Source organism: Pseudomonas sp. NPDC096917, assembly GCF_044762555.1.
In the GTDB taxonomy this organism is placed as follows: domain Bacteria; phylum Pseudomonadota; class Gammaproteobacteria; order Pseudomonadales; family Pseudomonadaceae; genus Aquipseudomonas.
This window is the reverse complement of sequence record NZ_JBIWEO010000015.1, coordinates 54,927-112,597: the sequence shown is the minus strand read 5'-3', so window position 1 is coordinate 112,597 and position 57,671 is coordinate 54,927. Positions and strand designations below refer to the sequence as shown.

Annotated in this window: 48 protein-coding genes (2 of these 48 cut by a window edge); 23 read left to right on the top strand and 25 right to left on the bottom strand. The window is 57.2% G+C overall.

All coding sequences use genetic code 11. The features are described 5' to 3' along the window. Positions 1–582 carry the beginning of a Si-specific NAD(P)(+) transhydrogenase gene (gene sthA / locus ACIQYF_RS18080; RefSeq protein ID WP_402864558.1) on the bottom strand. 813 nt of this gene lie to the left of the window's left edge, so only the first 582 of its 1,395 coding nucleotides appear in the window; the start codon lies at positions 580–582; the stop codon falls past the left edge of the window. Between the two features lie 264 nt (positions 583–846). Here sthA and ACIQYF_RS18075 point away from each other — a divergent pair, with 264 nt between their 5' ends. Together ACIQYF_RS18075 and ACIQYF_RS18070 are read left to right on the top strand one after the other, a co-directional pair. Then, positions 847–1,410 carry a chalcone isomerase family protein gene (locus tag ACIQYF_RS18075; protein WP_402864556.1) on the top strand — a complete coding sequence of 188 codons (564 nt, stop codon included), beginning with the start codon at positions 847–849 and terminating at the stop codon, positions 1,408–1,410. 153 nt (positions 1,411–1,563) lie between these two features. Beyond that, on the top strand, positions 1,564–2,847 hold the full coding sequence (locus ACIQYF_RS18070; RefSeq protein ID WP_402864554.1) for an MFS transporter: 1,284 nt from the start codon (positions 1,564–1,566) through the stop codon (positions 2,845–2,847). A 101-nt stretch (positions 2,848–2,948) separates the two neighbouring features. Here the strand turns inward: ACIQYF_RS18070 and ACIQYF_RS18065 are convergent, their stop codons facing one another. After that, the gene (locus ACIQYF_RS18065; protein WP_402864552.1) at positions 2,949–4,412 is read right to left on the bottom strand and encodes a glyceraldehyde-3-phosphate dehydrogenase; all 1,464 of its coding nucleotides are present in this window, start codon (positions 4,410–4,412) and stop codon (positions 2,949–2,951) included. Between the two features lie 285 nt (positions 4,413–4,697). Between ACIQYF_RS18065 and mfd the strand changes: the two genes are divergently transcribed. Together mfd and ACIQYF_RS18055 are read left to right on the top strand one after the other, a co-directional pair. Further along, a complete protein-coding gene (gene mfd / locus ACIQYF_RS18060; protein ID WP_402864550.1) occupies positions 4,698–8,147 on the top strand; it encodes a transcription-repair coupling factor in 3,450 nt (1,149 codons plus the stop codon). A 24-nt stretch (positions 8,148–8,171) separates the two neighbouring features. Continuing rightward, positions 8,172–10,874, top strand: a complete 2,703-nt coding sequence (locus ACIQYF_RS18055) for an SNF2-related protein (protein ID WP_402864548.1) — start codon at positions 8,172–8,174, stop codon at positions 10,872–10,874. A 90-nt stretch (positions 10,875–10,964) separates the two neighbouring features. Here the strand turns inward: ACIQYF_RS18055 and ACIQYF_RS18050 are convergent, their stop codons facing one another. The 3 genes from ACIQYF_RS18050 to ACIQYF_RS18040 form a co-directional block, all read right to left on the bottom strand. After that, the gene (locus ACIQYF_RS18050; RefSeq protein WP_402864546.1) at positions 10,965–11,702 is read right to left on the bottom strand and encodes an S-methyl-5'-thioinosine phosphorylase; all 738 of its coding nucleotides are present in this window, start codon (positions 11,700–11,702) and stop codon (positions 10,965–10,967) included. A gap of 25 nt (positions 11,703–11,727) precedes the next feature. Next, entirely contained in the window at positions 11,728–12,738 is a 1,011-nt protein-coding gene (gene nagZ, locus ACIQYF_RS18045) for a beta-N-acetylhexosaminidase (protein ID WP_402864544.1), read from the bottom strand. 169 nt (positions 12,739–12,907) lie between these two features. Further along, positions 12,908–13,615: a TetR family transcriptional regulator gene (locus ACIQYF_RS18040; protein ID WP_402864542.1), complete on the bottom strand. Its 708-nt coding sequence runs from the start codon at positions 13,613–13,615 to the stop codon at positions 12,908–12,910. 261 nt (positions 13,616–13,876) lie between these two features. Here ACIQYF_RS18040 and lexA point away from each other — a divergent pair, with 261 nt between their 5' ends. Both lexA and sulA read left to right on the top strand, forming a co-directional pair. Further along, a complete protein-coding gene (gene lexA / locus ACIQYF_RS18035) occupies positions 13,877–14,485 on the top strand; it encodes a transcriptional repressor LexA (protein WP_402864540.1) in 609 nt (202 codons plus the stop codon). 11 nt (positions 14,486–14,496) lie between these two features. Continuing rightward, positions 14,497–14,970, top strand: coding sequence for an SOS-induced cell division inhibitor SulA (gene sulA, locus ACIQYF_RS18030; RefSeq protein ID WP_402864538.1), 474 nt, complete (start codon positions 14,497–14,499; stop codon positions 14,968–14,970). Between the two features lie 59 nt (positions 14,971–15,029). Here the strand turns inward: sulA and ACIQYF_RS18025 are convergent, their stop codons facing one another. The 7 genes from ACIQYF_RS18025 to ACIQYF_RS17995 all read right to left on the bottom strand — a co-directional run bounded on the left by ACIQYF_RS18025 (position 15,030) and on the right by ACIQYF_RS17995 (position 23,450). Further along, entirely contained in the window at positions 15,030–15,263 is a 234-nt protein-coding gene (locus ACIQYF_RS18025) for a hypothetical protein (RefSeq protein WP_019408701.1), read from the bottom strand. A 118-nt stretch (positions 15,264–15,381) separates the two neighbouring features. Further along, positions 15,382–15,903 (bottom strand): DUF6586 family protein, encoded by a 522-nt coding sequence (locus ACIQYF_RS18020; RefSeq protein WP_402864536.1) that lies wholly within the window; start codon positions 15,901–15,903, stop codon positions 15,382–15,384. 324 nt (positions 15,904–16,227) lie between these two features. Further along, entirely contained in the window at positions 16,228–18,855 is a 2,628-nt protein-coding gene (gene topA, locus ACIQYF_RS18015) for a type I DNA topoisomerase (protein ID WP_402864534.1), read from the bottom strand. Between the two features lie 114 nt (positions 18,856–18,969). Beyond that, the gene (locus tag ACIQYF_RS18010; RefSeq protein ID WP_402864532.1) at positions 18,970–19,206 is read right to left on the bottom strand and encodes a DUF1653 domain-containing protein; all 237 of its coding nucleotides are present in this window, start codon (positions 19,204–19,206) and stop codon (positions 18,970–18,972) included. 86 nt (positions 19,207–19,292) lie between these two features. Then, complete coding sequence (fadA, locus tag ACIQYF_RS18005; RefSeq protein WP_402864530.1) at positions 19,293–20,468, bottom strand: acetyl-CoA C-acyltransferase FadA; 1,176 nt, start codon at positions 20,466–20,468, stop codon at positions 19,293–19,295. Positions 20,469–20,495: 27 nt separating this feature from the next. Then, positions 20,496–22,643, bottom strand: coding sequence for a fatty acid oxidation complex subunit alpha FadB (gene fadB / locus ACIQYF_RS18000; RefSeq protein ID WP_402864528.1), 2,148 nt, complete (start codon positions 22,641–22,643; stop codon positions 20,496–20,498). Between the two features lie 369 nt (positions 22,644–23,012). Continuing rightward, complete coding sequence (locus ACIQYF_RS17995) at positions 23,013–23,450, bottom strand: hypothetical protein (protein ID WP_402864526.1); 438 nt, start codon at positions 23,448–23,450, stop codon at positions 23,013–23,015. Positions 23,451–23,561: 111 nt separating this feature from the next. On the opposite strand from ACIQYF_RS17995, the gene ACIQYF_RS17990 reads away from it, so the two are divergent. Beyond that, on the top strand, positions 23,562–24,002 hold the full coding sequence (locus tag ACIQYF_RS17990; RefSeq protein WP_402864595.1) for a universal stress protein: 441 nt from the start codon (positions 23,562–23,564) through the stop codon (positions 24,000–24,002). A 103-nt stretch (positions 24,003–24,105) separates the two neighbouring features. Here the strand turns inward: ACIQYF_RS17990 and ACIQYF_RS17985 are convergent, their stop codons facing one another. Further along, on the bottom strand, positions 24,106–26,022 hold the full coding sequence (locus ACIQYF_RS17985) for an ATP-binding cassette domain-containing protein (protein ID WP_402864524.1): 1,917 nt from the start codon (positions 26,020–26,022) through the stop codon (positions 24,106–24,108). Positions 26,023–26,236: 214 nt separating this feature from the next. On the opposite strand from ACIQYF_RS17985, the gene ACIQYF_RS17980 reads away from it, so the two are divergent. Then, the gene (locus ACIQYF_RS17980; RefSeq protein WP_402864522.1) at positions 26,237–28,165 is read left to right on the top strand and encodes a transglycosylase SLT domain-containing protein; all 1,929 of its coding nucleotides are present in this window, start codon (positions 26,237–26,239) and stop codon (positions 28,163–28,165) included. Between the two features lie 53 nt (positions 28,166–28,218). On the opposite strand, the gene ACIQYF_RS17975 is transcribed toward ACIQYF_RS17980, so the two are convergent. From ACIQYF_RS17975 to yegS, 3 genes are all read right to left on the bottom strand, one after another. Next, positions 28,219–29,025 carry an MOSC domain-containing protein gene (locus ACIQYF_RS17975; RefSeq protein ID WP_402864520.1) on the bottom strand — a complete coding sequence of 269 codons (807 nt, stop codon included), beginning with the start codon at positions 29,023–29,025 and terminating at the stop codon, positions 28,219–28,221. Between the two features lie 79 nt (positions 29,026–29,104). Continuing rightward, the gene (locus ACIQYF_RS17970) at positions 29,105–30,040 is read right to left on the bottom strand and encodes a chemotaxis protein (RefSeq protein WP_402864518.1); all 936 of its coding nucleotides are present in this window, start codon (positions 30,038–30,040) and stop codon (positions 29,105–29,107) included. 109 nt (positions 30,041–30,149) lie between these two features. Next, positions 30,150–31,049 (bottom strand): lipid kinase YegS, encoded by a 900-nt coding sequence (yegS, locus tag ACIQYF_RS17965; protein ID WP_402864516.1) that lies wholly within the window; start codon positions 31,047–31,049, stop codon positions 30,150–30,152. Positions 31,050–31,224: 175 nt separating this feature from the next. On the opposite strand from yegS, the gene ACIQYF_RS17960 reads away from it, so the two are divergent. Further along, the gene (locus tag ACIQYF_RS17960) at positions 31,225–32,670 is read left to right on the top strand and encodes a mannose-1-phosphate guanylyltransferase/mannose-6-phosphate isomerase (RefSeq protein WP_402864514.1); all 1,446 of its coding nucleotides are present in this window, start codon (positions 31,225–31,227) and stop codon (positions 32,668–32,670) included. Between the two features lie 114 nt (positions 32,671–32,784). Here ACIQYF_RS17960 and glp read toward each other — a convergent pair whose 3' ends face one another. Then, complete coding sequence (glp, locus tag ACIQYF_RS17955) at positions 32,785–33,972, bottom strand: gephyrin-like molybdotransferase Glp (RefSeq protein ID WP_402864593.1); 1,188 nt, start codon at positions 33,970–33,972, stop codon at positions 32,785–32,787. A 22-nt stretch (positions 33,973–33,994) separates the two neighbouring features. After that, the gene (moaB, locus tag ACIQYF_RS17950) at positions 33,995–34,534 is read right to left on the bottom strand and encodes a molybdenum cofactor biosynthesis protein B (protein WP_402864512.1); all 540 of its coding nucleotides are present in this window, start codon (positions 34,532–34,534) and stop codon (positions 33,995–33,997) included. A 78-nt stretch (positions 34,535–34,612) separates the two neighbouring features. Here moaB and mobA point away from each other — a divergent pair, with 78 nt between their 5' ends. Beyond that, positions 34,613–35,182 carry a molybdenum cofactor guanylyltransferase MobA gene (mobA, locus tag ACIQYF_RS17945; protein WP_402864510.1) on the top strand — a complete coding sequence of 190 codons (570 nt, stop codon included), beginning with the start codon at positions 34,613–34,615 and terminating at the stop codon, positions 35,180–35,182. Positions 35,183–35,286: 104 nt separating this feature from the next. Further along, the gene (locus ACIQYF_RS17940) at positions 35,287–35,508 is read left to right on the top strand and encodes a YgdI/YgdR family lipoprotein (RefSeq protein ID WP_402864508.1); all 222 of its coding nucleotides are present in this window, start codon (positions 35,287–35,289) and stop codon (positions 35,506–35,508) included. Positions 35,509–35,668: 160 nt separating this feature from the next. Here ACIQYF_RS17940 and ACIQYF_RS17935 read toward each other — a convergent pair whose 3' ends face one another. Then, the gene (locus ACIQYF_RS17935; RefSeq protein WP_402864506.1) at positions 35,669–36,559 is read right to left on the bottom strand and encodes a pseudouridine synthase; all 891 of its coding nucleotides are present in this window, start codon (positions 36,557–36,559) and stop codon (positions 35,669–35,671) included. Positions 36,560–36,615: 56 nt separating this feature from the next. Next, positions 36,616–36,855, bottom strand: a complete 240-nt coding sequence (locus ACIQYF_RS17930) for a glutaredoxin family protein (protein WP_402864504.1) — start codon at positions 36,853–36,855, stop codon at positions 36,616–36,618. A gap of 253 nt (positions 36,856–37,108) precedes the next feature. Here ACIQYF_RS17930 and ACIQYF_RS17925 point away from each other — a divergent pair, with 253 nt between their 5' ends. The 8 genes from ACIQYF_RS17925 to ACIQYF_RS17890 all read left to right on the top strand — a co-directional run bounded on the left by ACIQYF_RS17925 (position 37,109) and on the right by ACIQYF_RS17890 (position 49,293). Continuing rightward, on the top strand, positions 37,109–38,845 hold the full coding sequence (locus ACIQYF_RS17925) for a cation:proton antiporter (RefSeq protein WP_402864502.1): 1,737 nt from the start codon (positions 37,109–37,111) through the stop codon (positions 38,843–38,845). A 159-nt stretch (positions 38,846–39,004) separates the two neighbouring features. Then, a complete protein-coding gene (locus ACIQYF_RS17920; RefSeq protein ID WP_402864500.1) occupies positions 39,005–39,319 on the top strand; it encodes a YqjD family protein in 315 nt (104 codons plus the stop codon). A gap of 1 nt (position 39,320) precedes the next feature. Then, positions 39,321–39,695 carry a phage holin family protein gene (locus ACIQYF_RS17915; protein WP_402864498.1) on the top strand — a complete coding sequence of 125 codons (375 nt, stop codon included), beginning with the start codon at positions 39,321–39,323 and terminating at the stop codon, positions 39,693–39,695. Continuing rightward, positions 39,692–40,033 carry a hypothetical protein gene (locus ACIQYF_RS17910; RefSeq protein ID WP_402864496.1) on the top strand — a complete coding sequence of 114 codons (342 nt, stop codon included), beginning with the start codon at positions 39,692–39,694 and terminating at the stop codon, positions 40,031–40,033. Before ACIQYF_RS17915 ends, ACIQYF_RS17910 begins: the two co-directional genes overlap by 4 nt. Before the next feature lie 226 nt (positions 40,034–40,259). Then, positions 40,260–41,591, top strand: coding sequence for a deoxyguanosinetriphosphate triphosphohydrolase (locus ACIQYF_RS17905; RefSeq protein ID WP_402864494.1), 1,332 nt, complete (start codon positions 40,260–40,262; stop codon positions 41,589–41,591). A 395-nt stretch (positions 41,592–41,986) separates the two neighbouring features. Continuing rightward, a complete protein-coding gene (locus ACIQYF_RS17900; protein ID WP_402864492.1) occupies positions 41,987–42,613 on the top strand; it encodes a response regulator in 627 nt (208 codons plus the stop codon). 8 nt (positions 42,614–42,621) lie between these two features. Beyond that, positions 42,622–46,245, top strand: coding sequence for a transporter substrate-binding domain-containing protein (locus tag ACIQYF_RS17895; protein WP_402864490.1), 3,624 nt, complete (start codon positions 42,622–42,624; stop codon positions 46,243–46,245). A 96-nt stretch (positions 46,246–46,341) separates the two neighbouring features. Then, positions 46,342–49,293 (top strand): HD domain-containing phosphohydrolase, encoded by a 2,952-nt coding sequence (locus ACIQYF_RS17890; protein WP_402864488.1) that lies wholly within the window; start codon positions 46,342–46,344, stop codon positions 49,291–49,293. 12 nt (positions 49,294–49,305) lie between these two features. Here ACIQYF_RS17890 and ACIQYF_RS17885 read toward each other — a convergent pair whose 3' ends face one another. Together ACIQYF_RS17885 and ACIQYF_RS17880 are read right to left on the bottom strand one after the other, a co-directional pair. After that, positions 49,306–49,788, bottom strand: coding sequence for a GAF domain-containing protein (locus tag ACIQYF_RS17885; RefSeq protein WP_019409300.1), 483 nt, complete (start codon positions 49,786–49,788; stop codon positions 49,306–49,308). Next, positions 49,781–50,674, bottom strand: a complete 894-nt coding sequence (locus ACIQYF_RS17880) for an ATP-binding protein (protein ID WP_402864485.1) — start codon at positions 50,672–50,674, stop codon at positions 49,781–49,783. Before ACIQYF_RS17880 ends, ACIQYF_RS17885 begins: the two co-directional genes overlap by 8 nt. Before the next feature lie 176 nt (positions 50,675–50,850). Between ACIQYF_RS17880 and ACIQYF_RS17875 the strand changes: the two genes are divergently transcribed. Continuing rightward, positions 50,851–53,169 (top strand): response regulator, encoded by a 2,319-nt coding sequence (locus ACIQYF_RS17875; protein WP_402864483.1) that lies wholly within the window; start codon positions 50,851–50,853, stop codon positions 53,167–53,169. A gap of 104 nt (positions 53,170–53,273) precedes the next feature. Here ACIQYF_RS17875 and ACIQYF_RS17870 read toward each other — a convergent pair whose 3' ends face one another. Both ACIQYF_RS17870 and msrB read right to left on the bottom strand, forming a co-directional pair. Then, positions 53,274–53,756 (bottom strand): glutathione peroxidase, encoded by a 483-nt coding sequence (locus ACIQYF_RS17870; protein WP_402864481.1) that lies wholly within the window; start codon positions 53,754–53,756, stop codon positions 53,274–53,276. Between the two features lie 23 nt (positions 53,757–53,779). Continuing rightward, positions 53,780–54,175 (bottom strand): peptide-methionine (R)-S-oxide reductase MsrB, encoded by a 396-nt coding sequence (gene msrB, locus ACIQYF_RS17865; protein WP_402864479.1) that lies wholly within the window; start codon positions 54,173–54,175, stop codon positions 53,780–53,782. Positions 54,176–54,387: 212 nt separating this feature from the next. On the opposite strand from msrB, the gene ACIQYF_RS17860 reads away from it, so the two are divergent. Both ACIQYF_RS17860 and htpX read left to right on the top strand, forming a co-directional pair. Further along, positions 54,388–55,599: a pyridoxal phosphate-dependent aminotransferase gene (locus ACIQYF_RS17860; RefSeq protein ID WP_019409295.1), complete on the top strand. Its 1,212-nt coding sequence runs from the start codon at positions 54,388–54,390 to the stop codon at positions 55,597–55,599. Between the two features lie 302 nt (positions 55,600–55,901). Continuing rightward, entirely contained in the window at positions 55,902–56,789 is an 888-nt protein-coding gene (gene htpX, locus ACIQYF_RS17855) for a protease HtpX (protein WP_402864476.1), read from the top strand. A 56-nt stretch (positions 56,790–56,845) separates the two neighbouring features. Here htpX and ACIQYF_RS17850 read toward each other — a convergent pair whose 3' ends face one another. Continuing rightward, positions 56,846–57,511, bottom strand: coding sequence for a thiopurine S-methyltransferase (locus ACIQYF_RS17850; RefSeq protein WP_402864474.1), 666 nt, complete (start codon positions 57,509–57,511; stop codon positions 56,846–56,848). A 101-nt stretch (positions 57,512–57,612) separates the two neighbouring features. On the opposite strand from ACIQYF_RS17850, the gene ACIQYF_RS17845 reads away from it, so the two are divergent. Further along, positions 57,613–57,671: the 5' portion of a DODA-type extradiol aromatic ring-opening family dioxygenase gene (locus ACIQYF_RS17845; protein WP_402864473.1), read on the top strand. It continues 709 nt past the right edge of the window; only the first 59 of its 768 coding nucleotides appear in the window; its start codon is at positions 57,613–57,615; its stop codon lies beyond the right edge, outside the window.

The following is a 57,671-nucleotide window of genomic DNA, read 5'->3' as shown; positions in this document are numbered from 1 at the left end:
GAAGATGGACGCGTATTCGCAACCGATCACGCCCGCGCCGTAAATAATCAACTTACGCGGGGTGTGGCCCAGGCTCAGGATGGTGTCGCTATCGTAGATCCGCGAGTGAGTGAAATCGATGTCGGCCGGGCGATACGGACGCGAGCCGGTGGCGATAATGATCTGCTTGGCCATCAGGGTTTCAACGACGCCGTTAGGGCACACCACCTCAATGGTTTGTTCGTCGGTGAAGCTGCCGGTGCCGAAGAACAGGTCAACACGGTTGCGCGCGTAGTAACCGGTGCGTGAAGCCACTTGCTTGGAAATGACTTTTTCGGCGCTTTTCAGCACGTCCGGGAACGAAAACCAGCGCGGCTCACCAATGGCCCGGAACATCGGGTTGGTGTTGAACTGCATGATCTGGCGAACCGAGTGACGCAAGGCTTTGGACGGGATCGTGCCCAAGTGCGTGCAGTTGCCGCCGACCAGACGCCGGCTATCGACCATCGCCACCTTGCGCCCTGCTTTTGCGGCGTTCATTGCCGCACCTTCTCCTGCAGGGCCAGAGCCCAGTACCACTACATCGTAGTTGTAGACAGCCATGCGTACTCCTCAGAACAGGCCGTGGCACCACGCTGGGCACCTACGGCTAAATCATGTCGCGGCCAGCGTCATGAAGGGTCAAAACGTGGGACACAGTCTATAGAAGCCTGAGCGCCGCGAACATTAACCCTTGGTCTTGTCGTAGGCTAATTTTGCATTCACTACATGACATGTTCAGCAGCGCTTATAGATTTGTAACAGCCTGCACACTCGATTTACAAAACTGGCATAACCTCTAACCACTCTCGATCAGGGCCCGCCACCATGCGTCAGATATTGATCGTTCTTTTGTTGGTGTACAGCGCCACCAGCCTGGCCGATGAAGCTGCGCTGTTCAAGGAAGCGAACTTTCCAGCGCAGTGGCATGACGGTTCACAGGTCATGCCGCGCAAAAGTCAGATTGTGCTGAAGTATTTGTGGGCGGACATCTACGCCGCCGCACTGTACACCCCGCCCGACGTCACCCCACAACAGGCTTTTGACGATCAGCGCGATTTGCGCCTGGAGTTGTTCTACCTGCGCGACCTGAATCACAGCGACATCACCGATGCCAGCACCACCATTCTCAAACGCCAGCACTCTGTTGCTTTTCTGACCCGCCAGGAGGCCGAACTCAAAAAACTGCAAAGCAGCTTCGGCGATATCAAGCGCGGTGATCGCTACGCACTGGACTACGACCCAAAACGCGGGCTGAACATTGAGCGTAATGGCTCGGTGATCTACAACAGCCAAAATCATGAGCTGGCCAGACTCTATCTGGGCATCTGGCTCGCACCCGAAGGGCTACCCGAAAAACTTCGCCAGGAGCTATTGGCCCAAAGGCCATAGCGCCCAGGTAGCCGTAACAAAAGTTGCCTACACTCACCGATACACATATCGTTACAAAACTGTTTTGTACAACGGCGTACGCCTTGATCTTGCAGTGTGGACGAGTAAAAAACATGGATTACGCATAAAACAGATAAAAGCGGGTGATTTCTGATGGCCTCCAGTACGGGCAAAGGCAAGGCGATTTTTCGCGTTGTCAGCGGTAACTTTCTCGAAATGTTCGACTTCATGGTCTTTGGCTTTTACGCCACGGCCATTGCCAAAACCTTCTTCCCCAGCGACAGCGCTTTCGCATCACTCATGCTTGCCCTCGCGACCTTCGGCGCCGGCTTTCTGATGCGCCCACTAGGTGCGATTTTTCTGGGCGCTTACATCGACCGTCATGGTCGTCGCAAAGGCTTGATCATCACCCTCGCACTCATGGCCATGGGCACTGTGCTGATTGCCTGCGTACCGGGTTATGCCACCCTGGGCGTTGCAGCACCGCTACTGGTATTGCTCGGCCGCTTGCTGCAAGGCTTCTCGGCGGGGGTGGAACTGGGCGGCGTATCGGTTTACCTGGCGGAAATCGCCACACCGGGTCGCAAAGGCTTCTTCGTTAGCTGGCAGTCCGCTAGCCAGCAAGCCGCCGTGGTGTTTGCCGGTTTGCTCGGCGTGGGCCTCAACCACTGGTTGAGCCCAGAAGACATGGGTGACTGGGGATGGCGCATTCCGTTTCTGATTGGCTGCATGATCGTGCCAGTGATCTTTGTCATTCGGAAATCGATGGAAGAAACCCCTGAGTTTGAAGCCCGTAAACATCACCCTACCCTGCGTGAAATCGTAACTTCTATAGGGCAGAACTTTGGCTTGGTCTTGGGCGGCATGGCCTTGGTCGTCATGACCACGGTGTCGTTCTACCTGATCACCGCCTACACCCCGACCTTCGGCAAGGCAGAACTGCACCTGACAGACTTGGAAGCGCTGCTGGTAACAGTGTGTATTGGCCTGTCGAACTTCTTTTGGCTGCCGGTCATGGGGGCACTGTCGGACAAGGTTGGCCGCAAACCCTTGCTGCTAGGTGCAACCATACTGGCGATTCTGACGGCTTACCCAGCGCTGTCATGGCTGGTGGCCAACCCCAGCTTCAGTCACTTGCTCATCGTAGAGCTGTGGTTGTCGTTCCTGTATGGCTCATACAACGGCGCCATGGTGGTTGCCCTGACCGAAATCATGCCGATTGAGGTGCGTACCACCGGCTTCTCGCTGGCCTACAGCCTGGCGACAGCGACTTTTGGTGGTTTCACCCCGGCGGCGTGCACGTACCTGATCCACGTGCTGGACAACAAGGCAGCACCGGGCTTGTGGCTCACCGGGGCGGCGGTTTTGGGGCTGATTGCGACCGTAGTGTTGTTCCGCGGTAACAAGCATGAGTTGCGTATAGCGCAAGCGGCTTAAGCTGCAGCCTGCAGGTTTTACAGCTTGTAGCGTTCAGCTCAACACTCAATACCGCGCATAAAAAAACCCCGACAAATCGGGGTTTTTTTTAGGCGTGGTATTTAGCGTGGAAACGCTGGCGGGTTAACCCCGGCCATGTCTTCCATTACGCGCACTACCTGGCAGCTGTAACCGAATTCGTTGTCGTACCACACGTACAGCACAACGCGGTTGTCATTGCAGATGGTCGCTTCAGCATCAACAACACCGGCGTGACGTGAGCCTACGAAGTCAGTGGAAACCACTTCCTGCGAGCTCACGAAGTCGATTTGCTTGTGCAGATCGGAGTGCAACGCCATGTGACGCAGGTACTCGTTCATTTCTTCACGGGTAGCCGACTTCTCAAGGTTCAGGTTGAGGATAGCCATCGACACGTTCGGCGTTGGAACGCGAATCGCGTTACCGGTCAGCTTGCCAGCCAGCTCAGGCAATGCCTTGGCCGCAGCGGTCGCAGCGCCGGTTTCGGTGATGACCATGTTCAACGCGGCCGAACGACCACGGCGATCGCCTTTATGGAAGTTGTCGATCAGGTTTTGGTCGTTGGTGTACGAGTGGACGGTTTCAACGTGACCGTTGACGATGCCGAACTTGTCGTTGACAGCCTTGAGCACCGGCACGATAGCGTTGGTGGTGCAGGATGCCGCCGAGATGATCTTGTCGTCTGCGGTGATTTCGCCGTGGTTGATGCCGTGGACGATGTTCTTCAGCTTGCCCTTGCCCGGCGCAGTGAGCACCACGCGGTCGATACCAGGGCAAGCCAAATGCTGGCCCAGGCCATCGGCGTCACGCCATACACCGGTGTTATCCACCAGCAGTGCGTTTTGAATGCCGTACTGGGTGTAATCCACCTCGGTAGGGTTTTTCGCGTAGATAACCTGGATCAGGTTGCCGTTGGCGGTGATGGTGTTGTTGACTTCATCGATCACGATGGTGCCATCGAACGGACCATGCACCGAGTCACGACGCAGCAGGCTTGCGCGCTTGACCAGATCGTTTTCGGCGCCTTTGCGCACAACAATGGCGCGCAGACGCAGGCCGTCGCCGCCACCGGTTTTTTCAATCAGAATGCGTGCCAGCAGACGACCGATACGACCGAAGCCGTACAGCACAACGTCGGTGCCTTTGCGTGCAGAGGCGTTTTGCTGACCCACTACATCGGCCAGTTCTTCACGCACGAACTGCTCAGCAGTACGGCCATTGCCTTGCGTCTTGAACTTGACAGCCAACTTGCCCAGGTCTACCGAAGCGGCGCCGAGCTTAAGCTCGCTCATCGCCTTGAGCAGCGGGAAAGTTTCGTGTACGGACAATTCGCTGTCGTCAGACTGGCGATGGCGAGCAAAGCGGTGAGCCTTGAGAATCGCAATGACTGAACGGTTGATCAGGCTGCGGCCATAGATCGAACTCACCACATTGTTATTGCGGTAAAGCTGACCGATAAGCGGAATCATCGCTTCTGCGAGTGCTTCACGGTCGATCCATTCACCAAGACACTGGTCGGGCTTCTGAGTCACGGGAACCTTCCACATGTAGGGGCTGAAAAAAGGGGCTACATTATGCCGCCGTGCCCAGACATGGGCAATGCACGCCTGTCACACACCGATACTGAAACGATTAAGCCCCAGCAAATCAAGGCAAAAAAAATTTAACAACCCCTGCTTTCTGCCTGATTAATCGTACGCTGCCCCCTTTAATTCAGTCTTTCACACCACAACCCACTGATTTCCATGCCTCTCTAAAGACGGTAACTGACAGCCACCCCCTTGACCGTTACAATTGCCAACTTTGCCGCAACGCTTGGAGCTCAACCTTCCGTGCCCGTCCTGCGTCTACCCAAACTTCCTGCTACGGCAGGTAAACAGCACTGGAGCAATCTGCCCGGTGCTGCCCTGAGCCTCGCCATTGCCGAAGCTGCCAGCGCCGCCAAGCGCTTCACCCTGCTCCTGACCGCAGACAGCCAGAGCGCCGAACGCCTTGAGCAGGAACTGAGGTTTTTCGCTCCCGAATTGCCAGTGCTGCATTTCCCTGACTGGGAAACCCTGCCCTACGACCTGTTCTCGCCACACCAAGACATCATTTCCCAGCGCATCGCCAGCCTGTACCGGCTGCCAGAGCTGGATCACGGGGTTTTGGTAGTGCCGATCACCACCGCCCTACATCGCCTGGCGCCGACCAAGTTCCTGCTGGGCAGCAGCCTGGTGCTGGATGTCTGGCAGAAGCTGGATGTGGAGCAGATGCGCACCCGTCTCGAAGCCAGCGGCTATCGCTGCGTCGACACGGTGTATGAACACGGCGAGTTTGCGGTGCGCGGCGCGCTGATCGACCTATTCCCGATGGGCAGCAAACTGCCCTATCGGATCGACTTGTTCGATGACGAAATCGAAACCCTGCGCACCTTCGACCCGGAAACCCAGCGCTCCATCGACAAGGTCGAATCGGTACGCTTGCTGCCCGCGCGCGAGTTCCCGCTGCAAAAGGACGCCGTGACCCGCTTCAAGGCGCGCTTTCGCGAGCGGTTCGATGTCGACTTCCGTCGCTGCCCGATCTTTCAGGACTTGAGCAGCGGAATTACCCCTGCAGGTATTGAGTACTACCTGCCGCTGTTTTTCGACGACACCTCAACCCTGTTTGATTACCTGCCAGGCGACACCCAGGTGTTTTCGTTGCCGGGCATCGAACAAGCCGCCGAGAACTTCTGGTCGGACGTGCGCAACCGCTACGAAGAACGTCGAATAGACCCCTCGCGCCCCCTCTTGCCGCCCGCCGAACTGTTTCTGCCAGTGGATGACTGCTTTGCACGCCTGAAAAACTGGCCGCGCGTGGTCGCCAGCCAAGATGACGTAGACACTGGCAGCAGTCGCGAACGCTTTGCGGCCCATCAACTGCCCAACCTGGCCATTGAAGCCAAGGCCAACCAGCCATTGGCCGCACTGTCTGGTTTTCTTGAACAGTTTGATGGCCGCGTGCTGTTCACCGCCGAGTCGGCGGGCCGCCGCGAAGTGCTGCTCGAACTGCTCGAACGCTTGAAGCTACGCCCGAAAACCGTCGACAGCTGGCCTGACTTTGTCGCCAGCAAACACCGTCTGGCGATCACGATTGCGCCGCTGGATGAAGGCCTGTTGCTGGATGATCCGGCATTGGCGCTGATCGCCGAAAGCCCGCTGTTCGGGCAACGGGTGATGCAGCGTCGGCGCCGCGAAAAGCGCACCGACGTCAACAACGATGCGGTGATCAAAAACCTCACCGAACTGCGCGAAGGCGCACCCGTGGTCCACATCGACCACGGCGTGGGCCGCTATCAAGGGTTGGCTACGCTTGAAGTCGACAACCAGGTCGCCGAGTTCCTGACCCTCGAATACGCCGAGGGCGCCAAGCTGTACGTGCCAGTGGCCAACCTGCACTTGATCGCCCGCTATACCGGCAGCGATGACGAACTGGCGCCACTGCATCGCCTGGGCTCTGAAACCTGGCAAAAAGCCAAGCGCAAAGCTGCCGAACAAGTGCGTGATGTTGCCGCCGAGTTGCTCGACATCTATGCCCGCCGTGCTGCTCGCGAAGGCTATGCATTTGCCGACCCGAAAGCCGATTACGCCACGTTCAGCGCCGGATTCCCGTTTGAAGAAACCCCGGACCAGCAAACCACCATTGAAGCCGTGCGTGCCGACATGCTGTCGCCCAAGCCGATGGATCGCCTGGTGTGCGGCGACGTGGGCTTCGGCAAAACCGAAGTGGCCATGCGCGCAGCCTTTATTGCCGTGCACGGCGGCCGTCAGGTCGCGATTCTGGTGCCGACCACCTTGCTTGCTCAACAACACTACAACAGCTTCCGCGACCGTTTTGCCGACTGGCCGGTGCGGGTTGAGGTGATGAGCCGCTTTAAGTCCGCCAAAGAAATTAACCAAGCCGTGGCTGACCTGGCCGAAGGCAAGATCGACATCGTTATCGGCACCCACAAGCTGCTGCAAGACGACGTCAAAATCAAAAACCTGGGGCTGGTGATCATCGACGAAGAACACCGCTTTGGGGTTCGCCAGAAAGAACAGCTCAAAGCGTTGCGCAGTGAAGTCGATATTCTGACCCTCACCGCCACGCCAATCCCGCGCACGCTGAACATGGCAGTGTCGGGCATGCGTGACCTGTCGATCATCGCCACGCCACCGGCGCGCCGTCTGTCGGTGCGCACCTTCGTCATGGAGCAAAACAACAGCACGGTCAAAGAGGCGCTGCTGCGTGAGTTGCTGCGCGGCGGCCAGGTGTACTACCTGCATAACGACGTCAAAACCATCGAGAAATGCGCCGCAGAACTGGCAGCGTTGGTGCCCGAAGCGCGAATCGGCATTGGCCACGGCCAAATGCGCGAACGCGAACTCGAACAGGTGATGAGCGACTTCTATCACAAGCGCTTTAACGTGCTGATCGCCTCGACCATCATCGAGACCGGCATCGACGTGCCGAGCGCCAACACCATCATCATCGAGCGCGCCGACAAGTTCGGCCTGGCGCAACTGCACCAACTGCGCGGCCGCGTGGGGCGTAGTCACCACCAGGCTTACGCCTACCTGCTGACGCCACCGCGCCAGCAAATCACCGGCGACGCGCAAAAGCGCCTCGAAGCCATCGCCAATACTCAGGACCTGGGTGCCGGTTTTGTCCTGGCCACCAACGACTTGGAAATCCGTGGTGCGGGCGAATTACTCGGTGACGGCCAAAGCGGCCAGATCCAGGCGGTCGGTTTTACCCTGTACATGGAAATGCTTGAGCGGGCCGTCAAATCGATTCGCAAGGGCGAACAGCCCAACCTCGACCAGCCGCTCGGTGGCGGGCCGGAGATCAACCTGCGCGTGCCGGCACTGATTCCCGAAGCCTATCTGCCTGACGTGCACACCCGCCTGATTCTCTACAAACGCATCGCCTCGGCCAACGATGAAGACGGCCTCAAGGATTTACAAGTCGAGATGATCGACCGTTTTGGCCTGCTCCCCGAACCGACCAAAAACCTGGTGCGCATTACCCTGCTCAAGTTGCAGGCCGAGCAACTGGGCATTAAAAAAGTCGATGCGGGACCACAGGGCGGGCGAATTGAGTTTGCCAGCGACACACCGGTTGACCCACTGACCTTGATCAAACTGATCCAAGGCCAACCCAACCGCTACAAGTTCGAAGGCGCCACCCTCTTTAAATTCATGGTGCCTATGGAGCGCCCGGAAGAACGCTTCAACACCCTCGAAGCGCTGTTTGAGCGCCTCACACCGAAGTCGTCCTGATGGGCCCTGCGCAATGAAACACCCATGCCTCAGAACCTGACCGCTCGACTGACCAAGCCGCTCGCACCGACTTGGGTCAGTCGATTCAAAGAACAAAGCCTGGAGCGTGGCCGACGCTACACTCGGGAAAACCGTGTGAGGATCGCCCAGATCGGCGACAGCCTGATCACGGCCAGCTGTCAGGGCTCCGGAGAAAACGTTTACCGTCAAAGCATTCAACTACGCGAGTCAGCCAAGGGCACCCTGCTTTTGGTGAGCGCGAACTGCACCTGCCCCGTGCGCACCAACTGCAAGCACACCGCTGCCGTATTACTGAAGATTGAAGACACCTTGAACTACCCCGCTGCTGCCCAGGACGCCGAGCTTCTGGAAAAACTCCAGGCGGTGCTCGACTCGCGCCGTCCCAACAAACTGCCCGAAGTGCTGAGCGAGGACGTGCAACCGATACCGCGTCTGTGGCTGGCAAGCGCCGAGTTCAGCGCCTTTGAGCCGCGCAATGGCAAAATGCAGCGCTACATCCAGCATCGCGCCGCGCTGTCATTCAACTACCTTGGGCAGTACGTCAGCGGGCAAAAAAATGCAGACGTGCTGATTCGCCAGGAACACCAGACTCTGCGAATCAAGCGCCACCCCGAGGCTGAAAATGCCTTTCGCGAACAGTTGCGCGAACTGGGTTTCAAAATTGCCACCCGCCAGAGCAAAGCCCTGCCGGAGAGTGCTGGCGAGTTGTTTGAGATGGTTAACGACAGCGCCTGGCTCAATTTCACCCTGAACCAGATGCCCGGCCTGCGTGAGCAAGGCTGGGAGTTGCAGATTGACGAGGACTTCGGCTTTGACCTGAGCCCGGTCGAAGACTGGTACGCCAACGTCGACGAAGCCCCCGAACACGACTGGTTCGACCTGGAACTGGGGATCATAGTCAACGGCCAGCGCCTGAGCTTGCTGCCGATTCTGCTAAACCTGATGCGTTCACATACCGACATCCTGAGCCCCGAAAAGCTCGCCAAGCGCCGCGACGACGAACTGATTCTGGTCAATATCCCGGCCACACCGAACAGCAGCCACGGCCCACTGCAAGTGGCCCTGCCGTACGGGCGGCTAAAACCGGTGTTGGCGACGCTGGGCGAGTTCTACCTGGGCGAACCGGGCGCCACCACGCTGCGGATCAAAAGTGCCGATGCACCCCGTCTCAACGCGCTGGATACACTGCCCTTGCGCTGGGAAGGCGGCGAGCACATTCGCAGTTTTGCCCAGCGCTTGCGCGACATCAAAGACTTCAGCGTCGAGGCTCCCGACGGCCTGAATGCCAATCTGCGCCCTTACCAGCTTGAAGGTCTTAGCTGGATGCAGTCACTGCGCCAGCTGGAAGTCGGCGGCATTCTTGCGGACGACATGGGCCTGGGCAAAACCCTGCAAACCCTGGCGCATATTCTGTGCGAGAAGAACGCTGGTCGACTGGATCGCCCGGCCATGGTGGTGATGCCAACCAGCCTGATTCCCAACTGGCTGGACGAGGCGGCGCATTTCACCCCGCAACTCAAGGTGCTGGCGCTGTATGGCGCGACGCGTAAAAAACACTTCGAGCACCTCAACGACTACGACCTGATCCTGACCACCTACGCGCTGCTGCCCAAAGACATTGAGCACTTGGCCAAACTGCCTCTGCATGTGCTGATTCTGGACGAAGCGCAGTACATCAAGAATCCCGGCAGCAAGGCGTCACAAGCGGCCTGCGAACTCAGCGCACGTCAGCGCCTGTGCCTGAGCGGCACACCGCTGGAAAACCACTTGGGCGAGCTGTGGTCGCTGTTTCACTTCTTGCTCCCCGGCTGGCTGGGCGACGTCAAGGCTTTCAACCGTGACTACCGGGTGCCGATTGAACGCCAGGGCAACGACGAGCGTTTGCAGCACCTCAATGCGCGAATCAAACCATTCCTGTTGCGCCGCACCAAAGAGCAGGTGGCGACCGAGTTACCACCGAAAACCGAGATTATCCATTGGGTCGATCTCAACGAAGCACAGCGCGACGTATACGAAACGATGCGCCTGGCGATGGACAAAAAAGTCCGCGACGAAATTACCCGCAAAGGCGTAGGCCGCAGCCAGATCATCATCCTTGAAGCGTTGCTCAAACTGCGCCAGGTCTGTTGCGACCTGAGGCTGGTCAGCGATACCCCGCCCAAAAAAGGCAGTACCTCAGGCAAGCTCGACAGCCTGATGGCGATGCTCGAAGAACTGTTTGCCGAGGGTCGTCGCATTCTGCTGTTTTCGCAGTTCACTTCAATGCTGGGGCTGATCGAAGCGGAACTGAAAAAGCGCAATGTCCGTTACGCGCTGCTGACCGGGCAAACCCGTGATCGACGTGCGCCGGTTAAAGATTTTCAGAGCGGCACCCTGCAAATCTTCCTGATCAGCCTCAAGGCCGGTGGTGTGGGATTAAACCTGACCGAAGCCGACACGGTGATTCACTACGATCCGTGGTGGAACCCGGCCGCTGAAAACCAGGCCACCGACCGTGCCTATCGCATCGGCCAGGAAAAACCGGTGTTTGTGTACAAGATGATTGCGCGCGGCACCGTGGAAGAGAAAATCCAGCACCTGCAGCAAGAAAAGTCGGATTTGGCTGCAGGAGTGTTAGACGGTCGAATGGCCGGAGACTGGAAATTGCAGGACGACGACATCGATGCGCTGTTTGCACCGTTGCCGCCTAAAGTCGAGAAACGCTGAAACAATCCATAACGCTGCAGAGCGAACTTGCCTCGCGATCTTTTGATCTTTTAAAGGATCGCGAGCACGCTCGCTCCTGCAGATGTTGCGTTAACCCGCCAGTACGCGCGCCAGGGTCGCTTTGACCTTGCCCATGCCGTCATGCAGCGCCTGTTCGATTTCAGCCATGGTGATGATCGCCGTGGACTTGCCTGCTGCCGGATTGACCACCAACGCCAGACAGGCGTAATCAAGGTCCAACTCACGGGCCAGTGCCGCTTCCGGCATGCCGGTCATACCGACAATGTCGCAACCATCGCGCTCAAGACGGGCAATTTCAGCCACCGTCTCAAGTCGCGGGCCTTGAGTGGCCGCGTACACGCCGTGGCTGCTGTAGGCACACCCCTCAGCCGCCAGCGCGTTGATCAGTTGTTCGCGCAGGGACTCGGTGTAGGGATAGCTGAAGTCGATGTGAGTGACATGCTCCAGATCACCGGCGAAATAGGTGTGTTCACGACCACTGGTGTAGTCGATCAATTGGTGCGGCACGCAGAAATGCCCGGTGCCCATGGCCATGTGGATCCCGCCCACAGCGTTCACCGCCAAAATCGCCTCGGCCCCGGCCTGTTTCAACGCCCACAGGTTGGCACGGTAGTTGACCTGGTGTGGCGGTACACGATGCGGATGACCGTGGCGCGCCAGAAACAGTACTTCACGACCGCCAAACTCACCGATCTGAATATCCGCCGAGGTTGGGCCGTAAGGGGTGTCGAGGGCCAACGAGCGACTAATAGTCAACCCGTCGAGTTGAGTCAGTCCCGTGCCACCAATAATTGCGTAAACCGTCATTGAGCCATGCCTCTTAAAACTTCAGTTAATCGATCAGTTGAGCATCTTTGAGCGCGCCCATCGCCACCTGCCAACGCGGGCTTTGGCGATAATCGGTACTGGCCCAGGCCTGAGCCCGCATACGCGCAATGCGTGGCGATGGCGTGACCTTGAGGCGCTGGGCCGCACTGAGCGCCAGCTCGGCAGCTGCACGGTCGTTGCACACCAGGCCCATGTCGCAACCGGCCGATAAGGCCGCTTCAATGCGGCTGGCAGCATCGCCCGCCACGTGCGCGCCGGCCATCGACAGGTCATCACTGAAAATGACGCCGTCAAATTGCAGTTCGCCACGCAAAATCTCCTGCAACCAGCGTCGCGAGAACCCGGCTGGCTGGCTATCGACTTGCGGGTAAATCACATGCGCAGGCATCACGGCCGCCAGGTGCTTGCTCAAACGGGCAAATGGCACCAGGTCGTGGGCGCGGATCTGCTCAAGACTGCGTTCATCAGTAGGAATGGCTACATGAGAATCAGCCTCTGCCCACCCGTGCCCAGGAAAATGCTTACCCGTAGCAGCCATACCCGCAGCATTCATCCCGCGAATAAAAGCACCCGCCAACAAAGCCGCTCGCTCAGGATCCCCCTCGAAAGAACGAGTGCCCACCACCGCGCTGCGCTGGTAATCAAGGTCCAGTACCGGGGCAAAGCTTAAATCCAGGCCGACGGCCAACACTTCAGTGGCCATGATCCAGCCGCATTGCTCTGCCAGGTACTCGGCATGGGGGTTATCGGCTATCGCGCGCATGGCCGGAAGACGCACAAAGCCCTGGCGCAGACGCTGCACCCGGCCGCCTTCTTGGTCGACGGCCAACAGCAAATCGGGGCGCACGGCACGAATCGACGCACTCAACTCACGCACCTGCCGCGGATGCTCAATGTTGCGGGCAAAGATGATCAACCCGCCCACCTCAGGCTGGCGCAGCAATTGCCGGTCTTCGGCCGTCAGCCAGGTACCGGCGACGTCCACCATCAAGGAGCCTTGCAGGGCACAACTCATGGAAAATCCTTAAGAGAGAAAGCGCTTATTCCCCGGTTCAACGGTGCAGGCACACGCCTGAACGCCACGCACCAGAGAGGCAGCGGCGAATCAATAGACGGGAATAAGTCAGGGCTGGGCATGGCGGCTAGCTTAGCGGAACAAAGCTGCCGCGCCCACCCGCAGGCGGTCAAACCTTGACGGCGACCGGTGGGGTTTTACTGCGGGGACGAAGCTGGGCGTTGGCCATCACCGAGTCCGTGACACCGGTTTGTGCACGCATACCGGCCGCGAGAAATGGCACCATTAAACGCATCACCTGCTCGATTGAAGTATTAACCCCAAAATCGGTTTCTGCGATGGCACGCAAGGCTTTGATCCCCGACATGCTGAACGCCGCTGCGCCGAGCATAAAGTGCACACGCCAAAACAGCTCAATGGGCGGGATCTGAGGCGCAGCTTCGTTCACCAGCACCATATAACGGCGGAAAACCTTGCCGTACATGTCTTCCAGATAGCGACGCAAGTGCCCTTGGCTCTGGCTGAACGCCAAACCCAGCAAGCGCATGAAAATGGACAGGTCATTACCACTGCGCGGCTGAATCACCAGCGCCTGCTCAACCAGCATTTCCAACAGCTCTTCAAGGCTGGGGCGATTTTCGGGCTTGGATTGACGACGCTCCAGCTCGCGATCAAGGTTGGCGCAAAACGGCCCCAAAAAGCGCGAGAAAACCGCCTGGATCAGCGCTTTTTTTGAACCAAAATGGTAATTGACCGCCGCAAGGTTGACCGAGGCTTTGCTGGTGATCAGCCGTAATGAAGTTTCAGCAAAACCTTTTTCCGCGAACAGCTGCTCAGCAGCATCAAGGATACGTTCAACGGTTTCCGACTGGGCCATGGCTACTCCGCCTGACAAAACATTTAAACAGTTGTTTGAAACATACGTTTCGACTTGTAAAAAGTCAAGGCGGCGTATTCGGTTTGCGACCGGGCGGTCTGGCATTTAACCACAGCCCCCGCCAGCAAGGCTTCGCCTGATAAAAGACGGCTCACTCAACCCGCCATTGACCGTCCAGCGGATGGCTGGAAATGGGTGATTGCCAATAAGCCTTCACTGTATATAATCCCAGTCACTGTATAAAAAGACAGAGCGATCACTATGTTAAAACTGACGCCACGCCAAGCTGAGATCCTGGCCTTCATCAAGCGATGCCTGGATGAAAACGGATACCCGCCCACCCGTGCCGAGATCGCACAGGAACTGGGTTTCAAATCCCCCAACGCCGCTGAAGAGCACCTCAAGGCCCTTGCTCGCAAGGGCGCTATCGAAATGACCCCCGGCGCTTCTCGCGGCATTCGCATCCCCGGCTTTGAGGCCAAGGTTGACGAATCTACCCTACCCATCATCGGCAGAGTCGCTGCAGGCGCCCCGATCCTGGCGCAAGAGCACGTCGAAGAGTCCTGCAACATCAATCCGACCTTCTTCCACCCGCGCGCCGACTATTTGCTGCGGGTACAAGGCATGAGCATGAAGGACGTCGGCATCTTTGATGGCGACCTCCTAGCGGTCCATACCTGCCGCGAAGCCCGAAACGGCCAGATTGTAGTGGCCCGCATTGACGACGAAGTCACTGTAAAGCGCTTCAAGCGTGAAGGCAGCAAGGTCTGGCTGATCGCTGAAAACCCGGATTTCGCGCCCATTGAGGTCAATCTCAAAGAGCAAGAGCTGATTATCGAAGGCCTGAGCGTCGGCGTTATCCGCCGCTAAAAGGAGACGCCATGCAGTTCCCACACACTCCGCTACCAGCACAACTCCCTCTGTTCGAAGTGTTCATGGCGCAACCCAGGCCCTGCGCGATCAAAGAAGTACTCGATGCGCCCTGGAGCGCCGAACCTGAAGTCTTCAGTGAGTTGTCGCTGCGCGGTGCTGCCGGAAACTGCCTGAACCTGCTGGCCCCCATGCTCCGCGAATTGAGCGAGCAACAAGACGACCGATGGCTGACCCTGATAGCACCGCCTGCCAGCCTGACTCAAAGCTGGCTGCGCGATGCCGGGTTGAACCGCGAGCGTATTTTGCTCCTGCTACCCAACGGCAACAAAAGCGCCATGCAACTCACCTGCGAAGCGCTGCGTTTAGGTCGCAGCCATACCGTGGTCAGCTGGATAAACCCGTTGACCGTCGCCGCTCGCCAACAACTGATTGGCGCAGCACGTACCGGACATGGGCAAAGCTTGAATATTCGCCTGGGCTGAATACAGGGCTTGTGCGCAACGCTCAAGCCTGTCGGTGACACGCATTGCTCATTAAGTGCCTAGTGCAGGATGCGCGGCCCTTCGTCTTTTTCAAGCTCGCCTTCGGCCAATCGGCCAGCCATCTGCACACCCACGCTGAGCATGGCTTTGGCCACCTCGACGTGTTGACCTTGAAGAAAAGCCTTGGCGTCTTCAGAGAAGTTGAGCGTCACCAAAGACCCCTCGTCTTCAGCCCGGCGCAACTCGATACGGCCGTCTGGCAATTCGACAATTTCTAGAAAGGACGTTGGCATATCAGTTTGTTCTCCACGAAAGCGCGGGATTATATCAGTCATCCTTTGTAATTTTTCCAGGATCTAAGACAGTTTAGTGACTGACTGATGAATGACTGTACAGTTTTATACGCGACCATCAACACTCGTTGAGTCCATCACGAAAGCGAATGGCCAAACCCTTGAGGTTCTGACGCCACTCTTCCAGCGTCTCGCGACTCAACTCCCCGGGCGCCTCGTCCTCCAGGCTGACTGTCTCGATCAGAGGCTGAAACACGTCTACCTTAACCTTCTTCGGCGCTTGCAACGGCTGGTACAACGCTGCATGAGTCGCAACCAATTGCGCCAACCAGGTGTGCGGCGCTCGTGCCAGTTCGACCATTTCAGCCAATTCTGGAATCGCAACCGTATCCAACACTTCTTGAGTCAGCAGCAACTCAACACGGGTGGCAGTGACCTGAGGCAAGCGATAAAAACCAGCAATCTCGTGACACAAACCCAAAAGTGCCCCATACAGATGAAACACAGCTGACTCGCGCTCAGCCTGAACCAGCGCCTGAGCATTCATGGCCCGGCCTTCGCCCGCCTTGTTCATAGCCTCAAGCGCCAGGCCAGCGAAATAAATTTTCTGATTGGTACGGGTATAGAGTTCGTGAGCCATGTTGAGGCGCTCCACAGCAAATTGAATAAGGGCTGGCCAGCAGTCTCAGGGATTAGGGCATATTGGCGCAAGGCCGCGATGCGGGCATTTATAACGATTTTGCCTACGCAGGAACTGCCCAAGGCTGCGATCTTTTGTTTTTGGCGCTTGCCTGTGCGATCCCCCTCCACCAGACAGATCAAACGATCACGAAGCAAGTTCGCCCTCACGTGGGGCAGCGTTGACTCAATCGCTAGCCATCACGCATAGGCATATTCTGCCAACAAAAAAACCGCGCAAGGCATGCAGCCCTTGCGCGGTTTTTTTTAGCCAGTCAGCTCGGTATCAAGCGTCTTTTTCTTTACGCTTGTCTTCGACTTTCCAGCTACCACCCTCGTAGAACGCACGCCAGCCTGTGGGCTTGCCATCCACTTCCGTCTGCACGTATTGCTCTTTGGTTTTGCGGCTGTAGCGAATAACCGCCGGGCGACCATCCGGGTCTTTCTTCGGCGCTTCACACAGAAAGTGATACTTGGGATCAATCTCATCCTTATGAGGAATGATCTCCATCACCAACGGCGCACGAGTTTCACGGTTTTTCGGGAACTGGCTCGCCGCCAGGAACAAGCCCGATGCACCGTCACGCAGGATGTAGGTGTCGTTGACTTTCTCGCACTTAAGCTCCGGCATTTTCACCGGATCCATTTTCGGAGGCGCCGCCTCACCGTTTTTCAGCAGTTTGCGGGTGTTTTTACATTCAGGGTTGGTGCAACCGAAGAACTTACCGAAACGGCCCGTTTTAAGCTGCATTTCGCTGCCGCACTTGTCGCACTCCAGGCTCGGCCCTTCGTAGCCTTTGATGCGGTAGTTGCCTTCTTCGATTTCGTAACCCACACAATCCGGGTTGTTACCGCAGATGTGCAGCTTGTGCTTCTCATCCAGCAGGTAGGCATCCATCGCCGTGCTGCAAATCGGGCAACGATGTTTGCCCAGCAGTACCAGCGACTCGGATTCACCTTCGTCGTCCGCAGCAATCTCGTCGCCCGGCACCAGGTTAACGGTGGCCTTGCAGCGCTCTTTCGGCGGCAGGCTGTACCCCGAGCAACCCAGGAACACGCCTGTCGAAGCCGTACGAATTTGCATCGGACGACCACATTCCTTGCACGCAATATCGGTCATGACCGGCTGGTTGGCGCGCATGCCGCCATCCGGCGCAGCTGCAACTTCAAGTTTTTTCTTGAAGTCGCCGTAGAACTCGTCAAGCACGTTTTTCCAGTCGCGCTCGCCTTGCGCCACGTCATCAAGGTTCTCTTCCATGCCGGCGGTGAAGCCATAGTCCATGAGGTCAGAGAAGCTCTCGGACAAACGTTCGGTAACGATATCGCCCATTTTTTCTGAGTAGAAACGGCGGTTGTGCAGCGCCACGTAACCACGGTCTTGAATGGTCCCGATAATCGCCGCGTAGGTCGAAGGACGACCAATACCGCGTTTTTCCATCTCTTTTACCAAGCTGGCCTCGGAGTAGCGCGCAGGTGGCTTGGTGAAGTGCTGACTCGGATCGAGATCGATCAGTTTGAGCACGTCGCCCTGAGCCATATCAGGCAATACGTCATCATCGCCCGGCTTGGTAATTTGCGGCATCACACGGGTATAACCGTCGAACTTCAGGATCCGGCCCTTGGCACGCAACTCGAAATCACCCGCCGCCACGCTAACGGTAGTCGACAGGTATTTGGCCGGCAGCATCTGGCACGCCACGAATTGACGCCAGATCAGCTCGTAGAGGCGCTCAGCGTCGCGCTCCATGCCCGACAGCTTGGTCGGGTGCATATTCACGTCAGAAGGACGAATCGCTTCGTGAGCCTCTTGTGCGCCTTCCTTGCTGCTGTAGACGTTGGGGGTCGGCGGCAGGTAGGACTCGCCAAACTCACCTTCAATGTAGGTGCGCGCCATCGCGACCGCATCGGCCGAGAGGTTAGTGGAGTCGGTACGCATATACGTGATGTAGCCCGCTTCGTACAAACGCTGGGCCATCATCATGGTTTTCTTCACCCCGAAGCCCAGGCGGTTACTCGCGGCCTGCTGCAAGGTGGAGGTAATAAACGGTGCCGATGGCTTGCTACTGGTCGGCTTGTCTTCACGCTTGGCAATGGTGTAGTTGGAGGCTTTGAGCTTCTCCAGCGCGACCATGGCCTGGGCTTCGTTCAGCGGCTTGAAGGCCTCGCCTTTTTCGCGGGCAACGTCGAAGCGTACTTTCGCGCCCTTGGCAGTGCCAAGATCAGCGTGAATTTCCCAGTACTCTTCAGGGTTGAACGCACGAATTTCACGCTCACGCTCAACCACCAGCTTCACGGCAACCGACTGCACGCGACCAGCCGACAGGCCACGGGCAATTTTTGCCCACAGCAGCGGCGACACCATATAACCCACGACACGGTCGAGGAAGCGACGCGCCTGCTGGGCGTTCACCCGATTGATGTCCAGCTCACCCGGCTTGGAGAAAGCTTCTTGAATCGCCTTCTTGGTGATTTCGTTGAACACCACGCGCTTGTAGCGGCTGTCATCACCACCAATGGCTTCGCGCAGGTGCCAGGCAATGGCTTCCCCTTCGCGATCCAAGTCGGTTGCGAGATAGATGGTGTCAGCATCTTTGGCGAGCCGGCGCAGCTCTTCGATGACCTTTTCCTTGCCAGGCAAGATCTCGTATTTGGCTTTCCAGCCATGCTCGGGATCGACCCCCATGCGCGAGATCAGCTGCTTTTGAGCCTTCTCTTTAGGCGACAGAGCCGGCGCTTCGCCCGCCGCTGCCTTACCACGCTTGGCAGCAGGTTCTTTGCTGGCGCTAGCCGAACCGCTGGTGGGCAGGTCTCGGATATGGCCGATACTCGACTTCACCACGTACTCGTTGCCCAAGTACTTGTTGATGGTCTTGGCCTTAGCCGGGGATTCCACAATGACCAGCGATTTGCCCATGGATCAGAAAATTCCTGAATTCTAGAAGTGAAAGGCGGTGAGCGCCTGACGCGGCACCGCTATATATAGTGGCTACAAGGTGAGGTCAAGCACAGGGTTCTGCGCGACCAGGCCTTATGGCCGAGAAAAAATGCTCGGTTCTGCCTCAATCAAGGCAAAACGCGGGACCTGCTCACCTTCAACGATGACCGTCTCAAGGAACATGCTCAACGGGCGAACCCAAAAGCCGTAATCGCCATACAGGGCTTGGTAAAACACCACTTCCTCTTCGGTTTCCGAATGGCGAGCGACATTGAATACCCGATATTGCGGCCCTTTGTAATGTTGATAGAGCCCAGGTTGTAGCGCCATGTTGCGGCCCCCTGCAAATAAAAAAAGAAAAACACCTAAAAACAAAAACCGGGGCACATGGCCCCGGCTTCTATCAACGCAACGCTTTAAACGCGTTCGAAGACAGTGGCAATGCCCTGGCCAAGACCAATGCACATGGTGGACAACCCGAAAGTGCCGCCATTTTGCTTCATCACATTGAGCAAAGTGCCGGAGATACGAGCACCCGAGCATCCAAATGGATGGCCCAGAGCGATTGCACCGCCGTGCAGGTTAACCTTCTCATTCATCTTGTCGAGCACTTTCAAATCTTTCAGCACTGGCAGAGCCTGTGCAGCGAAAGCTTCGTTAAGCTCAATGAAGTCGATATCGGCCATATTCAAGCCCGCGCGCTTCAATGCTTTTTGTGTAGCCGGTACTGGACCATAGCCCATGATTGCCGGATCAACACCCGCCACTGCCATCGAGCGGATCACGGCCAGCGGCTCAAGACCCAAGTCTTTAGCGCGCTGAGCCGACATCACGATCATGCATGAGGCACCGTCGGTAATCTGCGAGGACGTACCCGCCGTAACGGTGCCACCTTTAGGGTTAAACGCAGGCTTCAATGCCGCCAGGCTTTCCAGGGTCGTTTCCGGACGGATGGTTTCATCGTAGTCGAAAATTTTCAGGAAGCCGTTTTCGTCGTACCCCTGCATCGGGATGATTTCGTCTTTGAATTTGCCTTCAATCGTTGCCTTGTAGGCCAACTGATGAGAACGCACACCAAAGGCATCCTGTTGCTCACGGGTAATGCCGTGCATCTTGCCAAGCATTTCGGCGGTCAAACCCATCATGCCCGACGCTTTTGCCGCGTACAGCGACATATGCGGGTTAGGGTCAACGCCGTGCATCATGCTCACGTGGCCCATATGCTCGACGCCGCCAACCACGAACACGTCACCGTTACCGGTCATGATCGCTTGCGCAGCAGTGTGCAGGGCGCTCATGGAGGAACCGCACAGGCGGCTTACGGTTTGTGCCGCCGAAGTGTGCGGGATCTGAGTCATCAGCGACGCCATGCGCGCGATGTTCCAGCCCTGCTCCAGGGTCTGGTTGACGCAGCCCCAGATCACGTCTTCGACTTCGTTAGGGTCAACCTTGTTGTTGCGCTCCAGCACTTTGCTGATCAGGTGCGCAGACATGTCTTCAGCACGGGTGTTGCGGTGCATGCCACCCTTGGAGCGGCCCATCGGGGTGCGACCGAAGTCGACAATCACCACGTCTCTAGGATTCAAGCTCATAATTTCACTCTCACTCTAATGGGGCGCTTAACCGAAGAAGCTCTGACCGTTTTTGGCCATTTCACGCAGCTTCGCAGTCGGGTGGTACAGCGCGCCCAGTTCAGCGTACTGATCAGCCAGGGCTACAAACTGTGCAACACCGATCGAGTCGATGTAGCGCAGCGCGCCGCCACGGAACAGCGGGAAGCCAATGCCGTACACCAGGCCCATGTCGGCCTCGGCTGCGGTATCAACGATGCCGTCTTCCAGGCAGCGCACGGTTTCCAGGCACAGCGGGATCATCATCCAGTTGATGATGTCCTCGTCAGTGACATCGCGCTGCTCGTAGACAATCGGCTTGAGCACTTCAAGCACGCTCGAATCAACGACCTTCTTCTGCTTGCCCTTCTTGTCGGCCTCGTAGGCGTAAAAGCCCTTGCCGTTCTTCTGACCCAGGCGCTTGGCCTCGTAAAGCGCGTCGATCGCTGAGCGGCGGTCGTCTTTCATACGATCCGGGAAGCCCTCAGCCATCACGTCGCGACCGTGGTGTCCGGTGTCAATGCCGACCACGTCCATCAGGTACGCCGGGCCCATCGGCCAGCCGAATTTCTCCATCACCTTGTCGATACGCACGAAGTCGACACCGGCGCTGACCAGCTTGGCGAAACCGCCAAAGTACGGGAACAGAACGCGGTTGACCAAAAAGCCCGGGCAGTCGTTAACGACGATCGGGTTTTTGCCCATTTTCTTGGCGTAGGCAACGGTGGTGGCCACAGCCTGGTCGCTGGACTTCTCGCCACGAATCACTTCAACCAGCGGCATCATGTGCACGGGGTTGAAGAAGTGCATGCCGACAAAGTTTTCCGGACGCTTAAGGGCTTTGGCGAGCAAGCTGATGGAAATCGTCGACGTGTTGGACGCCAGAATGGCATCTTCCCGAACGTGGTTTTCCACCTCTGCCAGAACGGCTTGCTTGACCTTCGGATTTTCAACAACCGCTTCGACCACCAGGTCGACGTTGCCGAAATCACCGTAGGACAAAGTAGGACGAATGCCGTTAAGCACCTCGGCCATTTTTGCCGGGGTCATGCGGCCTTTATCAACGCGACCCACCAGCAGCTTGGCGGCTTCTGCCAGACCTTGCTCGATGCCGTGCTCGTTGATGTCTTTCATCAGGATCGGCGTGCCTTTGGAGGCCGACTGATAGGCAATACCGCCACCCATGATGCCTGCGCCGAGCACGGCAGCCTGCTTCACGTCTTTGGCGATCTTGTCGTAGATCTTGGCTTTCTTCTTCAGTTCCTGATCGTTCAGGAACAGGCCAATCAAACATTGCGAAGCACTGGTTTTCGCCAGCTTGGCAAAGCCTGTGGCTTCGACTTCCAGCGCCTTGTCACGACCGAAGTTCGCGGCTTTCTGGATGGTCTTGATCGCTTCAACCGGCGCCGGGTAGTTCGGGCCCGCTTGACCGGCGACGAAACCTTTGGCGGTTTCGAAAGCCATCATTTGTTCAATCGCGTTGAGCTTGAGTTTTTCAAGCTTCGGCTGGCGCTTGGCCTTGTAATCCAGCTCGCCACTGATAGCGCGCTTGATCAGGTCCAGCGCGGCAGTGCCCAGCTTGTCAGCGGTCACTACAGCATCAACGGCACTGACTTTGAGCGCGTCTTCAGCACGGTTTTCTTTACCCGAAGCGATCCACTCGACAGCATTATCAACGCCGATCAGGCGCGGCAGACGCACAGTGCCGCCGAAGCCTGGGTAGATGCCCAGTTTGACTTCTGGCAGGCCAATTTTGGCGCTGTCAGCCATGACGCGGAAATCCGCTGCCAGGCACATTTCCAGTCCGCCACCCAATGCGATGCCATTGATGGCCGCGACTGTCGGAACGTTGAGGTCTTCGAAATCACTGAAGATCTTGTTGGCTTCGAGGTTGCCCGCGATCAGCTCGGCATCCGGCAACTTGAAGTTTTCGACGAATTCGGTGATGTCTGCGCCGACGATAAAGACGTCTTTGCCACTGGAAACGATGACACCCTTGACCGAAGCATCTGCCTTGATCGCATCCACTGCCTGACGCAATTCGTTCAGGGTTAGACGATTGAACTTGTTGACGGACTCACCCTTGAGATCGAACTTGAGTTCGACGATGCCACTTTCAAGAGCCGTAACCGTGATGGCTTTACCTTCGTAAATCATCAACTGATCTCCACGATATGGAAGCTGAACAGTACACGTCGGACGCTAGCGTCTGGCTGTCATTGACCTTTGCGTCAATGTTGATGCCAATCCGCCAGGCACACCCGCCAACGCGATAATCGGGGTTCTGCGAGCGCTGCCTGACAAGACAAACACTCAATTCATACGCCCGTTTGATTTGGGTGTGGACACCTTCACGGAAAAGCCATCGATTGTCAATTGTCCGAAACAACGATGACAAAACGACTCGCCGGTCACTTTAAAACCGGTCAAACAACAAACAAGAATAGACAGCGTTTTTGCACAGCGGCGCTCAAGCGCACTGCGTGTGGGCAGCAAGCCAGCCTCCCACAGAAGATACAGACAGATTTACGCCAGCGCCTTAAGCACTTCATCAATCGCCTTCAGCACGTCTGGCTCGCCCTTCTCACCCCAGTACAAGGCAATCATCTGGGTCCCGGCTTCGACCTTGTACACATTCGCCGGCAGCTTTTTAAACTGCGCCAACAGGCGCTCATCGACACACTCTTCACGCCACTGATTGACCCATATTCCTGGCGATGATTGCCAATAGCACCATGTTTCAGGTTTAGTACTGCGCCGCGGGCGATGGAATTGCGCGCAAGACCCCGGCGGCTCGGGTTCGAGCCAATGCGGCCATTCCTGGCTCGCCAGTTGCATTGCTAACCCCATGCGCCGCGCCTCCATCCGCAATGCCATTCGACCACTTTGGCGCCGCGAAGGACGCAGCCATGCCAAAGGGCTCAGAACCAGCGCCAGGATTGACACCACTATCCATACCGTCATATTTCTACTCTCATTACCTGATAAACGAGTTGCCCCCGATCCAAGCCTCTACAAAGGGGTCATACTCATAACTAATCGCCATTTACAGGAGCGCTTCACATGACCTCGCCGATGCCCTACAAACATATTTTGGTTGCCGTCGACCTGACCGAAGAATGCGACCCGGTAATTTATCGCGCCAGCGCCAGCGCTGAAGCCAACCATGCAAAACTGTCACTCATCCATATCGTTGAGCCGATGGCAATGGCCTTTGGCGGCGATGTTCCGATGGATCTGTCGCAATTGCAGCAACAACAATTCGACCAAGCCAAAGAACGCCTTGATCGGTTGATAGACATATACCCGCAACTGAACAAAGAAAACTGCCACCTCAAATATGGCCAGCCACGCCAGGAGATACACGGCTTCGCTAAAGAGCACGGCTGCGAACTGATTGTGGTCGGCAGTCATGGCCGCCACGGACTGGCATTGCTGCTGGGCTCCACCGCCAATGACGTTTTGCATGGCGCGCCGTGCGACGTATTGGCCGTGAGCCTGAAAAAAGCTGATTAAAGATTAATGCTGCTCAGTCAAGAGCTGCACCCCGCCCGGCAACAGCAAAAAAGCCCGACCCTTGGTAAAAGGGCCGGGCTTTTTCATTTCAGCCAGCGGTCAATCAGGCATCCAGCTCAGCCCAGCGCTCAACCAATTGCTCAAGCTCGGCTTGCAGCTTTTCCAGCTTGGCGATGACTTCGGCCGTTTGCGCAGCCGGGCGCTGATAAAAATCCGCTTTCGCCATTTCAGCTTCAACGTCCGCAATGGCTTGCTCTTTGGCCTCGATGTCAGCCGGCAACGCTTCCAGCTCACGCTGCAGCTTGTAGCTAAGTTTCTTCTTGGCCGCAGGTGCAGGCTGTGCAGCGGCCGGAGCCGGTGCGGCAGTCACCACCGCCGAGTTCAAGTCAGCTTTTCCGGACTTGCTCTCGGTGACGCCCAGCAGGCGCGGCGAGCCGCCCTGACGCAGCCAGTCCTGATAACCGCCCACGTATTCACGCACCTTGCCTTCACCTTCGAAGACCAGGGTGCTGGTCACCACGTTGTCGAGGAATGCCCGGTCGTGGCTTACCATCAATACGGTGCCCTGGAAGGTCAGCAGCACTTCTTCCAACAGCTCGAGGGTTTCTACGTCCAGGTCGTTGGTCGGTTCGTCGAGGACCAGCAAGTTCGCCGGCTTGCTGAACAGCTTGGCCAGCAACAGACGCGCACGCTCACCACCCGACAGCGCCTTGACCGGCGTGCGGGCACGCTGAGGGCTGAACAGGAAATCACCCAGGTAGCTGAGGACGTGACGGCTTTGACCATCGATGTCGATAAAGTCGCGGCCTTCAGCCACGTTGTCGATCACGGTTTTTTCCAGGTCCAACTGATGACGCAATTGGTCGAAGTACGCCACGTCGATACGTGTGCCCTCTTCAACTTTGCCGTCGGTCGGTTGCAGACCGCCGAGCATCAGCTTCAACAGTGTGGTTTTACCCGTACCATTGGCGCCCAGCAGACCGATACGGTCGCCGCGCTGCAGCACCATCGAGAAGTCCTTGATCAGGAACGGACCGTTCGGGTGAGCAAAACTGACGTTTTCCAGCACCATCACTTGCTTGCCGGACTTGTCGGCGGTGTCCAAAAGAATGTTGGCCTTGCCCGTGCGCTCACGGCGCTCGCTGCGCTCTACCCGAAGGGCTTTCAAGGCGCGAACGCGGCCTTCGTTACGGGTACGACGAGCCTTGATGCCCTGACGAATCCACACTTCTTCCTGAGCCAGACGCTTGTCGAACAAAGCGTTGGCGGTTTCTTCTGCCGCCAGGGTGGCTTCCTTGTGCACCAGGAAGCTGGCGTAGTCGCCGTTCCAGTCAATCAGGCCGCCACGGTCCAGCTCAAGAATCCGGGTGGCCAGGTTCTGCAAGAAGGAACGGTCGTGCGTGATGAACAGAACAGCGCCCTGGAAGTCCTTCAGGGCCTCTTCCAGCCACGCGATTGCGCCGATATCCAGGTGGTTGGTCGGTTCGTCGAGCAGCAGCAGATCCGGCTCGGAAACCAGTGCTTGCGCCAGCAGGACGCGGCGACGCCAGCCACCGGACAATTCGGCGAGGGTTTTGTCAGCTGGCAACTGCAAGCGGCTCAGCGTGCTGTCGACCAGTTGCTGCAAGCGCCAGCCGTCACGGGCTTCAAGGTCTTGCTGGACATGCATCAATTTGTCCAGGTCGGCATCGGTGACGATGTTCTGGCTGAGGTGATGGTACTGAGCCAACAACTCGCCGACACCGTCCAGGCCTTCGGCCACAACGTCGAACACGGTCCGCTCGTCGGCTACCGGCAACTCTTGCGGCAACTCGCCAATCTTGAGGCCGGGTGCGCGCCAGACAGAGCCGTCGTCGGGTTTCTGGTCACCTTTTACCAGCTTCATCATGCTGGACTTGCCGGTGCCATTGCGGCCGATGATGCACACCCGCTCTCCACGGGCGATCTGCCAGGACACCTTGTCCAACAACGGCGTAGAGCCGAAAGCAAGGGACACATCGCTGAATTTGAGCAGGGTCATGAGCTTCTCCAAAAACTGGGCGCGCATTCTACCTGATTTGAGCCCGCAGGCGGCCGGGTATTTCTTGTACGGGCGTCCCAGCCCCTCATTTAGTTGCAAGTTGGACCGGTTGGCCGGCAAGGCTTTCACGGCTCGCTGGCAAAAGGCTAAGCTAGGAGGCAATCAGTGCGGCCCACCTCGCACTTGTCGTGATCTTTACCTGTCCGGAAGCCTCATGCGCAGTCGTCTTTTCAACTTTTTATCCTGCCTGCTTCTCACCAGCTGCGCCGTGCAATCCACGCTGGCCGCAGACCTGACTCAACAACGCCAACTGTACGACGACGCCAAACGTGCCTTGGCCAAAGGTGACTCCGGCCCTTATTTTCAAAATGCCGCGGCCCTGCGCAGCTACCCACTGACACCTTACTTGGCGTATGACGAACTGACCGCCCGCCTGAAGTCTGCCAGCAACACCGAGATCGAGCAGTTTTTGGCCGAGCATGGCGACCTGCCGCAAGCCAACTGGATGAAACTGCGCTGGCTGCGCTGGCTGGCAGACCGTGGCGATTGGGCCACCTTCGCCAAGTACTACGACCCCAAGCTCAACTTCACCGAACTCGATTGCCTGAACGGCCAGTATCAGCTCAACCACAACCTTAAGGCCGAAGGCTATGCCAACGCCGAGAAGCTCTGGCTGGTGGGCAAGGCGCAACCGGCCGCCTGTGATGCGCTGTTCAGCCAATGGGCAGCCGAAGGCCAACTGACCGAGCAAAAACGCTGGCAGCGGGTCAAACTTGCCGCCGAAGCACGCAATTATGGGCTGGCCACGTCGCTGGCCAGTGGCCTTACCACCTTGGGCCCACAAGCCAAGCTCATGATCGACGTGGCGCAGAAGCCCGACATGCTCAGCCAGCCGTCACGCTTTGTCCCGGCCAGCGAGGCCATGTCGGACGCGGTCGGCCTTGGCCTGCGACGCCTGGCACGCCAAGACCCGGAAAAGGCTGCGGCACTGCTCGACACATACGCCACTAACATGCACTTTTCACGTGACGAAAAAGTGTCCATCGCCCGAGAAATCGGCCTGACGTTCGCCCGCCGCTACGACAGCCGCGGCCTGGACATCATGACCAAGTACGACCCGGAGCTGCGGGACAACACCGTCACCGAATGGCGCCTGCGCCTGCTGCTGCGCCTCGCGCGCTGGGAAGACGCCTACCAGCTGACCAAAAAGCTGCCGCAAGACCTGGCAACCACCAACCGCTGGCGTTACTGGCAAGCTCGCAGCCTGGAATTGGCCGAACCGAAAAACCCGCAAGCGCTGGTGCTGCTCAAAAGCGTCGCCAAGGAACGTGACTTCTACGGCTTCCTCGCCGCTGATCGGGCGCAAACGCCTTATCAGCTCAACAACCGACCGCTGATGCTCAGCCCGCAACTGGTCAACAAAGTGCGCAACACGCCGGGCGTGCAGCGTGCCTTGGAGTTCCATGCGCGCGGTCAAGTGGTCGACGGTCGGCGCGAATGGTATTACGTCAGCCGCCATTTCAATCGTGACGAAATGGTCGCCCAAGCCAAGCTGGCTTACGACCTGAAGTGGTATTTCCCGGCCATCCGCACCATCAGTCAGGCGCAATATTGGGATGATCTGGATATTCGTTTCCCCATGGCGCACCGCGACACTCTGGTGCGCGAAGCTAAAGTGCGAGGGCTGCACTCAAGCTGGGTTTTCGCCATTACGCGTCAGGAAAGTGCCTTTATGGACGACGCCCGTTCCGGGGTCGGCGCCAGCGGTTTGATGCAATTGATGCCGGCTACCGCCAAAGAGACTGCACGCAAGTTCAGCATCCCGCTGGCCTCGCCCCAGCAAGTGCTGGACCCGAACAAGAATATCCAGCTGGGCGCTGCTTACCTGAGTCAGGTGCATGGCCAGTTCAACGGCAATCGGGTGCTCGCATCTGCCGCCTATAACGCAGGGCCGGGCCGTGTCCGACAGTGGCTCAAAGGGGCTAACCACTTGGGCTTTGATGTATGGATTGAGAGCATTCCATTCGACGAAACCCGTCAATACGTGCAGAACGTATTGTCTTATTCGGTGATCTACGGACAGAAACTCAACGTGCCACAGCCGTTGGTTGACTGGCATGAACGCTATTTTGATGATCAGTAATCACTCAAACCCTGGGTAGGAGCGAGCTTGCTCCTACCGTTAGAGGCTCGGGGTTATTCCAGGATTGTGACCGGCATCCCGACTTCCAACACGCCCTCGCCGTCATTCACAAGGTTTTGCCCGAACATGATGCCGTCTGCCTGTTTGCGATAGGTCATCAGGGTCGCCAGCGGTTCGCGATTGGCGTCACGCTCGCCGGTTTGCGGGTCGATGGTGGTCAGGATGCAGCGCGAGCACGCCTTGACCACACGAAATTCAACATCGCCAATGCGGATGCGCTTCCAACCGTCTTCGGCAAACGCTTCGCTGCCTTCAATCACCAGATTGGGACGAAAACGCAGCATCTCCATCGGGCGCCCGACCTTGCTGGAAATGTCATCGAGCGAAGCCTGCCCAATCAGTAACAACGGGTAGCCATCGGCGAACGCCACTTTGTCATCGTCGTGCCCGTAGCCCGCTTCTGTCGTGCGCGCCCGCTCCAGCGGCACATGCACCAATCGCACCGGCTTATCGACAAAGCGGCTCAGCCACTGCGCCGCCTCATCCCCGGCATCCGGCACACGCAAAGTGTCACGCCAGAGGGTGACTCCTCGCAAATGCTGATCAGGATGGGGCAGTGCAACCTCCAAAGAATCAAAACCTGGTGCGCTCAAGGTCAGACCTTCGCCAGCATTCCACAGGGCAGACAGCTGGCTCATTTGGGGGTCAGCGCGCTGCGTCAGAAATCGCCCGCTCACTTCGTCCACCAACATCCAGCGGCGATCACCGACCAGCCCCAACTTGTCGAGTCGGGCTTGAGACAGGCGTTCACCCTTGCCGGATTTGAGTGGAAAACGATAAAGCGCACTTAGGCGAAGCATGGGCACAGCTCCCTGCGAGATAAAAAAACCACAGTATACGAGCCGCTAGCCACTGCAAAGATCTGCTGGTTGCGTCGGATCAGGCAGGCACTTCATCAAGTATTAAACGCTGACGCACGACATCAACCAATTTATCCGGCTGGAATTTGGAGAGGAAATTGTCACACCCCACTTTCTTCACCATCGACTCATTGAAGCTGCCCGACAACGAGGTGTGCAGCACCACATACAGTTCGCGCAAGCGCGGGTCATTACGAATTTCTGTGGTCAGACGGTAGCCGTCCATCTCCGGCATTTCGGCATCGGTGAACACCATCAGCAATTTGTCGGTCATCACCTGCCCCGAATCGGCCCAGCGCTTGAGCAGGGTCAAAGCCTTGAGGCCATCACTGGCGATGTGCATTTTGATGTCCAGTTGCGAAAGGGTTTCGCGCAACTGCGCCAGGGCCACGCTGGAATCGTCGACCAGCAGCACTTCACGCCCGCGGGCACGCTCCAGCACCGGATCTTCAAGCTTCTCGCGCGACACCTTGGCGTTATACGGCACGATCTCGGCCAGCACTTTTTCCACGTCAATGATCTCGACCAACTGCTCGTCGACCTTGCTGATGGCGGTCAAGTAATGCTGGCGCCCGGCGCTGCTCGGCGGCGGCAAAATGGCTTCCCAGTTCATGTTGACGATCCGGTCTACGCTGCCGACCAGAAACGCCTGTATCGACCGGTTGTACTCGGTCACGATAATCGTGCTGTCTGGCCCCGGCACCACCGGCCGCATGCCGATGGCCTGGGACAGATCAATCACCGGCAGCGTCTTGCCACGCAGGTTAACCACCCCGCAAACATGCGGATGGCGGTGCGGCATCAAGGTCAACTTTGGCAGTTGCAACACCTCTTGCACCTTGAACACGTTGATCGCGAACAACTGGCGTCCCGCGAGGCGAAACATAAGAAGCTCCAGTCGGTTTTCACCCACCAACTGCGTTCGCTGGTCTACCGTGTCGAGAATGCCGGCCATAGATTATTCCTGGGCGTAGGTGCTAAAGATCAAAGGCTATCGACCCCACGCCCCGATTCTTTACCCCGCAAAACGCCTGCCGCCAAATATAATGGCCATATGACACCCTTCATGGTTCAAGGCTCAGCAACGGCGATGCTTCAGGCATGTGCACCCTCAGCGCGCCTTTGCGTGCGGTAAAGCGCAAGCTCTCGCCGGATAACGGCTCACCATCCAGATTGAGTGACAAACCTTGAGCCGTCTTGATCTCAACCCATGGCAAACGCGCCCGGACGAACAGGTTATCCAGCCCCCAACCATCGGCCATGAGGTTTTTAAGGGTTCCCACGACCTCTTGTGGGGCCGGCAAGATACTCACATCCAGCAACCCGTCATCAGCCAGCGCCTGCGGGCACAACTCATGCCCGCCGCCCGCCTGACGCCCATTGCCGATCCCCAGCGCCAACAACTCACCTTTCCAGTGAAAATCCGGGCCTTGCAACTCTGCATACGCGGCCTGCAATTCGCTGAAACGCGACAGCCCCGTAAACAAATAGGCGGCACCTCCGAGAACTTTCTTCAGGTCTTCGGAGGTATTGGCGGTGACCTGACTGCCAAACCCACCCGTGGCCATGTTCAAAAAGTATTGCCCGCCGACTTCGCCCAGATCAATTTCCCGGGCCGGAGCATCCAGCAACGCCAGCGCTTCGCGAGGTTCCAGAGAAACACCCGCGGCACGGGCAAAGTCATTGGCCGTGCCTAACGGCAACAGCACCAGACTGGCGGTGGTGTCCGCGAGCGCCATGGCTTCGGCAATATCGCGCAAAGTGCCGTCACCGCCACCGGCAATCAACTGGGTGTAGCCCGCGGCTAGCGCCTCGTGCACCAGACGCTGAGCGTCACCGGCTTCCCAGGTCAGGCGCACCGCCAGCTCGCGCCCCATTGAACGTTGATGCTCAACCGCAGCCCGAACGTCCTCGTTCATCGCTTGCTTGCCGTGCAAAATCAAAAATGCTTTACCTGCACTCATGCGTCATCTCCTGGTGAGTCTGATTTTTTTGGACAACAGCCAGTCAAAAAAGACCCAACTTTCATGATTTATTTGCCAAATAACCACTCGCGGGCGCCAACGAGTCGCTCAATGCGCCGGAACCGGTCAGACTTCTCCCCCCAACAGCAGCCCATTAACCCTGGAGGCGTTCTGAGTGAGCACACTCATCCCCTGCATCATCGCCGGTGGCGCGGGCACTCGACTCTGGCCGGTGTCGCGTGAGGCCATGCCCAAACCATTTATGCGTTTGCCCGATGGCGAGAGCCTGCTGCAAAAAACCTTTATGCGCGCCATCGAGTTGCCAGGAGTGCAGCAGTTACTGACGGTGACCAACCGCGACGTGTTTTTCCGCACGCTCGATGACTATCGCCCGATAAATGATAGCGACGTGGCGCTAGAGTTCATTCTTGAACCATTTGGCCGCAACACCGCCCCTGCCATTGCAGCGGCCGCGTTGCAAATAGCCGAACGCTACGGCGCAGAGACACACCTACTGGTGTTGCCCGCCGATCACTTGATCACTGACGTTGCGGCCTTCAAACAGGCGGTCGAGTATGCACGGCAACTGGCAGACCAAGGCTGGCTGGTGACCTTCGGTATTTTGCCGACCCGGGCCGAGACCGGTTTTGGCTATATAGAAAAGGGCCCGGCGCTCAGCAGCAATGGTTTTGAGGTAGCACGTTTCGTTGAAAAGCCCGATGCCACAACGGCTCAACGGTTCCTGGAGGGTGGTCAGCACCTATGGAACAGCGGCATGTTCTGCATGCGCGTCGACAGCCTGCTGCAAGAACTCAACAAACACGCGCCGCACATAGTGAGTGCCGTCAGCCATTGCCTGGTTAACAGCCAAATATTTGGGGGCCAACAGCATCGCCATCTCGAACTCGACAGTCAAACCTTCGCTCTGGTACCCGATATTTCCCTCGACTACGCGTTAATGGAATGCTCGAAAAAAGTCGCCGTGGTGCCCTGTCAACTTGGCTGGAGCGATATTGGCAGTTGGCAGGCCGTCAGTGACTTGAGCCCTGCTGATGCCAATGGCAACCACTGCACGGGCGAAAGCGTGCTGCACGATGTGCATAACTGCTATATCGACTCGCCCACGCGCCTGGTCGGCGGGGTTGGCCTGAATAAGCTGATTATCATCGACACCCCGGACGCCCTGCTGGTCGCCGATGCAACCCGCACTCAGGACGTCAAATACATCGCTCAGGCGCTTAAACAGCAAGGCCACGACGCCTATCGCCTGCACCGCACCGTGATCCGGCCCTGGGGCAGCTACACCGTGCTGGAGGAAGGCCCGGGCTTCAAACTCAAACGCATAGTGGTAAAGCCTCAGGGCGCGCTGTCGTTGCAACTGCACCGTCATCGCAGCGAGCATTGGATAGTCGTCAGCGGCACCGCACAGGTGACCAATGGCGATCAAGCATTTGTGTTGGGCTGTAACGAGTCGACCTTTATCAAACCCGGCCGTCAGCACCGCCTGGTAAATCCGGCAGACGTTGATTTGGTGATCATCGAGGTGCAATGCGGGGAGTACGTGGGCGAAGACGACATCGTGCGCTTCACGGATAGGTATGGGCGTGTCGAAAAACCGTAGCCACGCAGGGGGCTGTCGAGGCACGAAGGCTACGATCTTTTGATTCCTGGGGCAAAAACCAAGACCCAAAATCGCAGCCTTCGCCAGTTCCTACGGGGAATGGGAGGTGCCGGCTTAACCCAGCACTTCACTCAACGGGATGAATCCAACCCCATCACCTTCGACCAGTGTGCTGTGTTCGAGCACTTCGACCAGCCCTTCGGCCCAGGCGGCGCTGCGCAAAACACCCGAACTCTGGTTTTTGTAGATGACGGCCCGGCCCTGCTCCAGGCGGCCGCGCAGGTATTCGCGGCGATTGCCCGGCTTGGGCCAGACAAACCCGGCGGGCACCTGAAACTTCAGCGGCTCAACCGTTTGCACGCCCTGACGGCGCAGCAGGTAGGGCCGGGCCAACAGGGCAAATGTGACCAGGGTCGAGGCTGGATTGCCCGGCAAGCCAATCACCGGGACGCCACGAAAGTGCCCGAAGGTCAGAGGTTTTCCGGGCTTGATTGCCAGCTTCCATAGGGCCAACTCGCCCGCTTCGCGCAGGGCAAGACCCAAAAAGTCTGCCTCGCCGACCGATACGCCACCCGTGGACAAGATCAGATCGACCGCCCCCAGCTCAGCCAAACGCTGGCGGGTCGCGGGTAAGTCATCGGGCAAGATGCCCGCATCGACCACTTCGCAGCCCAGGCGCGTCAACCAACTGCACAGCAACACGCGGTTGCTGTTGTAGATCTGCCCCGGCCCCAGCGGCTGGCCCGGTTCGATCAATTCATCACCGGTCGACAACACAGCGACCTTGACGCGGCGAATCACTTGCAGGGTTGCGCACCCCAAGGACGCCGCCAGCCCTTGCTCGATAGGGCCAAGGCGCGTGCCTGCAGGCAGCACGGTTTCGCCAACCGTGGTTTCCTGACCCTGTGGGCGAATGTTCTGCCCCACACGCAGCGCCTCGGTGAACAGCACCCGCTCATTGGCCTGCACCTGAGCGTTTTCCTGCATCTCGACGCAATCGGCACCCGCCGGGACCGGGGCCCCGGTGAAGATTCGCGCGCAGGTTCCGGGGGCCAAGGGCTCAGGGGCCTGACCGGCGAAAATCCGCTGGCTGACGGGTAACGGCGCCCCAGTCCAATCGGCCAGGTTAAGCGCGTAACCGTCCATGGCGCTGTTGGGCCACGGCGGCAAGTCCAGGGTCGCGATCAGGTCATTGGCCAGAACCCGACCGTCACTCTCGGCCAAAAGCACTGACTCGCTCTCGCGGATCGGTGCGGCTTCGGCCAGCGCCAGCAATCGCTCAAGCGCCACCTCTACGGGCATCAGCTCACCCGTGCGCCCCGGCTTACCCACGGGTTTCACAGGCCGGGGCCTGCTTCAAGTGCACGACAAAGTTGCAAGGACGATGGCGGGCGTCCAGTTGCTCGGCCAAAATTGCGTCCCAGCCCGTGCGCACGGCATTGGTCGAACCCGGCAGGCAGCACACCAGCGTGCCGTTGGCCAAACCGGCCAAGGCCCGTGATTGCACGGTCGAGGTGCCGATGTCGGCCACCGATATCTGACGGAACAACTCGCCAAAACCATCCACCTGCTTATCCAGTAAGCAGCTCACCGCTTCTGGCGTGCTGTCACGGGCGGTAAAGCCGGTGCCGCCGGTGATCAGCACCACTTGCACCTCATCATCGGCGATCCAGGTGGCGACCTGCGCGCGAATTTTATAGAGGTCATCCTTGAGCAGTACCCGCGCCGCCAAGTGATGCCCAGCCTCGTTCAGGCGGTCGACAAAGACCTGCCCAGAGGTGTCGGTTTCCAGAGTGCGGGTATCGCTGACGGTCAAAACTGCGATGTTTAGAGGGACAAAAGGCGTATCAACCTTGGCTTTCATAGACGAGGTCCAGTTGTAGGAAAAACAGTCCGATGTTATATCACGCCCTTCTTTTGCCTGGCTGAGCGGAGTCAATCCATGCACCCGTTTCACAGTTCGATTTTGCTGCTGGCCGGTGGCCGCGGCCAGCGCATGGGCGGTCAGGACAAAGGCTTGGTGATCTGGCAGGGTTTGCCGTTGATTGCCCATGTTCAGCGGGCTGCACGTCCATTGACGGATGACCTGATCATTTCGTGCAATCGCAACCACGCCCAGTACGCCACGTATGCCGATCGAGTGGTCAGCGATGACAACGATGACTTTGACGGCCCGCTGGCGGGCATTCGTGCAGGTTTGGCGGTTGCCCGGCATTCGCATCTGCTGGTGCTGGCGTGCGATGTGCCCAAGATCGACAGCGATTTACTCAGGACCCTGATCGACACCGCCGCTCACTCACCGGATCAACCGGTCATGGTGCGTCAGGGCGAACACTGGGAGCCCTTGTTCTGCGTGATTCCGACCGCATCGGCCCCGGCATTCGAAGCCGCCTGGCAAGCGGGCGAACGCAGCCCGCGCAAAATCATGCTCCAGCTCAATACGCGAGCGTTGCAATGCAGCGAACATGATCCACGCCTGAGTAACTTCAACACCGCGCACTTTCTTAAATAACAGCCCACGCTGCCCTTGTGAGACTAGCCAAGGAACTTGCTGACGATGTATACGTCTCAAGGACAGTGATTACTATCAGCACTTTTATTTGTTGGAGATAAACAATGACTCATCGGACTCTCGCCGCTCTTATGCTCACTGCTGGCCTGGCCGCCCTTGCTGGCTGTGCTTCGCCATCCGTGATCACGCTGAACGACGGCCGCGAAATCCAGACAGTCGATGCCCCTAAATACGATGAAGACTCGGGTTTCTACCAGTTCAAGCAATTGGACGGTAAAACCACCCGCATCAACAAGGATCAGGTTCGTACCGTTAAAGAGCTGTAAGCCCTGGCGCTTGCGTACTCAAAACAAAACCCGCCTCGTGCGGGTTTTGTTTTTTACAGACACTCGATTAACGCGGTATATCACCGAACCACCCAAGCCACTGGCGCTGCATCGCAAGTCAGGCTCACTGCTGGCTATTTAAGGCATGAAGGCACAACCACTACCAATCCAGATGAATCCGGCTCTCGAAGAAACGCTCTTCACCCGTCAGCGGGTCTGCAAAGCGCAAACCCTGCGCCAGCAATTTCAGCGGTTTGGCGTAATCATCAACCGCGTCCTTGATCACCTGCGGATAGAACGGGTCATTGCAAATCCCTGCCCCCAGCGCCGCCATGTGCACCCGTAGTTGATGCTTTTTACCCGTTACCGGGTACAGCGCATAACGCCATAAATCACCCTTTTTCTCACAGACCTCGATACGGGTTTGCGTATTACTGACGCCCGGCCCTTCCTGCATGCGGAAAAACGGCTCGCCCTCCACCAAACGGCTTTCATGCACGCGCGGCAACTCAAGTTCAGGCAAGGCGCGGGCAATGGCTTCGTAACGCTTTTCGATCTTGCGCGTGGGAAATAAAGACTGATAAGCCGAACGACTGGCCGGATTGGCCGAAAACAACACCAGACCAGCGGTATGCCGGTCGATACGGTGCAGCGGCACCAGATGCGGGTTATCCAGCGTACGGATGAGACGACGCAGCAGCGTCTGTTCAACGTATTCACCCGCCGGGGTCACGGGTAGAAAATGCGGTTTGTCCGCCACCACCAGATGCTCGTCGGCATACAGGATGGTTTCTTGCGCCGCAATGGGTGTCTCGTTGGGCACTTCACGAAAATAGTGAATGCGCAGGCCTTCTTTGTAAGCCAGTTGTGGGCTGATCGGCGCCCCGTGGGCGTCCAGCACACGGCCCCGGGCAATTCGGTCAAGCCATTGCTCACGGCTGATGGCCCGAAAGTGTCCGCACAAACAATCGAGCACTGTGAGCCAGGCGCCCGGCGGCAGATACAAAGTGCTGGCTTGATGCTCGGCGGCGTTAAACAGCTCGGTCGACATAAAAAACTCTGAACAGGAAATGCAGCCCGCGATTATCGCGCACCGAGCGTCGAGGTCTACAGCAGAAAATTGGCCACCTGCTCAGTATCAAATGGCCAATCCAGCTCCTGGCCCGTATCGCCACGACGCAACACCGGAATACGCAAGCCATAGGCTTCAAGGGTCTGCTCGCTGTCCGCGATGTCGACCAGCTCAACCATCAACCCGCAGTCGAGGACCAAAGGCATCACGACGTCTTCGGCCAATTCACATAAATGGCAACCCAAGGTGCCGAACAACTGACATTCGGGAGGCATCAATAATGACCTTATATAAAATAGGCATTCATTTTAGGAGCCTTGCCCGAACACGTCGACCCGTTTGCGCGCACCACCCAACCAAGGTGCTAAACAATAGAGTCGCCCTACCGTACTGCTTGCGACTACGCTTGCTCAGCATCCTGCGATTTAATCTGATGAATACCGGCCTGGCTGACCTGCATCAGCGCCCCATCCGCCCATTTGCCGGATGCTCGCGGCTTTTTTATTCGAACCGACAAGGAAGACTTTCGTGTTTGCCAATTTGTTAATCATCCTTGCCTCGTCACTGGTGGTCATTGCCCTGTTTCGACGCCTGCAACTGCCGCCAGTACTGGGTTATTTGTGTGTGGGCCTGTTCATTGGCCCGACCGCGCTGAACTGGGTCAATGACAGCCCGGACCTGCCGGACCTCGGCGAGTTGGGGGTGGTGTTTTTGCTGTTTTCGCTGGGCCTGGAATTCTCGCTGCCCAAGATGCTCAAGCTGCGGCGCGTGGTGTTTGGCCTCGGCAGTTTGCAGGTCTTAGGCACGACAGTGGTGCTGGGCGGGCTGCTGTATGCGTTTGGGATGAGCACCAACAGCGCGCTCCTGCTCGGTGCCGGCCTTGCCTTGTCGTCCACGGCCATCGTCAGCAAAGAGCTGACCAGCCTCGGGGAAATCTTTAGTCGTCATGGCCAAAACGCTATTGGCGTGTTGCTGTTTCAAGACGTCGTAGCGGTATTGCTGCTGACGCTGGTGCCGGTGTTTGCAGGCAGCAGCGACCAAGCCTGGTATTGGGCCTTGCCGACGACCTTGGGCAAAACCGTGATTTTGTTTGTCGGCCTGCTCATCACCAGCCGCCTACTGCTGCCGCGTCTGTTCCATGAAGTGGCGGCCTCGCGTTCTGCCGAGCTGTTTGTGTTGCTGGCCCTGGTGATTGTGCTGGTCACAGCATGGCTCACCCATTTATTGGGCCTGTCGCCCGCGCTGGGCGCGTTCCTCGCCGGTATGCTACTGGGCGAGAGCCATTACCGGCATCAGATTGAAGCCGACATCCGGCCCTTTCGCGACATTCTGCTGGGGCTGTTTTTCGTCAGCATTGGCATGCTCATCGACCTGCAATTATTTCTGCACCACGGCTTCCTGATTCTGGGCCTCACGCTGACCCTGATGCTGATCAAGGGGTGCGTGGTAGCGACTCTGGTCAAACTGCGCGGCAGCGACGCAGAAACGGCATGGCGAAGCGGCCTGGCGCTGGCTCAAGGCGGTGAGTTCTGCTTTGCACTGATGGCACAAATGCAACTCAATGCGCTGATCCCGTCTGAAGACGCGCCTTATTTGCTCGCGGCCACCTTCTGTTCGATGCTGCTCACCCCCTTGCTGCTGCGCGCCGCACCACAAATCGCTGCCAGCCTGCACCGCAAGTCGAATGAAGAAGCCGAGCTGGAAGAAATCGCCGCGCAAAGTGCCGAGTTGCAGGGGCATGTCGTGATCTGTGGCTACGGCCGCGTCGGTCAGTCCATCGGGCGCTTTCTACGCCGCGAAAACCAGGAATTCATCGCTCTGGACTACGATCCGGACCGGATTCAAGAGGCCACCAAAACCGAAAATTCGGTGCATTACGGTGACGCCCGACGGGGTGATTTACTCCGGGCTGTAGGCTTGGACCGTGCACGCCTGCTGGTGATCGCGGTGGACAACAGCGATATTGCAATGAGTGTGCTTAAAGAGGCCCGGCTGATTACCCTCGATGTGCCGGTACTGGTCAGAACCCGCGATGACAGCAAACTCGTCGAACTCAAAGCGGCCGGGGCCACCGAAGTGGTGCCCGAATTGCTGGAGTCCAGCTTGATGCTGGCTTCGCATGCGCTGATATTGCTCGGACTGCCTGAAAAAACCGTGCGCCAGCGCGTGGATGAGGTTCGCCATAATCGCTACCACTTGCTCGAAGGCTGCTTTGAAACCCCTGACTCGCGTGACGGACCAGGTTTTACCCGCGAAGGCGAATAATTTAAGGTAAGGTTTCACGCGTCTTCGGGTCTAAACGGTCTAGGCTCTGCGTTTCAGGGCATTGACTGCTCAGAGTCGTTGCCTGAAGTGAAGATTTGCAGTGAACCTTCAGCGAATGCCTACACTCGAACCATCAAGAAGCCACACACGGAGTTAACCATGGCCCGCAAAACAGCAAAGAATGCTCAAGAAATCCTCAAGGCCGATTTACAGACCTTGGTCAACGACACTGAACGCCTGCTGGAACACAGTGCTTCGTTGGCTGGCGAACAGGCAGACGAATTGCGTGCACAGATCAAGCTGAGCCTGCTCAATGCCCGCGAGTCTCTGGAACAGACCAAAGAGTCGTTGCAAGAGCGTGGTGAAGCCGCCGTCGCCGCCACTGAAGATTATGTTCAGGCAAACCCGTGGCAGTCAGTCGGCATTGCCGCCGGGATCGGCTTTTTGATTGGCCTGTTGGCTACCCGGCGCTGATATGAGTAACGAAGAATCCGGCTCCCGTTCCTCACCGCGGCGCCTGGGTGCCGCGTTTCTGGGCCTGCTGCACAGCCACGTCGAGTTGCTGGGCATAGAACTGCAAGAACAAAAAGCGCGCACGGTCAGCCTGTTGTTGTTTGCCGGGCTGGCACTGGTATTCGGGCTGTTGCTGCTGATCGGCCTGTCGGCGCTGATATTGATTGTGCTGTGGGACAGTTACCGCCTGGCCGGCATTATCGGGCTCTGCGTGTTTTATGCACTGGCAGCGGTGTTCTGCGGCTTGCGCCTTAAAGCGGCGGTGTTCGATGAGTCCTCTCCTTTCAACGCCACGCTCGAAGAGCTGGCCAAAGACCGCGAGCGTTTGATGCCATGAGCCTGCCTGAAATGCCGCACAACCCCTCGCGCCGCGAAATGCGCAAAATGTTGATTCGCCTGCGCATGGAAATGCATCGCCAGGAGATTCGTCATGAAACCCAACAGCTTATGGAGCCGCTGCAAAAAATGCGCGGCATGACCACCAACTGGCAAGAAAACCTGGGAATCAAGCACGGGCCCCTGTGGGGCGTCGGGCTTGTCACCCTGCTCGGTTTTCTGACCGGCAAGGGCGCTAAAAGCAAAGGGGCTGGAGGCATGCCCCGCTTAATCGGGCTCACCACCAGCCTGTTGCCGCTGATCAAACTGGTTATCCAGGGTTCATCGCGCAAGCCTTGAGCCAAAAAACGGCAGTGGTCGCTGACGAAGGCTGCGAAGGGTTGCGGAGCCACCCGTTACCTTGAAGCACCTGCGGTCCTTATCGCAGCCTGCAACAGCGACTACACGTTCAGCCGCATTCACGGTTTGTAGACATCCTCAGGCCCCATTTGAAACCCTGTGCACCTTGCGCCATGCAGCGTGAAGCGCGAAGCTGGCTCATCAGTCATTGACGGAGCACTGCGCCTTGGATTGGCAAACCCTGCTTAACCGCGAACGTCTTGGAAAACCTCACCACGGCACCGAAGAACTCGGGCGCAGTCCTTTTCACAAAGATCACGACCGGATTATTTTTTCTGGCGCCTTTCGCCGTCTGGGACGTAAAACCCAGGTGCACCCGGTCAACAGTAACGACCATATCCATACTCGACTCACCCACTCGCTTGAAGTCAGTTGCGTAGGCCGCTCACTGGGCATGCGAGTCGGTGAAACCATACGCAGCACCTTGCCCGAATGGTGCGACCCCGCTGATCTGGGGATGGTGGTGCAATCTGCTTGCCTGGCCCACGACATCGGCAACCCGCCCTTTGGCCACTCCGGCGAGGACGCCATCCGCAACTGGTTCCAGCAGGCCGCTGGCAAGGGCTGGCTAGATGACATGAGTGAAGCCGAGCGTAACGACTTCTTGAGTTTTGAAGGCAACGCACAAGGTTTCAGGGTACTCACCCAACTTGAATATCATCAGTTCGATGGTGGCACACGCCTGACCCACGCCACGCTGGGCACTTTTCTCAAGTACCCGTGGACTGCGCGCCATGCTGACTCTCTGGGGTACAAAAAGCATAAGTTCGGGTGTTATCAAAGCGAACTTCATCTGCTGGAAAACATTGCCCACAAACTGGGCCTGCCACAGATAGAAGACCAGCGCTGGGCACGCCACCCTCTGGTGTACCTGATGGAAGCGGCTGATGACATCTGCTACGCGCTGATCGACCTTGAAGACGGCCTGGAAATGGACCTGCTGCAGTACGTCGAGGTCGAGTCCCTGCTGCTGAATCTGGTGGGCGAAGACCTGCCTGAGACCTATCGCCAACTCGGCCCCCAGGATTCCCAACGACGCAAGCTGGCAATTCTGCGGGGCAAGGCCATTGAACACCTGACCAACGCCGCAGCCCGCGCCTTTGTCGAGCAGCAAGACGCGCTGCTGGCCGGCACCCTGCCGGGAGACCTGGTCGAACACATGCATGGCACGGCCAAGCGCTGCGTGCTGGATGCCAAAGACATGGCGCGCAAGAAAATCTTCCAGGACAAACGCAAAACCCTGCATGAGATTGGCGCCTACACCACGCTGGAAATCCTGCTAAATGCCTTTTGCGGCGCAGCTCTGGAGCAACATGGTCAGAAGCCCCTGTCGTTCAAGAATCGACGTATTCTTGATTTGCTGGGCAATAACGCCCCTGCTGCTGATTGGTCACTGCATCGCTCGTTTATGCGCATCATCGACTTTATTGCAGGCATGACCGACAGCTATGCCACGCAGATGGCCAGAGAAATGACCGGTCGCTCCAGTCCCGTCTGAAGTGTGCCCACCCTTGGAAACAGGGGTGGGCGTAGCGCAAAATCGCTGGCGATTAACCCTGCTGTTTTAACCCTCGGCATCTTTACCCAAACATACAGCCAGGGTGCTCATATACTTATTTCTTGATGTAAATAACCCGAAGCAAAAATAAAACAACTCGTAGGAATATTCCTAATATAGCCAGGGACACATAAAACCACTTGCAACCCAGCACCAAACAAACGATTCAGCACGATATTAAATAGCCTCTTCCCCTCTAACAAATCGTGAGTTCACGCCTTATTTAACGTAGGAATATTCCCATACTACGTTTGTAGGCTGCCCCCTTCGTGTTCCCGCTCATACATCTGAGCTAAGGTGCGCGCTTTCCATGCAGCTCTTTAAGGGAATTTAATATGAACACGATTTTTATTGTCGACGACCATCCGGTAATCCGCCTGGCTATTCGCATGTTGTTAGAACATGAGGGTTATGAAATAGTCGGCGAAACCGACAATGGCGTAGATGCGATGCAAATGATCCGCGAATGTGTCCCAGATCTGATTATTCTCGATATCAGCATTCCGAAACTCGACGGCCTGGAAGTGTTAGCACGTTTTAACGCAATGAATTCAACCCTAAAAACCCTGGTCCTGACGGCCCAGTCACCGGCCCTTTTTGCCATGCGCTGCATGCAGTCGGGCGCGGCCGGATATGTGTGCAAACAAGAAGAACTAAACGAACTTGTCAGCGCAATAAAAGCTGTATTTTCTGGCTACAATTACTTCCCCAGTCAAGCATTGACTCCTGAAAAACCGGGCGATGAAAACTCTTCGGAACTCGAGTTATTTAAATCAGTCAACGACCGGGAACTCATGGTCCTGAAGCTGTTTGCACAAGGGAAAACTAACAAGGAAATAGCCACCGGCATGTTTCTTAGTAATAAAACCGTGAGCACTTATAAAAAGCGGCTCATGCAAAAACTGAAAGCCAATTCCCTGGTCGACCTTATCGAACTGGCAAAACGCAACGCCTTAGTGTGAGAAACAGGATGCCCACGCGGTTAAATCATTACCTCTCTTTACTCGCAGGATTAATCCTGTGTACACCCGTGTTCGCCGAGTTACCCCGGACTGAAAACTTTGCCTTACTCAGCCGCTCGGGCACCTATCACATGGAAGTCCCGCTGGACAAACAACAGCGTTACTGGCTACAAGAAAAGCGCGAACTGCGGGTCGGTACATCCAGTCCGGACTATCCGCCCTTTGACATGACCGTCAGCGGTCAAGACTACGAAGGTTTCACCGCTGATTACGTCGGCATCCTGGCCAAAGCCCTGAACGTGTCGATCAAGGTTCAACGCTTCCCTACTCGAGACGCCGCCATCAAGGCACTTGAAGACGGCAGCATCGACTTGCTCGGCACGTCCAATGGGTTTGAAGCCGCCCACTCAAACCTGCTGCTTTCAACGCCCTACGCTATCGACCAACCGGTATTGGTCACCCGAGAGGGGGAGACCCGCTCTCTCTCTCAAGGTCTGGAAGGCCTGCGCCTGAGCATGGTTTACCACTACTTGCCACTGGAAGAGGTCAAGGCGCTTTACCCCAAAGCCATCATCCAGTCCTACCCGTCTTATCAAAACGCAATCAATTCGGTGGCGTTCGATGAGGCGGATGTTTTTTTGGGGGACACCATCTCCACCCATTACATGATCAACAAGGGCTACCTGACAAACATCAAGATGGCTAATTTTGGCAAGCATGAAGCTTATGGTTTCAGCTTTGCTGTACGCCGCGACAACCCGCAACTGCTCGACATTATCAACGCCACTCTGCGCGCTGTACCCAACAGCGAACGAGAAAGCATTGCCAAGCGCTGGAACGCAGGCAGTGATCTGTTGCTGACCGACCAGAAACTTCAGCTCACTGAGCGTGAGCAGAGCTGGCTGATCAAACACCCGGTAGTCAACGTGGTGGTCAATGAAACACTGGCACCGCTGACCTTTTTTGATACCGAAGGCAATTTCAGGGGCATTACCGCTGATCTGCTGGAAGTTATTCGCCTGCGTACCGGACTGCGCTTCAAGATTCAGCGCGAGCGCAGCCTCAACACCATGATTCAGATGATCCAGCGCCACGATACCGACATTATCTCGGCCATCAGCCCGTCTGCCTCGCGAGAAAGCGCCCTGACCTTCAGCCGACCTTATCTCGAAAACTCTTTTGTCTTGCTCACGGCCAAAGGCGCTGAGCAACCCACCAGCCTCGACCAACTGGCCGGTAAACGCCTGGCCTTGACCCAGGGCAACCCCTTGACCGAATACCTGCGCACAGAACACCCGCGGATCACACTGGTCGAGACGGACGATATTTATCAAGCCACGCAATTGCTGGCCGAAGGCAAAGCAGAAGGTGCGGTCAATACGCTGGTGATTGCCAACTACCTGCTCGCCTCGCAATTGTTTCAAGACCGATTGCAGATCAGCGCCACATTGGGCACTCAACCCGCGACGTTTTCTCTCGCCACCGCCCGCGATGCCCCCGAACTCGCCGCTATCCTCAACAAGGCACTGCTGAGCATTGCCCCCGATGAACTGGGGATCATCAACAGCCGCTGGCGCGGTTATGTTCCGGCCTCTGACAGTTATTGGCGCAATTACCATCGCCTGATTTACCAGATCATTATTGGCACCAGCCTGTTGCTGCTGCTGTCACTGGTCTGGAATGCCTACATGCGGCGCCAGATCAACCAGCGAAAAAAGGCTGAACGCGCCCTCAGCGATCAGTTTGAGTTCATGCGTGCGCTGGTCAATGGCACGCCGCATCCGATTTACGTGCGTGACCGCGCCTGCATTCTGCAAACCTGCAACGACAGCTACCTGAACGCCTTTTCAGCCAAGCGCGAAGACGTCATCGGCAAAGACGTGATGCAGACCCAAAGCCTCCTCAGCAATGCCTATGAAGCGCATGACTATCAGGCTGACTACTTGAGGGTCATGCGTGAAGGGACCCCGCTTATCGTTGATCGCCCGCTGCAGATCGGCGGCAAGACCCAAACCATCTACCACTGGGTCCTGCCTTACCGGGACTCGCTGGGTGAAGTACAGGGCATAATCGGCGGCTGGATCGATATCAGCGACCGACGCCAACTGATGGATGAACTGCGCGCCGCCAAAGAGCAGGCTGATGACGCCAACCGGGCCAAAAGCACCTTTCTGGCAACCATGAGCCATGAGATCCGCACACCGATGAACGCGGTCATCGGCATGCTTGAACTGAGCCTGAAACGTGCCGATAGCGGTCATTTTGACCGCCCTTCGATCGAAGTCGCCTACAACTCGGCCAAAGATTTGCTGGAACTGATCGGGGACATTCTCGACATCGCCCGGATTGAGTCCGGGCGCCTTAACCTCTGCCCGGAGCGCGTCAATCTGCGTGAACTGACCCATTCGGTGGTTCGGGTCTTCGATGGCCTGGCACGACAAAAGAGCCTTAGCCTCTCGCTGATATTCAACCCGCTGGACAGTGAGCCCGACGTACTGATCGATCCTCTTCGCTTCAAACAGATCCTGACCAATCTGGTGAGCAACGCGATCAAGTTCACCGAGCGCGGCCAGGTCACGCTGCAACTCAATATGCTGCCTGCCGAGACACCGGAGCAGGTGGAGCTGCAGTTAAGCGTGACGGACACCGGCATCGGCATCAGCGAACTCGATCAGGCGCGATTGTTTGAACCCTTCTCTCAGGCCGAAAACAGCGGGCAACTGGCCCTCAGCGGCGCAGGCCTCGGCCTGGTGATCTGCCGCAGCCTATGCGAAATGATGGGCGGTACGCTCAAGCTGAGCAGCCAGCCCAATGTCGGCACCCAGGTTCAAATCAGGCTTAAGGTGTCGGCCTTGGCGTCTTGCCTCGCAGCCGTCACCCAAGAGCCCGTCATAACCCCCGCCACTCGTCAGTTGAACGTACTGGTGGTGGATGATCATCCGGCCAATCGTTTGTTGATGTGCCAGCAACTGGGCTTCCTGGGGCATCGTTTCACCACCGCTCACAATGGAGCAGCAGGGCTGGAACTGTGGAAGCAAGAGGTGTTCGACCTGGTGATTGCAGACTGCAACATGCCGATCATGAACGGTTATGACTTGACGCGCACTATTCGCCAGCTCGAGCAAGACTGCGACCGCGCGCCCTGCACCATTCTGGGGTTTACAGCCAATGCGCAACCTGAAGAGCGCCAGCGGTGCAAGCTGGCCGGCATGGACGACTGCCTGTTTAAACCGATCAGCCTGATCCTGCTGAGCCAGCGCCTGAGCGCACTGGATCCCGCCCCCTGCACAGCAGACGTGCTCAATGTTGAAATAATCTACTCACTTGCCGGCAAAAATGACTCGCACTTAAAGCAGTTGCTTGAAGAGCTGGTGCGCAGTAATCGACTGGACCTCAAGACGCTCCTTGAGCTGAGCCTCAAGGATGGGCTGGAACCTTTTCAGAGCATTGCTCACCGAATAAAAGGCGCAGCCAGAATTGTCGGCGCTCACGATCTGATCAATCACTGTGAGGCGCTCGAACAGGCGGAGTTGACGACACTCCTGGCCCGCAGCAATAAGGTACAGCAAGCCATGCACACGCTTGAACGCGCATTACTGCGTGAACTGGCCCGACTGACCGAGGGCACCTGAATCGTGCCCTCTACCGCAGGGCCAATTTAAGGGCAAATTGGCCACGACTTACTATGCTTGAACGCATCGGTATCCTGACACTTGCAGAGATCTCCCATGCCTTTGAACATGCCCGCCAGTAAGCGTCGGTTCCCTCTGCACATACACATCAGTGTGGTGTTCACTTTATTGCTGGTGCTGATGGGCGTAGCTCTGGGTGTTTTCAACTATATGCAAAACACCCGCATCATCCTTGACAGCAGCCAGAAGCTGTTCAAACAGATCGAACAGGATGTGCAGTTAGACCTGCTAAACACCTATCAGCCGATTCGAAACACTTTAAATTTGCTGGCGCTTCATCCAACCGTGCCGACAGACCGGTTCGAGTCCCGCCTCGAGCTGCTGCAACCCTTTGTGCAAGCACTCAATGACGCCCCCGCGCTCTCATCGCTGTACCTGGCGGATAACCAGGGCAATTTTTTCCAAGTCAGGCCTTTACGCAATGAGGCCAGCAGGGCGCGTCAAAACGCCCCGCCGCAAGCCGCTTATGAAGTCTGGTCCGTTCAGCGCTCAGGCCAAACCGAAGGTGGCGTGTCGCAAAGGCTGTTTTTTGATGAGACCCTGACTTTGCTGTCACAGCTCAGTAACCCGCATGAAACCTATGACCCGCGTGATCGCAGCTGGTTTATCCCAAGCCGCAGCAGCATCAACCAGTCCACCACCAGCCCTTACGTGTTTTTCTCCACTCATGAAATCGGTACAACACTGTCCAAACGTGGTTCAGCGAAGACCATAATGGGCGCAGACCTGACCCTGTCAGAGCTGTCCAGCACCCTCGCCAAACACTTGATTACGCCCAGCACACAAATCGTACTGTTTGATAACGACGGGCAAGTGGTGGCGTACCCGGACGCCAGCAAACTACTCTCTGGGCCTGGCTCCACACAACTGGCCAAGGTCACATCACTCAGTCCGGCCCTCAATCTGCTGATCAAGCAAGGGGAAGACGCCAACCAACGCCTTGATGACGGACAGCGCCAGTGGATCGTCTCATTGACCAAGGTGGACGATGGCGGCTCCAACGGCCTGCAATTGGCCTTGATGGTACCCGAGGACGAGTTGTTGGCAGATGCTTATCGCCTGCGCTGGGAAGGTACTTTGGTGGCTCTGGCGGTGTTACTGCTGTGCTTGCCATTGGGTTGGTTGACCTCTCGACTGCTGGTCAAACCCTTGAAAGGGCTGGTGCAAGAGGCCAACGCGATTCGTCGTTTCGACTTCAAATACCCGATCCAGCAACAATCACCGGTGCTTGAAATCGACCAGTTGGCCGCGTCGATGCGGCGAATGAAAGAAACCCTCGCGAGCTTCTTTGAAATTACCGCCAGCCTCTCGGCACATACCCGGTTTGAGCCCTTGCTGCAATCGGTGCTGGTTGAAATGATCAAGATCGGACAAGCGCAGGCGGGGTTGATCTATCTCACGGAAAACGACAACACCGACCTGGAACTCAAAGGCCTGATCATTGATGGCAAAGCGCAAAATCTGGACATTCTGGGCCATAGCACGATCAATCCGCAGGACGATCAGACCCCGACATGGCTGCGCACGCTGAGTGCAGGCCAGGACAGCGTGGTGTGTGCGCTTGGCCTCGAGCAGGCGGGGAACTTGCTGCCCGTGATGCAGGCGCTCGACAGCCAAAGCATTCATGTCATTGGCATCCGGCTGCATAACCGCCACAGCGAAACCGTCGGCGTGCTCGCGCTGATCCTCAACAACAGCGACACCAGCAGCAATGAGGAGCCGCTGAGCGCAGAACGCATTGCATTTATCAAAGCCGTTTCGGGTGCAGCGGCTGTGTCGATTGAAAGTCAGCGCCTGCAAGAGCGCCAAAAGCAACTGCTCAAAGCCTTTATTCAACTGCTGGCCGGGGCCATCGACGCCAAAAGTCCTTACACCGGCGGCCACTGTCAGCGGGTTCCCGAGTTGACCTTTATGCTGGCCAAGGCTGCAGAGCAGAGCCAGGACCCGAATTTTGCGCTGTACAACCCAACGGATGAAGAGTGGGAAGCCCTGCACATAGCCGCCTGGCTGCACGATTGCGGCAAAGTCACGACGCCTGAGTATGTGGTCGATAAGGCCACCAAACTTGAAACCATCTACGACCGCATTCACGAAATTCGCACGCGATTTGAGGTGCTCAAACGCGACGCCTGGATCAGCTACTGGCAAGCCCTTGCCCAAGGTGGCAGCGATCAAGCACTGGCTGATCAGCGTGACGCCCGCCTGGCGGCGCTGGATGACGATTTTGCCTTTGTGGCGCGCAGTAATGTCGGCGGTGAAGCGATGGCAGAGGCGGATCTGGAGCGCTTGAAACACATCGCCGGGCAAACCTGGACCCGTACCCTGGATGATCGGTTGGGCGTGTCGTGGGAAGAGAACGCCCGTCAGGCCAGGCGTGAAGCCCAAAGCCTTCCCGTCACCGAATCATTGCTGGCGGATAAGCCCGAACATTTGTTCATACGCGAAGAATCCGAACTGATCGACAGTGACAACCCATGGGGTTTCAAACTGGATGTCCCGCAGTACAAGTTCAATCGCGGCGAGTTGTACAACCTGAGCATCACCCGCGGCACCTTGACCTCGGAAGAGCGCTACATCATCAACAACCACATTGTGCAAACCATTCTGATGCTCAGCCGCCTGCCCTTCCCCAGCTACCTGGGCAATATTGCCGAAATAGCGGGCGGGCATCACGAGCGAATGGATGGCAAGGGTTATCCAAAACGTCTGCGCCGAGAAGACATGAGCCTCGCGGCGCGGATGATGGCGATTGCCGATATTTTCGAAGCCCTGACCGCCTCGGACCGCCCCTACAAACGGGGCAAAACCTTGAATGAGGCACTGAACATCATGGCGGGCATGTGCCATGACGGGCACATTGACCCGTCGCTGTTTGAGCTGTTTGTGCGCGAGCACATCTTTATGCAATATGCCCGGCAGTACCTTGAACCGCAGCAAATCGACACGGTCAACATCGACGCGCTGCTGGTCAAGGCCGGGGTTGACTGAGCCAAACCGTGATCAGCACTCGCTCAAGCGCAGGAAAATCGCCGCCAGCGCTTCAACCCCCTGCTGGTCTTGCTCGGTAAATCTGCCGATGCTCGGGCTGTCCAGGTCCAACACACCGATCAGGCGCCCGTCCTTGATCAAGGGCACCACCAACTCACTGTTGGAGGCGCTGTCGCAGGCAATGTGCCCTGGGAAGGCGTGCACATCTTCAACTCGCTGGGTCTGCCTGCTGGCCGCCGCAGCCCCGCATACACCCCGCCCAAAAGGAATGCGCACACAGGCGATCTGGCCCTGAAACGGCCCCAGCACCAGTTCCTCGTTGCGATTGAGGTAGAACCCCGCCCAGTTCAAGTCATCGAGCTGACTGAACAAAAACGCCGAAAACTGCGCCGCGTTGGCGATAAAGTCTCGCTCATCCGCCAGCAAAGACTCCAGTTGCGCTTGCAGCAGGGTGTAACCGTCCAGGCCTGCGCCCGTGGCATTTAAATCAATCATTCGTTTGCTCCAACAATTTCAATCCAACCCAGTAGCGCGCGAACTGATACGCGCAGCGGCCATTACGATTGCCGCGTCCGGTTGCCCAGCGCACGGCCAAAATATCCAGCGCCTCATCACGTTGCCACTGCAAACCGGCCTTGCGGGCCAGTACGTTGATCCAGTGTTCAACCACGTTCAGGAAGTGTTCCTGAGTAAAAGGGTAAAACGACAGCCAGAGCCCGAAGCGGTCGGACAAGGCAATCTTGTCTTCAACGGCCTCACTGGGATGAAGCTCGCCATCGACGTTCTTCCAGTGCTCGTTATCGCTTTCTTTTTCCGGCACCAGGTGCCGACGGTTCGAGGTGGCGTAGAGCAAGACGTTATCCGGCGCTTGCTCCAGCGAGCCGTCGAGCACACTTTTCAGCACCCGGTAATCGCCCTCGCCCGCTTCAAATGACAAGTCATCGCAAAACAGCACAAAACGCTGAGGCAAACCTTGCAGTTGCTCGACCACACGTGGCAGATCCGCCAAATGGTCACGTTCGATTTCAATCAGCCGCAGACCTGCGCCCGCATACTCGGCGAGCAATGCACGAATCAGGGAAGACTTGCCGGTGCCACGCGAGCCCCACAGCAAGGCATGGTTAGCGGGCAGACCGTCGAGAAACTGCTTGGTGTTGCGTCCCAGCTGATCGCGCTGGTTATCGACGCCAATCAGGTCAGTCAGGCGCATCTCAAGACTGACGTCCAACGCCAGCAGGTAACCCGAACGACCTTCACGTTGCCAACGAGCGGCCAGGCAACTGTCCCACTCTACCGCCTCGCGAGGCGCTGGCAACAAGGGTTCGAGGCGCGCAAGCACCGATTCGGCCCGCTCCAGGAAAGCACTCAGTTTAGAATCCACATCATCTCCTCAGTCTGATACGCGGCTACAGCACATGGACACGACGTATGCTAAGCGCCCGCCCATGCTGTGATTCATGCGGGCTATTTGAAAAAACTGAACGTGTGCCAGCAAGTTACCCCAGACATCGACTATTCTTGCCCGCCGTAAGGGAATGGAAACAGGTGCAGTACCTAATGGACATAAAATTCAACCATCGTCTGTCTTTCAAGCAAGCAAGACTGACAGTGTTGGTCGGTTTTGCTCTGGGGACGGTGCTCAGCCTGCTTCAAATCGGCATCGATTATGCCAGTGAAAACGCCGCCATCAATCGGGAAATCCAATCCCTGCTGGATATCAGTCACAACCCGGCATCGCGTATTGCCTACAACCTCGACTCAGAACTCGCACAAGAACTGGTGATGGGCCTGCTGAGCTCGCCCGCCATCACCGGCGCGCAAATCAGCGACAACGATAAAAACACCTTGGCCTTTGTTCGAGACTCGCCTGAAGGCGGACGCTATCGTGCATTGAGTGACTTTCTGTTTGGCGAAACGCGAACCTTCGACGACCGGCTCTACTTCAATCACCTGCCCGAACAAAGCGTGGGCGAATTGCACCTTGAAGTGGACACCTATCCCTTTGGGGCTCGATTCCTGCAACGTGCCGAAGTCACGCTGCTTAGCGGTTTTGTCCGCAGTTTTCTCCTGACGTTCATTCTGCTGGGGCTGTTTTACGTGATGCTGACCCGCCCACTGGTGCGGGTCATCCGTGAGCTCAGCCTCAGCAAGCCCGGCGACCCGAACCCATCGCGCATCCACTGCCCGCCCGGGCATGAAGATGACGAAATTGGTGTGCTGGTCAACGCCGCCAATCAGCAGTTTGAGGCCATGACCCGCGAAATCGAACAACGGCGCGCGGCGGAAAATCGCCTGACCGAGTATTTGGCTCAGTTGGAAAACATTGTCTCGGCTCGCACGCAAGAGCTTGAAGCGATCAACACCCGGCTTAGCCAATCCAACGATGAACTCAAAGCTGCTCGCAGCACGGCCCTGGAAATGGCCCAGGCCCGGGCCGCCTTTCTGGCCAACATGAGCCATGAAATACGCACGCCGCTGAACGGTCTGCTGGGCATGCTCGCACTGTGTCTGGACAGCCCGCTGAACGCCGAACAGCACCAGCAACTGTCGATTGCCCATGACTCGGGCAAGGTATTGGTCGAGTTGCTCAATGACATTCTCGACCTGTCAAAATTCGATGCCGGGCAATTAGAGCTGGAACATATCGCCTTCGATCTTGGCACCTTGATTGAAGACACGGCCAAGCTGCTCTCGCAAAATGCCGCCCCAAGCGTAGAACTGACATGCCTGATCCACCCGAGCTTCCCGGCGCTGGTGCTGGGCGACCCGACTCGCGTGCGCCAGATTGTCAGCAACCTGCTGTCCAACGCCCTGAAATTCACCCGCTTTGGACGCGTCGATGTGCGCCTGAGCATGCACAACAATCAGGTGCACATTGAAGTGTGTGACACCGGCATTGGAATCGCACAGGAAGCCCAGGCGCGCATATTCAGGCCTTTCACCCAGGCCGGAGCCGGGATTACTCGGCAGTTTGGCGGCACCGGCCTGGGGCTGGCATTGACCCGCAGCCTGTGCGAAGCCATGCAAGGGCGCCTGACCATCAGCTCGGAAATCGGATTCGGCAGCCAATTTTGCGCCGAGCTGCCCTTGCCCAGCCATACGCCTGCGATCATCTACAAGCCGCTGTCGGGGCGAGTGGTGGCGGTGAGTGCCGCCAGCAGCGGCCTGAGTGAGTTACTCAACAGCTACCTGCCACTGTGGGGCCTGGAATATCAACGCTACTCCCTGGACCAATCCTTGGCAGGTGTTGAGCCTCATCTGCTGATTACTGACTGCCCGGAATGCCTGTTTGGACTGCGACCGGCTATCAACGCACCTATTTTGCTGGTCACCGCCTATGGCAACTTTATGCCCGGCGATCAAGTCAACGCGCTCGCCCCTTTGCTGCAAAAGGCCCGGCCACTGTCCCGGCACACGCTTTATGAAACCTTGCAGCATTTGCTCCAGAAAGAGGACGAGGAGCACCCAAGCGTTCTCGTCAGCCGAGCACCGGTCGAGCATCGGGCGCGCATTCTTTTGGTCGAAGACAACCCGGTCAACCAACTGGTGGCCAAGGGCATGCTCAGCAAATTGGGCTGCGAGGTGGTCATAGCGGCTCATGGCGGCGAAGCCCTGAATCAATTGAAACAGAGCGATTTTGATCTGGTGCTGATGGACTGCAACATGCCGGTGATGGACGGCTACGAGACCAGCCGGCAGATCCGCCAAAGCGGGCGCTGGCCTGACTTACCCATCGTTGCCTTGACGGCCAATGCCATGCCCGACGAACGTGAACGCTGCCGTTGCGCAGGCATGAATGACTATCTGGCCAAGCCATTCCGGCGCGAAGAGCTGGCGGCATTGCTCGATAGCTGGGTGCCCCGGAAAAACGTCTAGCCGTTACTTCCTTGTGGGAGCAGCCGCAGACTGCGATCTGTTGATCTTTAAAAAATCAACAGATCGCGAGGCACACTGGCGCTTACAGGGCGTGCGGGGCCTGTTTATTTGAGCAGTTTCTCAATGTCCGCTTTGAGCGCTTCGGGCTTGGTGGCAGGCGCATAGCGTTTGACCTTGCCGTCGGGCCCGACCAGAAACTTGGTGAAGTTCCATTTGATGCCTTCCGACCCCAGCACCCCGGGTGCGCGCTTTTTCAGTTGCACGAACAGCGGATGTGCTTGGCTGCCATTGACGTCTATCTTCTTGAACAGCGGGAAAGTCACACCAAAGTTCAACTCGCAAAACTCGGAAATAGCCGCTTCATCGCCCGGCTCTTGCTTGCCGAACTGATTGCACGGAAAGCCAAGGACCACCAAACCCTGATCCTTGTATTGCTGCCACAGGGTTTCAAGCCCTTTGTACTGGGGGGTAAAGCCACACTTGCTGGCGGTGTTGACCACCAACACTGCCTTGCCCGAGTAATCCGCCAGAGTCTTTTGCTCGCCGCTGAGGGTGGTACAGGGAATGTCGAAAAGATTTGCGCTCATGACGGTGTTCTCTTTGATAAAGGTTACTGGCGGGGCACCAGGTCCAGACACACCGAGTTGATGCAGTAACGCAGCCCGGTTGGCGGTGGGCCATCGGGAAATACGTGCCCCAAATGCGCATCGCACTTGGCGCAGGTCACTTCGGTGCGAATCATGCCGTGGCTCATGTCACGGATTTCAACCATCGCATTCTCGGCAATCGGCTCATAAAAACTCGGCCAGCCGCAGCCCGAATCAAATTTGGCTTTGGAATCAAACAGCGGCTCATTGCAGCAAATGCAGTGATAAACGCCGTCTGTTTTAGTCGCGTTGTATTTACCCGAAAAAGGCCGCTCGGTGCCTTTAAGACGGCACACGTTGTACTGCTCTGGATCGAGCATGGCTTTCCATTCATCCAGGGTTTTGTTCAACTTTTCCATGGTTCTACCTCTGCAACTGAAAAACCCCGACCGGTGGCTTTTCCAGGGGGCGGGTGGCACGTATGATTGCGCCTCGTTATGCGCCAGTCTGGCACCCGCTCAACTTGCATTCAAACGGATTCTTGAAGCAAAGCGGTGTTCGCCAACGCAGAATTTCCCAGTGTCGAGGTACTCACCTTGCCTGGATCGTTCATTTTCGGGATCCCATCGCCATGCAGGTCAGCAAATCAAACAAGCTCGCCAACGTCTGTTATGACATTCGCGGCCCAGTGCTCAAGCACGCCAAACGTCTGGAAGAGGAAGGCCAACGCATCCTCAAGCTGAATATCGGCAACCCGGCGCCTTTTGGTTTTGAAGCGCCGGACGAAATCCTGCAGGACGTGATCCGCAACCTGCCGACTGCGCAAGGTTACAGCGACTCCAAAGGTCTGTTCAGCGCCCGTAAGGCAGTGATGCAGTACTACCAACAAAAGGAAGTCGAAGGTGTCGGCATCGAAGACATCTATCTGGGCAACGGCGTGTCCGAACTGATCGTGATGTCGCTGCAAGCGTTGCTCAACAATGGTGACGAGGTGCTGGTGCCGGCGCCCGACTACCCGTTATGGACCGCAGCCGTGACCCTGGCGGGCGGGCACCCGGTGCACTACCTGTGCGACGAGCAGGCCAACTGGTGGCCTGATCTGGCCGACATCAAGGCCAAGATCACCCCTAACACCAAAGCCATGGTCATCATCAACCCGAATAACCCAACCGGCGCGGTGTATTCCAAGGAAGTGTTGCTGGGCATGCTAGAACTGGCACGCCAGCACAACCTGGTGGTGTTCTCGGACGAAATCTACGACAAGATTCTGTACGACGACGCCGTGCATATTTGCACCGCCTCCCTGGCCCCCGACGTGCTGTGCCTGACCTTCAACGGCTTATCCAAGTCGTACCGGGTGGCCGGCTTCCGTTCCGGCTGGATCGCGATCTCCGGCCCCAAGCAAAATGCCCAAAGCTACATTGAAGGCATCGACATGCTGGCCAACATGCGCCTGTGTGCCAATGTGCCCAGCCAGCACGCCATCCAGACCGCGCTGGGCGGCTACCAGAGCATCAACGACCTGGTACTGCCGAACGGTCGCTTGCTGGAACAGCGTAACCGCACCTGGGAATTGCTTAACGACATTCCCGGCGTGAGCTGCGTGAAACCGATGGGCGCGCTGTACGCCTTCCCACGGATCGACCCGAAAGTGTGCCCGATCCTCAACGACGAAAAATTCGTTCTGGACTTGCTGCTCTCGGAAAAATTGCTGGTGGTCCAGGGCACCGCGTTCAATTGGCCGTGGCCCGACCACTTCCGCGTTGTAACCTTGCCTCGTGTAGATGAATTGGACATGGCCATCGGACGGATCGGTAATTTTCTGAAAACCTATCGTCAGTAATGTCCGAGCATGCTGTGCGACCAACGAAAAGTCGCACAGCATGTGTCCAATGAAACATTCTTCAGCTGCTACCCCTCCTGCCCGTCAAAAAAATAAAAAAAACGGCAAAGCCTTTATTTACTGGCTTCGGACTATGCTTTTGCCTGAATAAATGGCATATCCGTATTAGGAAATGTCAGGCGCAGCTCCGGAATGCCCCTGTAGGACACAGTTTGAAATAGTCACTTGGTTGAATACCCGCAAGTAGCACCTTATATACCCGCATACGGCAACACCCCTAAGACGAGGAGATTCTTACAACCATGATGCGCATTCTGCTGTTTTTGGCCACTAACCTGGCGGTCGTGCTGATTGCCAGCATCACCCTGAGCCTGTTCGGCTTTAACGGGTTCATGGCGGCCAACGGGGTTGATCTGAACCTCAATCAGCTGTTGGTGTTCTGTGCGGTCTTTGGTTTTGCAGGGTCTTTGTTCTCGCTGTTCATCTCTAAGTGGATGGCGAAAATGAGCACCAGCACCCAGGTGATCACTCAACCTCGTACCCGCCACGAGCAATGGTTGATGCAAACCGTTGAACAACTGTCCCGCGAAGCCGGGATCAAAATGCCTGAAGTGGGGATTTTCCCAGCCTACGAGGCCAACGCCTTTGCGACCGGCTGGAACAAGAACGATGCGTTGGTTGCTGTCAGCCAAGGCTTGCTTGAGCGGTTTTCGCCCGATGAAGTGAAGGCAGTACTTGCTCACGAAATCGGCCACGTCGCCAACGGTGACATGGTCACACTGGCCTTGGTGCAAGGCGTGGTGAACACCTTTGTGATGTTCTTTGCCCGCATCATCGGCAATTTCGTCGACAAGGTCGTGTTCAAAAACGAGGAAGGCCGAGGCATTGCTTACTATGTCGCGACCATCTTCGCGGAACTGGTTCTGGGCTTCCTGGCCAGCGCCATCGTAATGTGGTTCTCGCGCAAACGTGAATTCCGGGCTGACGAAGCCGGTGCTCATCTGGCCGGTACTGCAGCCATGATCAGCGCCCTGCAACGCCTGCGCTCTGAGCAAGGCCTACCGGTGCACATGCCAGACACCTTGAGTGCCTTCGGCATCAATGGTGGCTTGAAGCAAGGTCTGGCGCGGATGTTCATGAGCCACCCGCCACTGGAAGAACGTATTGATGCACTGCGTCGTCGCGGCTAACCCCACGGCAAGCACAAAAAAGGGCGACTTCGGTCGCCCTTTTTTGTGCCCGACCATCAGCCGCCGGTTGTTTTGCCCAGGCGATAAACCCGCTCATCCAGGCGAGTCACACCGCTCTTGAGAAACTTCCACTCCTGGCCCAGCACATCGGCCTGCTCAAGGGTTTCCAAGGACCAAGCTGGCGACCACAAACGCTGAACCTCAGCATCCGGAACTGAAAACGGCGGACCGTTCATCAATGACTGATCGTAATCGAGGGTAATCAACAGCCCTTTACAGCCTTGCGCAAGGATATTGCTCAGGTGCTGGACATAGGCCTCGCGCATTTGTGGCGGCAAGGCAATGATCGCTGCACGGTCGTAAAGCCCTGTGCACTGCGCCACATCTTCGACGGTCAATGCAAAGAAGTCGCCGCACAAGAGCGTGATAGGGCCCGCCTCGTACACCTTGAAAGCGCCTTGCTGGTGAATGCGCGGCTCAATCTGCTGCTCGCGGAAAAACTGCTCCACGGCCGTCTGCGACAGTTCTACACCCAACACTTCATAGCCATTGGCCGCCAGCCAGCTCAAATCCAGACTTTTACCGCACAAGGGCACCAGTACCCGACTGCCCTGCTCCACCCCAATCGCAGGCCACAGACGTTGCAGGTAGGCATTGACCTTGTCCAGGTGAAAGCCAATCTGATTACGCTCCCAGCGCGCGTGCCAAAATTCGGGCTGCATGATTCACCTTTAAATTCGATAAATAAGCACTAAAACTTATATTGGATTTAGATCAATGATCAGGTTGAAGATGACGCATCTTAACCTTGAGGACGCACACCATGCTGCCCAGCCTGTATATCTCGCACGGATCTCCGATGCTAGCACTCGAGCCCGGCGA

What these genes read in the sequence shown, in the direction of transcription:
- ACIQYF_RS18070 (WP_402864554.1), top strand. Translation starts at nt 1,564, where the DNA reads ATGGCCTCCAGTACGGGCAAAGGCAAGGCGATTTTTCGCGTTGTCAGC.
- ACIQYF_RS18040 (WP_402864542.1), bottom strand. Translation starts at nt 13,615, where the DNA reads ATGGCCCAGTCGGAAACCGTTGAACGTATCCTTGATGCTGCTGAGCAG.
- sulA (WP_402864538.1), top strand. Translation starts at nt 14,497, where the DNA reads ATGCAGTTCCCACACACTCCGCTACCAGCACAACTCCCTCTGTTCGAA.
- ACIQYF_RS17980 (WP_402864522.1), top strand. Translation starts at nt 26,237, where the DNA reads ATGCGCAGTCGTCTTTTCAACTTTTTATCCTGCCTGCTTCTCACCAGC.
- ACIQYF_RS17970 (WP_402864518.1), bottom strand. Translation starts at nt 30,040, where the DNA reads ATGGCCGGCATTCTCGACACGGTAGACCAGCGAACGCAGTTGGTGGGT.
- topA (WP_402864534.1), bottom strand. Translation starts at nt 18,855, where the DNA reads ATGGGCAAATCGCTGGTCATTGTGGAATCCCCGGCTAAGGCCAAGACC.
- ACIQYF_RS18050 (WP_402864546.1), bottom strand. Translation starts at nt 11,702, where the DNA reads ATGACGGTTTACGCAATTATTGGTGGCACGGGACTGACTCAACTCGAC.
- ACIQYF_RS18075 (WP_402864556.1), top strand. Translation starts at nt 847, where the DNA reads ATGCGTCAGATATTGATCGTTCTTTTGTTGGTGTACAGCGCCACCAGC.
- ACIQYF_RS18055 (WP_402864548.1), top strand. Translation starts at nt 8,172, where the DNA reads ATGCCTCAGAACCTGACCGCTCGACTGACCAAGCCGCTCGCACCGACT.
- yegS (WP_402864516.1), bottom strand. Translation starts at nt 31,049, where the DNA reads ATGAGTGCAGGTAAAGCATTTTTGATTTTGCACGGCAAGCAAGCGATG.
- ACIQYF_RS17910 (WP_402864496.1), top strand. Translation starts at nt 39,692, where the DNA reads ATGAGCCTGCCTGAAATGCCGCACAACCCCTCGCGCCGCGAAATGCGC.
- ACIQYF_RS17995 (WP_402864526.1), bottom strand. Translation starts at nt 23,450, where the DNA reads ATGACGGTATGGATAGTGGTGTCAATCCTGGCGCTGGTTCTGAGCCCT.
- ACIQYF_RS17860 (WP_019409295.1), top strand. Translation starts at nt 54,388, where the DNA reads ATGCAGGTCAGCAAATCAAACAAGCTCGCCAACGTCTGTTATGACATT.
- ACIQYF_RS17975 (WP_402864520.1), bottom strand. Translation starts at nt 29,025, where the DNA reads ATGCTTCGCCTAAGTGCGCTTTATCGTTTTCCACTCAAATCCGGCAAG.
- htpX (WP_402864476.1), top strand. Translation starts at nt 55,902, where the DNA reads ATGATGCGCATTCTGCTGTTTTTGGCCACTAACCTGGCGGTCGTGCTG.
- ACIQYF_RS17940 (WP_402864508.1), top strand. Translation starts at nt 35,287, where the DNA reads ATGACTCATCGGACTCTCGCCGCTCTTATGCTCACTGCTGGCCTGGCC.
- ACIQYF_RS17885 (WP_019409300.1), bottom strand. Translation starts at nt 49,788, where the DNA reads ATGATTGATTTAAATGCCACGGGCGCAGGCCTGGACGGTTACACCCTG.
- ACIQYF_RS17850 (WP_402864474.1), bottom strand. Translation starts at nt 57,511, where the DNA reads ATGCAGCCCGAATTTTGGCACGCGCGCTGGGAGCGTAATCAGATTGGC.
- ACIQYF_RS18025 (WP_019408701.1), bottom strand. Translation starts at nt 15,263, where the DNA reads ATGCCAACGTCCTTTCTAGAAATTGTCGAATTGCCAGACGGCCGTATC.
- ACIQYF_RS17895 (WP_402864490.1), top strand. Translation starts at nt 42,622, where the DNA reads ATGCCCACGCGGTTAAATCATTACCTCTCTTTACTCGCAGGATTAATC.
- ACIQYF_RS17875 (WP_402864483.1), top strand. Translation starts at nt 50,851, where the DNA reads ATGGACATAAAATTCAACCATCGTCTGTCTTTCAAGCAAGCAAGACTG.
- ACIQYF_RS18020 (WP_402864536.1), bottom strand. Translation starts at nt 15,903, where the DNA reads ATGGCTCACGAACTCTATACCCGTACCAATCAGAAAATTTATTTCGCT.
- ACIQYF_RS18010 (WP_402864532.1), bottom strand. Translation starts at nt 19,206, where the DNA reads ATGGCGCTACAACCTGGGCTCTATCAACATTACAAAGGGCCGCAATAT.
- ACIQYF_RS17990 (WP_402864595.1), top strand. Translation starts at nt 23,562, where the DNA reads ATGCCCTACAAACATATTTTGGTTGCCGTCGACCTGACCGAAGAATGC.
- msrB (WP_402864479.1), bottom strand. Translation starts at nt 54,175, where the DNA reads ATGGAAAAGTTGAACAAAACCCTGGATGAATGGAAAGCCATGCTCGAT.
- ACIQYF_RS17920 (WP_402864500.1), top strand. Translation starts at nt 39,005, where the DNA reads ATGGCCCGCAAAACAGCAAAGAATGCTCAAGAAATCCTCAAGGCCGAT.
- ACIQYF_RS17915 (WP_402864498.1), top strand. Translation starts at nt 39,321, where the DNA reads ATGAGTAACGAAGAATCCGGCTCCCGTTCCTCACCGCGGCGCCTGGGT.
- nagZ (WP_402864544.1), bottom strand. Translation starts at nt 12,738, where the DNA reads ATGAGTTGTGCCCTGCAAGGCTCCTTGATGGTGGACGTCGCCGGTACC.
- glp (WP_402864593.1), bottom strand. Translation starts at nt 33,972, where the DNA reads ATGCCCGTAGAGGTGGCGCTTGAGCGATTGCTGGCGCTGGCCGAAGCC.
- ACIQYF_RS18065 (WP_402864552.1), bottom strand. Translation starts at nt 4,412, where the DNA reads ATGTGGAAGGTTCCCGTGACTCAGAAGCCCGACCAGTGTCTTGGTGAA.
- ACIQYF_RS17930 (WP_402864504.1), bottom strand. Translation starts at nt 36,855, where the DNA reads ATGCCTCCCGAATGTCAGTTGTTCGGCACCTTGGGTTGCCATTTATGT.
- fadA (WP_402864530.1), bottom strand. Translation starts at nt 20,468, where the DNA reads ATGAGCTTGAATCCTAGAGACGTGGTGATTGTCGACTTCGGTCGCACC.
- mobA (WP_402864510.1), top strand. Translation starts at nt 34,613, where the DNA reads ATGCACCCGTTTCACAGTTCGATTTTGCTGCTGGCCGGTGGCCGCGGC.
- ACIQYF_RS17935 (WP_402864506.1), bottom strand. Translation starts at nt 36,559, where the DNA reads ATGTCGACCGAGCTGTTTAACGCCGCCGAGCATCAAGCCAGCACTTTG.
- moaB (WP_402864512.1), bottom strand. Translation starts at nt 34,534, where the DNA reads ATGAAAGCCAAGGTTGATACGCCTTTTGTCCCTCTAAACATCGCAGTT.
- ACIQYF_RS17890 (WP_402864488.1), top strand. Translation starts at nt 46,342, where the DNA reads ATGCCTTTGAACATGCCCGCCAGTAAGCGTCGGTTCCCTCTGCACATA.
- ACIQYF_RS17870 (WP_402864481.1), bottom strand. Translation starts at nt 53,756, where the DNA reads ATGAGCGCAAATCTTTTCGACATTCCCTGTACCACCCTCAGCGGCGAG.
- ACIQYF_RS17900 (WP_402864492.1), top strand. Translation starts at nt 41,987, where the DNA reads ATGAACACGATTTTTATTGTCGACGACCATCCGGTAATCCGCCTGGCT.
- fadB (WP_402864528.1), bottom strand. Translation starts at nt 22,643, where the DNA reads ATGATTTACGAAGGTAAAGCCATCACGGTTACGGCTCTTGAAAGTGGC.
- ACIQYF_RS17985 (WP_402864524.1), bottom strand. Translation starts at nt 26,022, where the DNA reads ATGACCCTGCTCAAATTCAGCGATGTGTCCCTTGCTTTCGGCTCTACG.
- lexA (WP_402864540.1), top strand. Translation starts at nt 13,877, where the DNA reads ATGTTAAAACTGACGCCACGCCAAGCTGAGATCCTGGCCTTCATCAAG.